Here is a 56,567-nt window from a genome sequence, read left to right as displayed (position 1 = left end):
GCACCTGCGGCGACACCTGCTTGAGGCCTGCGACCGTATTTTCGAAAATCGGCAGCAGTCCGTAGAGAAAGAGCGCAATCAGCGTCGGCGCAGCACCAAAACCGGTGGCAGGAACGGCAAGCGCCAGCACCGCCACGGGTGGAAAGGTCTGGCCGGCATTGGCGATGGCGCGCGACAGTGGCAGGAAGTCGGCGCCGCTCGGGCGGGTGACAAAAATGCCGCCAAGCACGGCAAGCACCGCGCTGCCGATAATCGAAATGAAAACCAGTTCCAGGTGCCCGAGCGCCAGCGAAGCGAGGCTGTTCTGCATGTAGACCGGCGGCGCATTGTTGTTGGTCAGCGGCACCAGCATGAAGGAGAGCCACTCGGTCCTGAAGATCAGGATGAGCAGCAGCACCAGTGCCAGCGCGCGAAACAGGTTGGCGACGAGAACCTTCATGCCTTGCGGCCCAGTTCGAGCAACCGACCCATCGAGATAGAACCGACGGGCGCCTTGTTCGCATCCTGCACGGCGGCCTCGTCGACACCCTGCCAGATCATTTCTGCCAGCGCATCGCGAAGACTCAGAGATTGCGCCAGCGAATAGGGCAGGCCCGGCTTGGCCGGCTGCATACTGTCTTTCAACGGCGTCAGCGACATCAGCTTCAGCGCCCGGTCGGATGTGCCGGTCAATTGCTGCACGAAGGGATCGGCCGGTTCCGTCAGGATCTTCTCCGGCGTCGAGCATTGCAGCAGCTTGCCGCCGCTCATGACGGCGATCTGATTGCCGAGATGAAAGGCCTCGTCCATGTCATGCGTGACAAGGACGACCGTGGTGCCGAACTGCTTCTGGATTGCCAGCAGATCGTCCTGCGCCTTGCCGCGGATAACGGGGTCGAGCGCGCCGAAGGGCTCGTCCATCAATAGGAGCTCCGGTTCGGCCGCCAGCGCCCGGGCGACGCCGACGCGCTGCTGCTGGCCACCGGACAGCTGGTGCGGATATTTCTCGGCAAAGATCGCCGGGTCGAGATTGAAGAGGCCGAGCAGTTCCGTCACGCGGCTGCCGATGCGGGCCGTATCCCAGCCGAGAAGCTCCGGCACGGTTGCAATGTTCTGCGCCACCGTCCGGTGCGGAAAGAGGCCGTGGCCCTGGATGGCATAGCCGATCTTGCGGCGAAGCTCGGTCGCTGACACGTCCATGATATCATGGTCGCCGACGAAGATCTGACCCTCGGTGATCGGCACCAGCCGGTTGATCATTCGCATCAGCGTCGACTTGCCGGAGCCCGATGTGCCGACGATGACGGTGATCGAACCCTTCTCGACACTCATGGAGACATTGTCGACGACGGTTGCCGAGCCGTAGCGCTTGGTGACGTTTCTGATCTCGATCTTGCTCATGCGGCTGGCCCCTGAATGCTTTCGATGACCGCATCGAGGATGACGGCCGAGGAGAAGGCGAAGAAAACGGTCGGCACGGCGCCGAGCAGGACGAGGTCCATGGCCGTCTGGCCAAGCCCCTGGAAGATGAAGATGCCGAAGCCGCCGCCGCCGATCAGCGCGGCGATCGTTACCATGCCGATCGCCTGCACCAGCACGATGCGGATGCCGGTGAGGATGACGGGAAAGGCGAGCGGCAGGTCTATGCCGGTGAGAATCTGCCGGCGTGTCAGTCCCATGCCGGCGGCAGCATCACGCACCGACGGATCGACACCTTCGAGGCCGACGACCGTGTTGGCGACGATCGGCAGCAGCGAATAGAGCACGAGCGCAATCAGCGCCGGCGCGGTGCCGATGCCGCGAATGCCGATATCGGCCGCAAGTGGCACGTTTGCAGCGAGATAGCCGAGCGGCAGCATCAGGAGGCCGAAGAGTGCCAGGCTCGGAATGGTCTGGATGAGGCTCAGTGTCCGCAGCACGATGGCGCGCAGCTTCGGCACCCAGAAGCAGAGGATGCCGAGCGGCAGCCCGAGAACGATGGCAATGGCGAGCGAGCCGAATGCCAGCATCAGGTGGGAGACCGCCTCGCTCCAGAACTGGTTTGCCCGGGTCGAAAACTCCCTCAGGATCGAAAGGCTGTCGAGCAGGCCGGACGAGAGAAATATCGCGAGCAAGGCTGTGTAAGCGGCCAGTGCTGCAACACGCATCCACGGTGTCAGCTTTATCTTCACCAGCGCGTCGGAGATGATGAGGCCGATGACGCCGAGGAGCACCCAGAAGCTGCCGCCGGGCGTCATGCGCGCCACGGTGCTGCCTTGTGGCGTTGCAGCCGTCGCCACAAGGCCGATTGCAACAATCAGTGCGGCAAGGCAGAGCGTGCCAAGCGCCAGGCGAATGAAAGCGTTGCGCAGGAAAAGCGTCGCCAAGGCAGTGGCAACAAGGAGGACCATCAGGATGACGACGGAAGGCTGGGGAAGAAGCTGCGTCAGCAGCATCGGCTTGCCGGCGGCGATACGGTTCGCCTTCACATAGATGAAAGGCAGAAGGGCCGTTGCTGCAATGCCGCCTGCCACGAGTACCACGCCGAGCCGGTCCAGCTTGCGGACCGCTAAGGTTTCTTCCATCGATCCTACCCTGTCCGGAAAGTGCCCCGCCCGGATACCGGACGGGGCACTACAGCGCCGCGCGTCTTTTCAGACGCGCAAAGGACGCTGTAGCACTTTAAACTGCTGCCTATTTTTATCCTTAAATCGGCTCCGATTTAAGGAATTGGGCAGCAGGCGATTACTTCAGGAAACCTTTTTCCTTCAGATAGGCTTCGGCAACGGACTTCGCCGGCTCGCCATCGACCTGGATCTTGGCGTTGAGCTTGCGCAGTTCGTCTGCCGTCAGGCTCTGGAAGATCGGAGTAAGGATTTCCTGGATCTTCGGGTTTGCCTGCAGCACGGCCTCGCGGATGATCGGGGTCGGTGCATAGACCTGCTGCACGCTCTTGTCGTCTTCGAGAACGACGAGTTCGGCAGCCTGAATTGCACCGTCAGTACCATAGACCATGGCGGTATTGACGCCGTTGGTCTGGTCGGCCGCAGCCTTGATCGTTGCAGCCGTGTCACCGCCCGAAAGCACGACTTCCTGATCCGGCTTCAGTGTGAAGCCATAGGTGGTCTGGAAGGCAGGCAGGGCGCCGGCGGAGTTCACGAATTCGGCGGAAGCCGCAAGCTTGGCAGCACCGCCACCGGAGACCCACTTGCCGAAGTCGGACAAGGTCTTGAGGTTATTCGGGCCGGCAACGTCACTGCGGACGGCAAGCGCCCAGGTATTGTTGGCGGGCGAGGGCGTCAGCCAGACGATCTTGTTGGCGTCATAGTCCAGCTTCTTCGCCAGCTGGTAACCCTGGTCGAGGTTTTTCCAGGCGGCATCATCGGCCTTGTTGAAGAAGAAACCGGCATTGCCGGTATATTCCGGATAGATGTCGATTTCACCCGCGGTGATCGCCTTGCGCACGACCGGGGTTGCGCCAAGTGCGATGCGGTCCTGCGTCTTGATGCCGTTGGCTTCCAGCGCGAGTGCGATGACGTTGCCGAGCAGCGTGCCTTCCGTGTCGATCTTCGATGAAACGACGACGTCTGCGGCGTGGGCCGCGCCGGCCGCAAAGGCGGCCAGCGAAACGGCAAGTGCGAATTTCTTCAGCATGATTATCCCCTTGGTTGAACACCGTTAAACGTCGCGAAAGCCCCGGACGCGAAGCCTGCGCGCATAAAACCAGCCGGCATGGTCAGCCATCAGGCCATCATGCCGGAAATACGTGCGTCATGGAAATAGTGTGCATGCCCGAAAAATCGATGCCCGAAAATCGAAGCAGCCCCCTCCAGTATTCGCTCTCGCGACGCGATTATGGCGGCGAATGCAGGTCCGTGCGCGGAATTGCATTCCCTTTTCCAAGGCCGGCGCGATTTGTTTTTGTCCCCTTGCGTGTTTCCACGATGTTCCGGTGCTTTCAGTCGGTTCTTTCGCCGCCCGGATTTCTTATTGAGTGAACGATAGCCTGCACCTCTATGGGCAGGGATATCTTTTTTCACGAACACGTCATATCCTCCGCCTTTTCAGTAGTTTCCGGAGAAAGCCTTGCATCTCGGCGCCCTCTTCATCGCAAGCCATGTCCTGTCTTCCGGCTCCATGCGCGAAACTGCGCGTCGCTTCAACATCTCCGCCTCGACCGCGTCGGCAGCGATCGATAACCTGGAGACGGAGCTCGCCCTGAAGCTCGCCGAACGTTCCTCGGGCGAACTGGTCATTCTGCTTGCCGGAGGCAGAGTTCTGGAGGGATTGGCGCCGATCCTTGCCGCAACAGGGCAGCTCGGCGACAAGCTTGGTCATCGTGAACCGGAAGCTTACGGACAATGGGCCGCCCGCATCCCCGTCAAGCTCGTCACCATGGAGCGTTACCTGGAGGTTGCCGATCAGGGCAGCATCAACAGAGCCGCCCGTCGTCTGCGCCTTGGTCAGCCGCAGCTTTCATTGCAGATTGCCAATCTTGAGAAATTCTTTGGAGGCAGACTCTTCGAGCGTCAGGCCCAGGGCTCGGCGCTGACGGAGGAGGGCCGCTTCGCCTATACCGTCTTTTCGACCATCAGCCTCGCCTGGAACGAACTGAAATCCGCTGCGGACGAACGCTATCAGCGCACCGCTCGCTCACTGCGCATCGGTGCCATCATCCCTACGGGCTCGGAAAGCTGGGTTGCGCGCTGCCTGGGTAGCCTCGTTGCCGAGTGGAATGCCAGCCGCAACAAGAATGCTCTATCGCTGGTCTCGATGACTGCCGACGATCTGCGCGAGGCGCTGAAATCCGGGCGCATCGATGTTGCGATCCTCGATTCCGTCTTCGGCCTGGAAAGCTTCCGTCATCGCGAATTGCTGCGCACCGATATGGTGGCTATTGCACCGCCTGACAGCACAGAAGCGACGGCCGCTGACCTCGTCGCCAGCCATCCGATCTGCACGCCGAGCCCGCGCACCGGCATCGGCCATGCCGCCATGACCTTCGGCTATGACCGCACCCTGCATCGCCGCCTCCGCGATCGAGACATCACCGCGGCGGATTCGCTGCCCGTCATCGTCGATCTCGTCGCCAATCACGGCTATGTCTCCTTCCTCGGTCGTGTCAGCGCCATGCCGATTGCCGACCGGGTGCGCATCGTCGAGCTCGCCGAGCCGATGCCGATGTCCTATCACGTGGCCTTCAATCATCGGAAAGCCGCGGCTGACGCTTGTGACCTGCTGATCGCGACCGCGGCAAAAATTGTCCCGGCGCCTGTCGCGCAAAACAAAGCCTTCGCTTAAACAGGCTGCGGCGGGCCACGCCCGATGAAGATGAGCACTACGTCTACGCTATAGCCCTCTAACGCCGCCGATTGTGTGACTTCAGGACAGGAAAGTGCTCGGCACGTTGATTGCTCAGCCCTTGCCTGCCGTTTACGCAGAAGGGCAAAAATGGCAACAACACGAACCAGCTTGATGGAGATCAGGACGCAGATGAAGTGCTGGAAGTCGATCGCGGAGCTGGGCATCCATCAGGCGCCCCCGAGGCCGACGCCGACCATCTCGATCGGCTGGACGACCTTGTCGAACAGTGCTTCGTCCACCTTGCCCGAGGCGAGCCGCCTGTTTGAGCGTGAGGTCATCGGTTCGGTAGCCGGCGTAGAGATGTCCGCCATGACAGAACTCCTGACTGTTGGCGAGGGGTCGCTCACTGCGTTCAAGCATCAGCGACGTACTCTCAAAGCTCATCCTCACGCAGCTACATCCAACACGATCTTCCCGAATCCGCCACCCGCTTCCATATAGCGATGCGCATCGGCTGCCTCGGACAGTGGGAACACTTTGCCGACCAACGGCTTTAGCCGGCCATCGGCGAACATTGGCAGAGCTCCTTGGGCGAAGCGCTGAACCATGGCGCGCTTCTCCACCGCGCTGCGCGACTTCATCACGGTGCCGATAAGGCGCAGGTGATTGTGGAGCAGGAGAGCGAGAGGGATAACGGTATCGTCCTGCCCGCCCAGCAGGCCGACCTGCACGAGACACCCGCCCGGCGCGAGGCTGCGCAGGTTGCGGGCGGGATAGTCGCCACCGACGAAGTCGACGATTACATCGACCCCGCTTCCGCCGGTGGCATCGCGAACGCCCTGCTCGAAGTCCTCCAACCGGTAATCAAACACGGCCTCTGCGCCCAAGCCCAAAACATCAATCCGGCGCTCGGCATTGGCCGTCGCGAAGACCCGGGCACCGAGGGCGTGCGCAATCTCCACGCCGGCGGAACCGATGCCGCCCGCTGCGGCGTGGACGAGCACGGCCAAGCCCTTGGCGGCACCACCAAGATGCACGACGGCCTCCCACGCGGTGACGAACGATTCCATCACCGCCGCCGCCGCGCCGATAAGGTCAAGGCCATCGGGAACACGTACCGCCATGCCGCGGTCGACGCGGGCATATTCGGCATAGGCACCCCCTCCGACGATGGCCATCACGCGCTCGCCGGGGAGGATATCGGCGACATCGCTGCCGACAGCGACCACCTCGCCGGCCACTTCCAGCCCGAGCAGATCGCTCTCGCCATAACTCTGCCTGCCGTAATAGCCCTGGCGTTGAAGAAGGTCGGCGCGATTGACACCGGCTGCCTTCACCTTGACCAGAAGATCACCGGGGCGAGGTTGCGGCATCGGCGCCTCGGCAAGACGGAGAACCTCCGCCTTGCCGAAATCATCGAACGCGATCGCCTTCATTTCGCGGCGACTTGCCGAGCGCCCGGCGGGCGATGCTGGCGGCGAAGAGCGGCGTCTCCCTGCGGTTGTGGTCACCGCCCGCTTCCTGTCGGGCGGCCGCCGCCTGTTCGAAGGTCTGGCCGTGCGCGGCAATGAAGTCCATGAAAACGTCGGTGGGGTGCGAGGTGACGCGATTGGTGTAGCGGCTGCGTCCGCCCTCTATCCCCTCGGCGATCAGCTCCCAGATCACGTTGACCTGTGTGCGCCCGACCGGGGTGAACACGTCCGAGATCGAGTTCATCCGGCAGTAACTCGGCGTTGCTTCCTCGGCGACGTAATGCTGCACGACCAGCGCGGTGCCGATCATCTCGACGTTAATCGACATGGGTCGGCCGTCATCCGTGGTCGTGGTGCCGGCACCGATGTGGTCGGGCGGGCAGCAGCGTAGATATTCGGCTTCCGGCAGGGTGAAGAGCCAGTCGGCAATATCGACCTTGTCCAGCGGGATGTCGATCTCGGCGGAATAGGCGGACAGGGAGAGGATCTTGTCGGTCAGTATCTTCATGGTTTTTCCTTTCGAGTGTCACGGATTAGATGACGACGTTGCTTTCCACGGACGACGAGCCAGCCACACCTCCGGTGCGCGCCACCCTTGCGGCCCGTATCCAGCGACAGTCTCGAACTTTTGATCTGCGAAGCATCCGTTTTTGCCGGTACAATCTGCTATCCGGACCGTTTCGTGAAAATTATACGTTCGTGTTAGGTCAGTAATTCAGAGTCAAATCGAACATACCTATGTATATATCGCAGTCCCACGCCTTCATGAGACGCGCGGGGCCTTCGACGAGATTTACCTTGTTTTGGTCACGTCGAATGCTGTTGAACTCGCCGACCTCACGATGGGGATTGTGCGTCTATTGAAAGACAGCGATAAGCCGTAGCCTGCTGCAAACGGCTTTGCCTGGATCGCAAAGATGAGACCCCATTTCGCCGTGTTCCTGTCAACTTTCGTCGATGTCGTTAGGGCGGGGAGCTTTTCCGGCGCCGCCCGTCGGCGCGCGGTGACGCCTTCGGCGATCGTGCGCCAGATCGACACGCTGGAGGAGGATCTGGGCGTTGCCCTGCTGGTCCGCTCGACCCGCGCCCTCACGCTCACGGATGCCGGCCGGCGGCTGCACGAACGGGCCCTGCTGCTTCTTGACGAACTGACCGACACCCACGCAGAGATCGCCGCCTTCGACGGTTCCGTCTCCGGCACACTCCGGATCGCCTGCTTCCCGACCTTTGGCAAGCGCTATGTCTTGCCGGTCGTCGCAGCGCTGCAAACTGAGCACCCCGCGCTCAAGGTCGAGCTCGACCTGACGGAGCGGCTGGCCGATCCGGTTCTCGAGCGTCTCGACGTGGTCATCCGCATGGGGGCGCTGGCCGATAGCACGCTGATCGCCACGAGGCTTGCGCCTCTGACCCGACTGTTGGTCGCAAGCCCGGCCTATCTGGCACGGGCGGGTGTGCCCGATAGCGTCGCCGATCTCTCATCGCACCGTTTGATCGACAAGCTGCATGGCGCTGATCTTCTGGGTTGGCGGGACCTGCTCGACGGCCCGGCGGGCCATGCGGGGAACGGTATGGTGACGTTCCGTTCAGACGATTTCGAAGCCCTGCGCGCGGCGGCCCAGGAGGGGCTGGGGATCGCATTCCTGTCGAGCTGGGTCGTCGGACCGGACGTCAAGGCAGGGAGACTGGTCCGGTTGCGGCCGGGCGATGAACCCTGGAACGCTGCGCCGGCCGGGATCTACCTCCTGCGCGCCCTGCCGCAGGCGAGTGCCAAGGTGCGAGCCTTCACCGAGGCGCTGCGGACGTCAATCGGAAGTCCACCAATCTGGGAACCATGATTTGGCGCGTCTTTGTAGAACAGCAATCATCGGCATGCGCGGACCCAATCGGGGTTTGAGGGTTGTTTACGCTATTCGACAATCAATGTGTTGCTGACTCACCATAGCCCTACGCCGCCGCGCCTGACGTTACGATGGGGAGCGTCAGAAGGGGGGAAAGGCGGCTATCGGTGGTAAGCCGTTCGTGAAATGGGCTGCATGGGCTACTTTGGCCGAAATGGCGGAACGAGAAGGATTCGGGATATGACGGTTTTGCTGGAAGTATGCGTCGATAGCGCTCAGGGCCTTGTGGCTGCAATCGAGGGCGGTGCTGGCCGCATCGAGCTCTGCTCGGCGCTGGAGCTTGGCGGGCTGACGCCATTGCCGAGCCTGATGCGAATTGCCGCCGAAGCGCCGATCCCCGTCTATGCAATGATCCGCCCGCATGCCGGCCCCTTCATCTTCGATGCGACGGACGAAAAGGCGATGCTTGCCGATATCGATGCTGTCAGGGCCGCTGGCCTTGCCGGCGTCGTCATCGGCGCCAACCGACTGGACGGCACGCTCGACATGCCGCTCATTCATCGCCTGAAGGCCCATGCGTCCGGCCTCGGCTCGACGCTGCATCGCGCTTTCGATCTCGTGCCGGATCCGGATGCCGCGCTGGAACAGGCGGTCGAGCTTGGCTGCGAGCGCATCCTCACCTCAGGCTGCGTGCCGAAGGCGATGGACGGGCTAGAAACGCTGAAGCGTATCTCCGTCAAGGCTGCCGGCCGCATCTCCATCATGCCGGGCAGTGGCGTGCGACCGGCCAATGTCGTCGAGATCCTGCGGGCAACAGGCGCGCACGAAGTTCACGGCTCCTGCAGTTCTGCCGTTGCCAGCGCCGATCCGCGCGCCGTCTCTTTCGGCTTCGATGTGCCGAGCTCGAACCGCACCGATGTCGCGGTCGTCAGGCAGATGCGCGCTGCGGTCGACGCGGCTTAAGCGGCGACCTTGATGACGGCCTTGATGAGGCCGCTCTTCTCATGCGCCCAGCGGGCGAGATCGCGCGGCGCATCGGCAAGCGTCGTGCGATGGGTGATCAGCTTGTCGACCGGAACGAGACCCTTGGCGATCGAATCCGCGACATGTTCGAAGTCGACGCGCGTCGCATTGCGGCTGCCGATGACCATCATTTCCCGCTTGTGGAATTCCGGATCGGAGAAGCGGATATCGTCTTTCACGACGCTGACCAGCACCAGGGCGCCGCCATGGGCGACAAAGCTGAAGGCCTTCTCTATCGAAGGTCCAAAGCCTGTCGCGTCAAAGACGACGTCAAAACCATCGCCGTCCGTCCTGGCCTTCACGGCATCGGCTGTCCCATCATTGGCGACGATCCCTGATGTAAAGCCGAAGCGCTCCGACGCCATCTGCAGCCGTTCCGCACTTGTATCCAGCAGCGTCACGTCATGACCAGCAATACGCGAGAAGATTGCCGCGCCTAGGCCGATCGGACCTGCGCCGATGACAAGCGAGCGGGAACCTGCAGGCGCCATGGATCGGCGTACCGCATGCGCCCCAATGGCCAGGAATTCGACGGTCGCCGCGGCCTCGAGGCTGAGGCCGTTGGCGGCATAGAGATTGCCCGCGGGCACTACGATTTCCTCGCAGAAAGCACCATCCGTATGGACGCCGAGAACCTTGATATTGGTGCAGCAATTGGGCTTGCCCTGCCGGCAGGCGACACAGCTTCCGCAGGAGAGATAGGGATTGACGATGACGGGCGTACCGACGGCCATCGCCACCCCGTCGCCGGTCTCCAGCACCGTCGCTGAGATCTCATGTCCCATGACGCGCGGATATTCGAGAAAGGGGTGCTTGCCTTCGAAGATATGATAGTCCGTGCCGCAGATGCCGACATGGCTGACGGCAAGCCGTACCCAGCCGGTATCAGGTTTTTCGGGGGAGGGGCGCTCGACGAGATCGAGGACACCGGGTTCGCGGCAAAGGACAGCTTTCATGACAGTTCTCGCATTGCTGAAAAGAAGAAAGCCGGCCTTTGGGCCGGCTTCGTTTTGCATCTCGCTCAGCCCGTCCGGCGCCGGCGAAGCTGGTCGAAGTAGACGATGACGATGATCAGCAGGCCGGTGATGATGCGCTGCCAGAACGAGTTGACGTTCAGGAGATTTGCGCCGTTGTTGATCGTCGCCAGAATGAAGGCGCCGATCAGCGGACCGTGCACGGAGCCGACGGCTCCGAAGAGCGACGTGCCGCCGATGACCGAGGAGGCGATCGCCTGCAGTTCCCAGCCGTCGGCCTGTGTCGCGTTACCGATGGCGATACGCGAGGCAAGCAGCACGCCGACGAAAGCCGCAAACGAAGCCGAAAGGATATAGGCGAGGTAGATCATCCCCTTGACGTTGACGCCGGAAAGGCGCGCCGCTTCGGCATTCGAGCCGACGGCGAAGAGATAGCGGCCCCAGCGGCTCAGATGCAGGAAGACGAAGGAGGGGATCGCAACCAGGATGACCATCCAGAACAGGCTTGGGACGCCAAGGAAATCGGCGCGGGCGAAGTTGCTGAAGCCCTCGTCGGTGATGCTGATCGTAGAGCCGTTGGTGATCAGCAGGCCAATGCCACGCAGCGATGTCAGCGTCGCCAGCGTGATGATGAACGGCGGCAGGCCCATATGCACGATGCCGAAGCCATGGAAGGAGCCGATCGCGACACCGATTGCCAGCGTCAGCAAGATTGCCGCCCAGAGCGGTACGCCCGCCTGCAGCAGCCAGGCGATGATGACCGTGCAGAAGCCGACGATTGCGCCGACAGAAAGGTCGATGCCGGCGGTGATGATGACGAAGGTCTGGCCGAGCGCCAGGATCGCCGTCATCGCGCCTTGGCGCAGCAGGTTGGAGATGTTGAGCGGCGTCCAGAAGCTGGCTGTCGAGAAGCCGAGCACGACCCAGAGGAAGATCAGCAACCCGATCAGCGTCAGGCCGAACAGGATGTTCATCTTCCGGCGCGGCGGCGGCGCGACGATTTCGGTGGGGGTTACAGTCATGAATTTTCTCCCTCTTATTCTTCTTGCTCAGACGCCGATCGCTTCGCTGAGCACTTCTTCATGCGTCGCCGCGTGGAAATCATGGCTCGCGACAAGCTTGCCGCTGCGGAAGACATGCAGCCGGTCGGCCAGTTCGTAGACCTCAGGCAGGTAGGAGGAGATCAGGATGATGCCCGCCCCGTCCTTCAGAAGCTTGGCGAAGAGCCGGTAGATTTCCGCCTTGGTGCCGACGTCGACGCCGACGGTCGGCTCGTCGAAAATGAAAAGCCGGGCGCCGTGGCTCAGCCACTTGCCGATGACGATCTTCTGCTGGTTGCCGCCCGACATGCTGGAGGCCGGAACGCGCCGGCTCGGCGTCTTGATGCTGAGATCGCGGATCTGCTTGTCGGCATTCGTCGATTCGCGCGCGTGATTGATGACCGGGCCGTGGCTGAGGCGTCCGAACACTGGCAGGTTGATGTTGAGGCCGATCGGCAGGTTGAGGCAGAGCCCCTGGTCGCGCCGGCTTTCGGGAGCCAGCGCAATGCCGAGCTCCATCGCAGTGCGTTCGTTCTTGATATCGACGCGCTTGCCCATCCAGTGGATTTCGCCCGCACTTGTCGGCTGGCGCCCATAGAGCCCGAGAGCAAATTCGCTGCGCCCGGCGCCGATCAGGCCATAGAGCCCGACGATCTGTCCTGCCTTGACGCTCAGCGACACGTCTTCGAAGCCCGGGCCGGTGAGACCCCTGACGTCGAGGATCGTCTCTCCGATCGGAATCTCTTCCTTGTGGTAGATCTGCTCGATCGAGCGATTGATCATCAGCGCGATCAGCTCGGCGTCATTGGTTTCGCCGATGAGACGCGTGCCGACATGCGTGCCGTCGCGCAGCACCGAGACACGGTCGGCAAGCTCGAAGACTTCCTCCATGCGGTGGCTGATATAGACGATGGTGACGCCTTCGCCTTGCAGGCGGCGGATCAGCTTGAAGAGCTGTGCGGATTCCTGGCGGGTGAGATAGGCGGTCGGCTCGTCGAAGATCAGGAACTGCGTGCCGCGCATGGCCGCGCGCGCGGTGGCGACGAGCTGCTGCTGACCGATCGTCAGCGAGCTCAGAAGCGCGCCAGCCGGCAGGCCGAAGCCGAGATCGTCGAGAACGGCCTGCGCCATCTTCTCCATCTGCTTCTTGCGCATGATGCCGAAGCGGTTAACCTCGTCGCCGAGGAAGAGATTGGCGGCCACCGTCAGGTGCCGGCAGAGCACGACTTCCTGGTGGACGGCGTTGATGCCGCGGGCGATCGCCTCGTTCGGCGTCGACAGCCCCACCGGATGGCCGCACCACAACACCTCGCCGGCCGTGCGTGTGATGACGCCGGTGAGCAATTTGATGAGGGTGGATTTGCCGGCGCCGTTTTCGCCGACGATGGCGTGGATTTCACCGGCAAGGAAGGTCAGCGTCGCAGGCTTCAGCGCCTGCACGTGACCGTAATTCTTCTGCAGGCCTTTCAGTTCGAGGATGGGCGATCCGGCGGGAATTCGATTGGCTTCTTTCAGCGTCGCGCTGTCATCGTGGCGATGACTGACCTCTTCCAGTCCGACCATGGACCTCTCCTCCTCTTGTCACGTCTGCTCCATCCCTGGTGAAACATACCATGGATGAGAAAGGCCGCGCCGGTTTTTGAAATCGGCGCGGCCGCCTGTCGTCTTACTTGATCTTCGGATTCAAGAGCGCGTCGATCTTCGGCTCAGCCATATTCGCCTTTGTGACGAGGTTTGCGCCGGTATCGACATTTTCCGCGACCTTCTCGCCCTTGGAGACGGCAAGAGCGGTCTTCACGCCGTCATAACCCATGCGGTAGGGGTCCTGAACGACGAGGCCGGCGATGGCGCCATCCTTGAGGAAGCCGACCGTCTTGTCGTCGCTGTCGAAGCCGATGACCTTGATCTTGTCGCCGAGCTTGTTTTCGGCGATCGCCTGGCCCACGCCCTGCGCCATGATGAGGTTCGAGGCGAAGACGCCGACGAGGTTCGGGTTTGCCGTGATCAGGTCCGTCATCATGTTGAGGCCGGTCGTTGCCTGGCCGTCGCCGTACTTGTCGGCAATCACCTTCAGGCCGGGATGCTTGGTCTTCACCTGATCCAGGAAGCCTTCGCGACGCTGTTCCAGCGAGCCGACGCCGGGAAGGTTGGTCAGGATGACGACTTCGCCTTCTTCCTTGCCGGTGGCGCCCTTGATGGCGGCGGCAAGACCGTCAGCAGCGATGCGGCCGCCCTGGACATTGTCGGTCGTCAGGAACGACTTGAATGCCTTGGAGTCGGCGCCGGAGTCAATGCCGATGATCGGAACCGACTTGGCGGCTTCATCGATGGGCTTGCCGAGCGCCTTGAACTCGGTCGGGGAGATCACGACGGCGGCCGGCTTGCCGGCAACGGCGTTCTCGAGAATGCTGATCTGGCCGTTGATGTCGGATTCGGCCTGGGCGCCGAGCTCCGGCACGTTGACGCCGAGATCCTTGCCGGCCTTGCGCGCGCCGGCCAGAACGATCTGCCAGTAGAAGGACGTCGTGTCCTTGACGATGATCGGGATCGTCACCTCGGCCGCAAAGGACGTGGCAGGCATTGCCGTCGCAATGACAGCGGCGCCTGCAAGTGCCGTAAAGGCGCGGCGAGACAGAATGGATTTCACGATGCTCATAAGGGTTCTCCTCTCAGGGTGCGTTCTCCTCCAATGAAACCGGACCGCTGAACGCAGGCGGACGATTTTTATCGATAAAAAACATTTACGATCAGAAGCTAGCTGAGGCGCAGGCAAATTGCAAGTGTGCCCAATTCGCTTTTTTACCCGCTAAATTCTCTGCCAAGCAATTGTTTTTATTTTAAATACATAAGGACCTAAAATACGGTCTCAGTCGAATTGCAGCTCGTGCGGATGGACGACACCCTTCTTCAAAATAAGGTTGCCGTAGAGCCGGAACTCGGTGGTCGCGACGATATAGGCGGCCTTCCGCGCCATCTCGTAGAAGGCGAAGCGTTCGACGGATGCGATGGAAAAATCGCCGGCGCGCCGGGTGACGATCTGCTGAAATTCGGCGCAGACATCAGGCACGGCTTTCGGATCGCCCACAACTTCCATCCGCCATGCCGATTGCGGCACGAACGTATCGAGCGGCATATGGGTGAGGATCGCTTCGGCCATCGCTGTCGCGCTGACGCCATCGGCGCGGATGACATCAGGACCCATGCTGCTTGCCGGGAAATTGGCATCGGCAATGACGATATCGTCGCCATGCCCCATGCTCTTCAGCGCATAGAGCAGATCGGGGCCGAGAAGCGGATGAATACCTCTAAGCATGGTGTCTCCTCAGACCCGCACGGCTTCGTCACCGAGCGGCGCGGCGACAAGCGTATAGGGTTCGAATTCGGGATAGATATCGGCGGGAAGCTGCGGCTCGAAATTTTCCATGTTGCGCACGAGGCTCGAGGGCCTCGCCGTGCCGATCAGCACCGAGGAGACAACGGGGTCGTGCAGCGGAAACTGCAGGGCAGGGGCGGCAAGCGGCAGGCCGTGGCGCTTGGCCACCTCTTCCATTGCGCCCACCTTGGCAAGCACTTCCTCGGTTGCCGGCATATAATCGAAATGCGAGCCCGGCACCGGGCCGGTTGCGAGGATGCCGGAATTGAAGACGCCGCCGACGACGAGCGAGGTGCCCTTCTGCCGGCAGAGCGGGATCAGTTCTGATACCGCCGACCGGTCGAGCAGCGTATAGCGCCCGGCCATCAGGATCGTGTCGATATCGGCGTTGCGCATCACGTCGAGGCAGACGGGCACTTCGTTGACGCCAAGCCCGAAAGCCTTGATCGCGCCCGAGGATTTCAGCTGCTCCAGCGCCTTGATGCCGCTATCGAGGAAGTTCTTCAGATGCACGGCATTCCTGGCGGCGCCATGCGTATAGGCGCCAATGTCATGGACGAACAGAATGTCGATGCGGTTCAGGCCAAGACGCGCATAGCTGAAATCGACCGAGCGCATGATCCCATCATAGGAATAGTCGTAATCGGCATCGAAAGAGAGGGGGTCGACATAGCTATAATCAGGGACGGTGCCCGTCGGCACCGGGCGCAGCAGGCGGCCGACCTTGGTAGAGAGAACATAGTCATCTTCCGGCTTGTCGCGCAGGAAATCGCCGACGCGACGTTCGCCGAGCCCAAGGCCATACCACGGCGCCACGTCATAATAGCGGATGCCGTGGTTCCATGCCGTCTCCAGCGTTTCCATTGCCTGCTCGCGCGGGCAGGCGCGGTAAAGGCCGCCGAGTGCAGCGGCGCCGAAGCTGATTTCGGTCACCTCAAGCGCCGTCTTGCCAATCCTCCTCGTCTTCATCATTCCTCCTTGTGAAGACCCTGATATCAATAAGTCATATTTAGAGCGTGGCGCCGAGATGCCACGGAACAAATTCATTATCGCCGTAACCGAAAATTTCACTTTTCGTCTTCTTGCCGGAGGCCGTATCGACGATCAGGTCGAAGATCTCGCGGCCCTTGCCGCTGATGGTCGCATCGCCGGTAACGATAGTGCCGCAATCAATGTCCATATCCTCTTCCATCGAGGTGAAGAGCGCCGAATTGCTGGCGAGCTTCAGCGAGGGGGCGGGGCGACAGCCGAAGCAGCTGCCGCGGCCGGTCGTAAAGGCGATCATGTTCGCGCCGCCGGCAACCTGGCCGGTGGCAGAAACCGGGTCATAGCCGGGTGTATCCATGAAGACGAGACCGGGTGCGGTGACGCGCTCGGCATAACCATAGACGGCGGTCAGCGGCGAGCGGCCACCCTTGGCGACGGCGCCTAGCGACTTTTCGAGAATGGTCGTCAGACCGCCGCGCTTGTTGCCCGGAGACGGGTTATTGTCGAGCGAGGCGCCGTGCAGGGCGACATAGTCTTCCCACCAGGCGATCTTCTCATCGAGCTTTTTGGCGACATCGTCGCTGACGGCGCGGCTGCGCAGCAGATGCTCCGCGCCATAGATCTCTGAGGTTTCCGAAAGGATTGCCGTACCACCGGCAGCTGCCAGCAGATCGGCTGCAACACCGAGCGCCGGATTGGCGGTTATACCCGAAAAACCGTCCGAACCACCGCATTGCAGACCGATGATGATCTCACTGACCGACATCGGAACTCGCTTTTCACGGCCGACATCGGCGGCGATTTCGCGCAGCACGCCCATGGCGCGCTCGACTGCGCGGCGCGAACCGCCGGCGTCCTGAATGTTGAAGTGCCGCTTGGAGGCGCCGGCGCCGCTCTGGCCGTAAAGGGTCAGCTGGTTGACCTCGCAGCCGAGGCCGATCATCAGCACGCCGCCGAAATTCACATGGCGGGTGTAACCGGCAAGCGTCCGATGCAGCACGTTCATGCCGTCACCTGTCGAGCTCATGCCGCAGCCCTGATCGTGAACGATCGGCACGAAACCGTCGATGCCGTCATAATGCGGCAGGATCGTACGGTTGGCCTCGTCGGCAATCGCCCGACAGACCGTGGTGGAACAGTTCACGCTGGCGATGATGCCGATATAATTGCGCGTCGCCGCCCGTCCGTCGGCGCGGCGGTAACCCATGAAGGTACGCGCCCTGTCCTCGGCACTTGCTTCTTCAGGAGCGGAATTGGCCGTCGCAGCAAGGCGGTCGTTTTCGAAATGCAGATTGTGGCTGTGAACATGGTCGCCCGCTTTCACATCAGCCGTGGTGCGGCCGATCGCCTGGCCGTATTTCACGACTGGCGTGCCAAGCGGAATGTCCGCTATGGCGACCTTGTGGCCGGGGTCGATCTTCTGCCGCGTCGTGACGCCCGCAACATCAGATCCCTCGGCGATCTGTGCGGTTGCGACCGCGACATTGTCTCCGGCCGACAGGATGATCCAAGGCTGTCTGTCCAATTTCTTCTCCCTGACGAAACGCCCGCTACATGGACGAATGCGCATTGCTTTTGTTTTTTATCTACAATAAACATTTTCAAGTCAACGGGAATATTGATCCTGTGGACGAGGGAGGCAAACAGCCGCAGGCGACTGAAAATAAGATAGAGGTCGTTTGAAGAGGCTCCTGGTCCGGCTGTGCCCGTTCTTGGTGGGCGGGTATCATCGCCGTGTCGCTCGGGCGGAAAGCGGGGTCTGATGGCAAGGCAGAATACGGTCTTCAAGGAAGCCTATAACCGATATGCGGCAGCATTGCGCACGGATACCGCGCTGCCTTCGGAGCCGGAAATCGCAGCCCAGCTCGGCGTCAGCCGCAGCACGGCGCGCGCCATTCTGACCCGTCTCAGCGACGAGGGCATCATCCGCTGGAACAAGCGCCAGAAGATCGTGCTGCGCCAGCCGATCGACCGCGACTTCTTCCCCTCGGAGGAAACGGATTCGCTGCATGACATCATCGAGCGCAGCTTCATGCAGCGCATTCTTTCGGATGAAGCAGCCCCCGGCATGCAGATCAACGAGCTGGAGCTTGCCCGCGAGATCGGCACAGGCACGACCAGCGTGCGCGAATTCCTCATCCGCTTCTCGCGTTTCGGGCTGATCGAAAAACGACCGAACAGCCACTGGACGCTGAAGGGCTTTACCCGTGAATTCGCGCTGGAACTTGCCGATGTGCGCGAAATGTTCGAGCTGCATTCGGCGGCCGAATTCGGCAGGCTACCTGCCGACCATCAGGCCTGGGCCGATCTTGCGACGATCAAGGAGGAGCATCTCTCTGTGCTCTCTGACATCAATAACCGTTTCAAGGAATTCTCGGCACTCGACGAGCGTTTTCACTTGCTGATCCATCGCGCCTCGAAGAACCGTTTCATTGCCGACTTCTATGACGCGATCGCCATTATCTTCCACTATCATTATCAGTGGAACAAGGCGGCCGCCCGCGAACGCAACGAACGCGCGATCCACGAACATCTCGATTATATAGCGGCGCTCGAAGCCAACGATCAGGCGAAGATTGAGGCCGCCTGTCGCATACACCTTCGCTCCGCTCGCCAGACCCTGCTGCAATCCATCCCGCAGAGCTCCACGGAAGGCGCGCCTGGCTGAAAGGTTGGCACCTGATCAGTGCGACGCGGCCTCGCTTGCCGCGCTGCTCGCGCCCCCGCTCTTCACGCCGCGGCTGATCGGAATGAGCCAGGTGGTCGCAAAGGTCAGCACCGCCACGACTACGACACCCCAGAAGCTCCAGTGCAGCGCCGCATCGAAGACACCGCGCACCGCCGGATCGTTTGCAAGCGCCGAGAGGCCGGTCGGCTCGTTCAGGACATTGTGCAGGCGGTTTGCCGCATCCCCCGTCGCATAGTGATTGATGCCGGCATTCAAGATCGCGCCGAGCACGGTGGCACCCAGCGTATTGCCGAGGCTGCGGGCAAAGATGATCGAGGCTGTGGCACTGCCGCGCATCGACCATTCCACGCTGTCCTGCACCAGCGCAATGCTGGTCAGGTTGATGAGCCCCATGCCGAAGCCCATGAAGAAGGAGCCTGCGCCCGCAACGGCCGGATGGCTTTCGGGCGTGAGGAACAGCAGGAAGAAGGCCCCGAAGGGAAACATGAAGCTGCCGACCCGCAGCGTGTTGCGAATGCCGAATGCCTTGAAGAAACGGCCGGAAAACATCACCGACAGCGGCCAGCCGACGACCAGCATGGTCAGCGTGAAACCGGCGACAACAGGCGAGCGGCCGAGCACGCCCTGTACATACATCGGCAGGATCGTCGAAAGACCGATCAGCGCCATGCCGGCAAGCAGCATGCAGGCATTGCTGGTCGCAACGAGCCGGCGACTCCAGAGCGCGATGGAAATGATGGGCTCCGGCGTGCGCTTTTCCTGCAATACAAAGAGAATGCCGGTCACGACGAAGAGGGCGGCAAGCGAGAGAAGCACCCAGGCCGGCGCATCCGTTTCCGTCAGGATCGTCAGCAGCGCGATGATGGAAATCGAAAACAGGATGGCGCCGAGATAGTCGATCTTGGCATCCTTGTGCGCCACATCCTCCTTCAGGAACATCATGAAGGCGATGATCGAGAAGATGCCGATCGGCAGGTTGATCCAGAAGATCCAGGCCCAGGAGATCGTATCGACGATGATGCCGCCGGCGAGTGGTCCGACGACCGCTGAAGTCGCCCAAACCGTCGCCATCACGCCCTGCACCTTGCCGCGTTCCTCCAGCTTGAACAGGTCGCCGATGATTGTCATCGTCACCGGCTGGATCGCGCCGGCACCAAGGCCCTGCAACAGACGGAACACGATGAGCGAGGCCATCGACCAGGCAAGCCCGCAGAAGAGCGAACCGACGAGGAAAACGAGGATGCCGCCGATCAGCACCGGCTTGCGTCCAAAAATGTCGGACAGCTTGCCGTAGATGACCGTGGTCGTCGACTGCGCCAGCAGGAAGGCGGAAAAGACCCAGCTGTAATAGGTAAAGCCCCCGAGCTGGCCGACGATCCGCGGCATGGCGGTCGCCACGATCGTGGCCTCGATCGCCACCATGAAGGTCGCGAGCATGATCGTGGCAACGACGAGCGTGCGGTTGGATTGCTTCGATGTAGCGGACATGATGAACCTCTCGAAGCTTTCTCCGTGAAACGGGAAAACCGCTGTCGGCTGGTGGGGCAGGTGCAACGCGTGATGTCGGCAGTCTTTTATGCTCCTGCTGGTAGCAGGTAAAGCGCAAGTGATATGCTTTCTTTTGTGTCGACGCTTTAAACCGCTTCCGGCCCTGACAAATTTAAAATACAAGGCATTTTGCGAAGGAAAGTTTCGGTGGGTATCCGCCGGAAATAAAGAGATCTGGCAGGCCAGGCCTCTCGGATCTCAGGATTGCATTTCCGCCAGGTTATTCCCACTTGAAAACCTGATGCAGGCCTGTGAACCGCGCCATCGCGGCTGCGAAGGGTTTCGGATCCGGGCACGGAAATGGCGGGCTATGATGACGCATGTTTTGGCTGCGAGCGGCGGCGTTAAACAGGTAATTTGCATCAACTGGGGTACAAGATACGGGCCGACTTTCATCAACCGGCTCTATGCGATGGTGGCGCGCAACATCACGCCGCCGTTTACCTTCACCTGTTTCACCGACTGCCGGGATGATCTCCATCCCGGCATCCTGTGCGAGGACCTGCCGCCTCTGGATGTCGAAATGCCCGTCAATACGCGGGGCATCTGGCCGAAGGCGAGACTTTGGGGACCAAAGCTCGGAAGCCTGAGCGGGCCGGTCCTCTATCTGGACCTCGACCTGGTCATCGTCGCCTCTCTTGATGACTTTTTCAAAGTTGGAGGGCCTGAGGATGTCGTCATGGCCCGCAACCAGACAACGCCTTTCGAAAGGCTCGGCCAGAGCTCGCTCTTTCGCTTTCCGGTCGGCAAGCTCCTGCCGCTGCAGGAAAAGTTCAGGGCCAACCCGCAGAAAGTGGCCGATGAGTATCAGTATGAACAGCGCTTCGTCACCCGCAATGCGCCCGGAGGCGTGAAATTCTTCCCGCGGAGCTGGGTTCTGCATTTCCGGCAGGACTGCCACTGGGCCTTTCCGCTGAACTACTTCCTCGCACCGCGCCTGCCATCCAGTGCCCGCGTTGTCCTCTTCCCGCGCGGCTTCCACCCGCAGAACGCCATTGATGGGAAATTCGGCCCGAAGGGCCGGGCCGAAACAAGGCTCGATCACATCAAGGGCGTGTTCGATGTCAGCAAACGCGGCGGCAAGCAACCCTTCCGCTACCTGCGCCACTATATCCTCCCCACACCTTGGGTTGCGGATCACTGGCATGAGTGACGGCGCGAGCTTCGGATCATAGCGGAACAATTTCTGACGCCAGATGTTGTAAGCCCAGGGAAACGTTGGGTGCTCTCATGCGTCCTCTTCTGATCGCAACATTGCTCTCGCTTTCATGTCTGTCTGCCAACGCGAATGCGGCCGACGCAGACTTTCTGAACTCGCTGGCAGGCGACTGGGATGGAGGCGGAATGGTCCTGACCAAGATCGGCGGCAAGAAGGTCAATGTATCGTGCAATCTGAAATCCAGCGCGAGTGCTTCCGCAGTGTCCATGAATGGCAGTTGTCGCGCGCTCGCCGTCATCACAAGAAGCTTCTCGGCAAGTGTAAAGGCGGCCGGTCAACGTTACACCGGCAACTACACGGGACCATCGGGCCAGCCTTCCATGCTCGTCGGCAGCAGGAAAGGCGATGCTCTCAACTTCAATGTCACCTGGGCTCGCGTCACCAATGGCGACCGAAGCGCACAATTGATGATCGAAAAGCTGGGGCAGAACGGGCTTCGCCTGCAGACTGTTGATCGCGACCTCGCCTCCGGCCGATCCGTGGTGACGAGCCGCATTGATCTGCAGCGGCAGTGACTGTGTCTCGGATTTTGTGATGCGCCCGGCCCGTCGGGGCTTACGACCGCTTCCTGATGGTGGCGTAAATGATATTGCGGTTGGCACCGAACCAGACCGTCTTATCATCAGTGTCTTCCGTCGCACTACGATGGGAAATGCGCCACATGTCGGCTTCAGAACGCTGGAGAAGCTCCCAGTTCATGTAGGATTCCATGTACCCGTCATCGGCCATCTCGTCGGAAAAGTTGGCAAATAGAAAGACGCCGCCTGGCTTCAGCATTTCCATGCAAATCTGCGTGAGCCGGATTGCCACTTTATCGGTGAGATAATCGTACAATCCTGCTGCATAGATCAGATCGAAAGTGCCGATCCGATGCTTTCGTGCGAGCAAGCCGCGCACGGATCCATTGATAGGCTCGACGGAAGTTCCATGGAATTGGCTCGAGATCGAGCCGATACTTTCCGGATCCTGATCAAGAGCAACCCAGCGTTTAAGGCGGCCTTCCGCAAGTGCCTTCGATGCCTCCGCTTCGCGCAGGTGACCGGCAGCGATGGCCAGGACTTCGGTATCCGAACCCGTTCGCGCAGCGGTCTCGTCGACGTAGCGGGTCAGGATGTCGCGACGTTCCCTTACGGCGACCGGGCCGGGGGCGTTTATCGTGTAGTCGAAGATATCCAGGCCGAGACGGGTGGAATTGGCCACTTCTTCGGCCACCGCCGGATGCCCATAAATGAAGTCGATAAGACTGGCATCACCGGAATAGCCGCGAGGTTTGTCAAAGGACCAACGGGTGAACGGGCACTGCTGGAGGATCTTTGCCGAGGGATGGGCTTGAATGATCGGGATGAGCTTCTGCCACACGGCAGCGCCGAATTTATGACGGACGTCATGGAGCTGGCCAATCAGCCACCTGACTGCATCAGGCAGGTTCTTGCCCGCGGAGAACCGTTGTATTGCAATGTTGATGACGATCGCAAACTCAGCCTCTGCGGTTCGCAGGCGGTCTGTTTCGTCATCTCGGTTCGGTGAGGGAAGCTTATTGCTGAAGGACTGCGGCGTGATCAGGCTTTGGCCATCAAGAGAAAAGAGCGGCTGAGCCACTGAAACCTCACTGGTGAATAAGAACTTAAAACATTGCGTAAAATCCTTACCATTTTCACGCGAGTCAAGCGTTAAGGTTGGGCTGCGGCGCCAGTGCACGTCTTAGCTTTAGAAAATATTAGTGAACCCGAGAGATAGCCCGCCCGCTTGGGGATCGTTTGAGCGTTATCGGTTGATGTGGACTCTGCGTACGGCTATCCAGCGTCAGTTGGCAGTCTGCGAAGGGCAACTGCTGCAAGATGTTGGGTGGCAGGGGCATGATGCACGTGTTAGCCGAGACCGCAGCTGCTACCGTGCTGCCGACGCTGTCGCCAGAACAGTTGCGTTGCCTTTATGAGCAGAAGAGCGAGAGCGGCCGAAAGAGCGCGACGCGCAAAGGCCTCTGGACAGCGGTCGCTGCTTACCTTGCATATTCCTTCACGGACTATCTTTTTATCGGTGATGTCGTCCAGTACACGGTCGCCGGCCGGCTGGCGGTTGGCGTCAGTGCGTTATGCGTGCTGGAATTTCTGCTCTACCGCAAGGCAAAAGCCGATACGGTCGACATGGCCGCGGCGATGTCGGTGCTCGTAGCCTATCTTGTCTGGCTTCTCACCGCCCAGATGACCGCGGCCGGGGATGCGTTCTCATATTATATGGTGTTTGGCGCGATCTTCATGATGAGCGTCAACTTGTTCTTCAGTTTCCGGTTTCCGGTTGCTCTTGCGGCCTCCGCAACGAACGTGCTCATCTTCACTGGCGCCCTCTATCTGTTCGCGCCCATGTTGCTTCTCCACAAGCTCATCCTCGGTGCGTTCTGTATTTCTTGCTTTGTTTTCACATCTTACGTGAACCTTCAGCTCAATAGGGAGCGCTACAAAGTCTTCCTCAATGCATTTGAAGCGAGTTTGCAGCAAGCTGCCGCCGACGAAAGAGGCAAGGCTCTTTTGCACCTCTCGAACACGGACTCGTTGACCGGCCTCGAAAATCGCCGGGCAGTCGATCAGCGTCTGCGTGATCATTGGCAACGCTGGCAGGACGACAGTGTGCCGTTTGCCGTCCTGCTTATCGATGTGGATTATTTCAAACGCTATAACGACTGCTACGGCCATCAAGAAGGTGACCGCTGTCTTATAGCTGTCTCCCAGCTTCTTCAAAGCGTGGCCGAGTCCTGGGGTTCGATCATCGGGCGATACGGCGGTGAGGAATTCATCGTCATCACACCGATGCCGAATTCGCAACGAGCGGTCGAGCTCGCAGAAGCAATGTGTGCTGCCATCAGGGCCTTGGCTTGGCCACACGAACACAGGCGAGACGGGACCACTGTCATCACCGTGAGTGTCGGCGTGTCCTATACGCGGGACGAGAGCAAGCAGGTCGAGAAGGTCATTCACGAAGCTGATCGCGCGCTTTACGCCGCCAAGGCTGCGGGCCGCAACACCCTCGTGGTCTTCGATCCCGAAGATCCTGAGAGCAGCGATGACAGCGAGGATATAGCTGCGACCCTGAAGATCGCGCTCGAGCACGGCCTTGTCTCCCTCGTCTATCAACCGATCCGCAACGTCCAGACGGGCAAGATGGACGCTGTCGAAGCTTTGATGCGTTTGAGCATGTTGGATGGAACGCCTGTATCGCCTGGTAAATTCATCCCGGTTGCGGAAAGGACGGGCTCGATCGTCGAACTCGGCCGGTGGGCAATCCGCACTGTTTGCCGAGACTTGTTGGCGACCGACCTCGTGCAGGTTGCCAGCGTCAACGTTTCCCCGATTGAACTCAAGATGCCGGGTTTCGCCACCTATGTGGCGGCAACACTGGCAGAATTCGGCGTGACGGGTGCCCGACTTGCTTTCGAGATCACCGAAGGCGTGGAGCTGGAAATCGACCAGGATGTGGTTCGTTGCATTAGCGACCTGAGAAAGCTCGGCGCTCAAGTCTGGCTCGACGACTTTGGCACAGGCTTCGCAGGGCTCTCGTGGCTTCGCCTCATAGAGTTCGACACCGTCAAGATCGATCGATCCTTCCTCCATGACAGCAACACGGAGAGAGGCAAGAGGATGTTGCTCGACATCATCAGCCTGCTGCGCAATCGCGGCGTGAGGATACTCATTGAAGGCGTCGAGACCATCGAACATCAGCGGCTGATGCAGCAGTACGGAATCAACCAGCTCCAGGGATATTTCATTGGAAGGCCCGCGCCGGCAGCCCAGTTTGAAACTGATAACGTGCTGCCGTTCAGCATGGTCAGGAACCTTGATTCAAAACGCCTGTTCCGGAATGGGTTATAGGTTCAGCCTGCTTCAGGACCTTGATGGACAAGGGCTGCCGTGTCGGGCCCGACCGCATTGCCTTCCGTGCGGTGAGCCGCCGATACAGTGAACGTCGCCCTGCGTCGGCTGTATCGCGTTGAACTACATCGCATTTGTTATGAACAGCCGTCGTCGCGCATTCTGCCTCTGATCGGTCTCAGCGGAACGAGCATGACTGGCAGCGCAATCACCTGCACACTGTTGAGCACGAGCGACGTCCAGAAGATCGCGCCCGTTTCGAGCGGGACGCTCTGGGTCAGGGACGGCAAGTTTCCCGGTCCGATACAGGTCGCAAAAAACAATCTCTGGCGGTCGGACGAAGTCGGCGCCTGGATGGATGAAATGTCCCTGAGACGCACTGCGCCAAATCCGAAAGCCCCTGCGCAGGAACGCAGATAGCAGTCGGCCTTCATATTTCGCGCGGATCATCAAATGGATAGACTATCGCAATACGCGCCGTCGTCGGGGACGGGCGCGTCTCAGCGCCTCGAACGGCCGCGCCGCGCCGGTAAGATTATGGCCGTCAGGGGTTTTCGCGAAACTTGCAATGTCAGCGTGTGCCGCGATACCAGAGCGCAACTCATGCGGCGAATAGCAAGTCTACCGATGATCCAAGTCTACCGATGATCTCGGTCAAGGTGGGGTCGGCCCACCGCTTACCGTCAACGGGCATCCAAACAGCCAGATCAACGACCTGCTGCAGTGGGTCTACGTCGCAAGCCCGAACTCAAAGCCGTGACCAGAAAGCACGGCATATCCTACACCAACGTATGGTTATGGAACACACACTAACGCGATAATTTTTACCCATCGCATCACTGCCTTCCCAGTCGGGTCGGCCGGCTGGCTGAACCCAACTTGCTGGAATCGCTAAATCCCGGTGCATCCCAAACCGCCAGTTAGCTATTCAGGGGCAGGAGCCCCCATGAACATGAATGTCACCAATCATCCTGCGAACACAAACCTAAAAACTTCAGATGAGAGCGATCAAGCGGAGGCAGGGACACCTGCTCCGCCGACGCGAAAGCCGAAATGGCGAATGCTGGTGCTGGGTACGATAGGGATGGTGGCGCTTGGTGCAGCGGCCTATGGCGGCTGGGAATACTGGACGGTGTGGCAATTCGAACAATCGACGGACGATGCATATGTGCAGGCCGACGTGGTCGCGATAGCGCCACAGGTGGCGGGCTATATCCAGACGCTTCTTGTCAATGACAATCAGCCGGTCAAAGCTGGTGACATTCTCGCTACGATTGATCCGCGCGACTTTCAGGCGGCGGTCGATCAGGCCAAGGCGGATGTCGCCGAGGCCGAAGCGGCCATCGTCAGTATTGCCGCCCAACTCAGCGAACAGAAGGCCCTGATCGACGAAGCGCAAGCGACGATCAATACCGACCAGGCATCGGAGGTGTTCGCTGAACAGAACAACCAGCGCTTCATGACCCTGTCAAAAACGGGTTCGGCAACAGTGGAAGAGGCCCAACAGGCAGCGTCGCAGGCCGAATCGGCGAAGGCCGTCGTAGTCAAGGACAAGGCTGCACTGGTCGCCGCGCAGAAGCAGATCGCTACGCTGGACGCTCAACAGTCCGAAGCAGAAGCAACTCTTGATCACAATCTTGCCGCGCTGGCTCAGGCCGAACTCAACCTCGGATACACGGTGCTACGAGCACCCGTCGACGGAGTTGTCGGCGCGCGGGCAGTCCGGGTTGGCCTCTACGCCCAGCCTGGTCAACTGTTGCTGGCTGTGGTGCCGCTCCAGGCGGCCTATGTCGTCGCCAATTACAAGGAGACCCAGCTCGCCAACGTCAAGCCAGGCCAACCGGTCAGGATCGACGTGGATACATTTTCAGGTATCACCGTGCGCGGCATCGTGAACAGCCTAGCGCCGGCAAGCGGTCAGGAGTTCGCCTTGCTGCCGCCCGACAACGCGACCGGCAACTTTACCAAGATCGTCCAGCGTGTTCCCGTCAAGATCACCATCGACAAGTCGGATCCACTTGCCGGTCGCCTGCTTCCGGGGATGTCGGTAACGACCACAATCAAGGTTGGACCGGCCGTTGATGGCAACCCTCCTGGGAACGCAAGCAAGTAATTCTTGGGAGGTCTACGGCGATGGCGGGCATGGAGACATCTGGAGTTGAGCGCGAGGCGGGCGCCAGCATGCGCACTTGGATCGCGGTTGGCGGCTGTATGGTAGGGGCGCTGATTGCCGTCCTCGACATTCAGATCACCAACTCCTCGCTTCCACAGATCGAAGGCGGAATCGGTACCGGTTCCGACAACGGCACCTGGATCTCGACCGCCTATCTGATCGGCGAAATCATCATGATCCCGCTGACGGACTATCTCAGCCGCGTCTTCACCTTCCGCCGCGCATTGCTCGGCAATCTCGGCCTGTTTCTGTTGTTTTCCGTCTGCTGCGCCTTTGCCACGAACCTATCGGAAATGATCATGTTCCGTGGATTGCAGGGCCTCACGGGCGGGGTGATGATTCCGATGGCCTTCACTCGCGTGTTGACGACGATCCCGCTGCGCCAGCAGCCGACGGGGTTAGCGGCTTTCGCGCTGACTGCGACCTTCGGACCAGCAATCGGGCCGACCATCGGCGGCTACCTGACCGAAAACTACGGATGGCAGTATATCTTCTTCATCAACTTTGTCCCCGGGGCGTTGATGTTTGGCTTGCTCTATCCGACGCTGGAACGATCCAAGATGAACCTCGCATTGCTGCGCGACGGCGACTGGCTCGGCATCGCATTCATGGCGGTTGGCTTGGCATCGCTGCAAACAGTGCTCGATGAAGGCAACAAGGACGACTGGTTCGGGTCACCCTACATAGTGCACTTGGCCATCCTGGCAGCCATTGCACTGACGATTTTCATCATCATCGAGTTGGTCGTCGAGAAACCCGCTGTCCAACTACGTCTGCTCGCCCGCCGAAATTTTGGATTGGGTACCCTCGCCAATATCATTGTTGGCTTCGCCCTCTATGGCTCGGTGTACGTGCTGCCTGCGTACCTGAACGGAGTTCAAGGCTACAATGCCGAGCAAACGGGCTTGGTGCTGGCCTGGGCCGGCCTGCCGCAGCTTCTGATCATTCCCTTCGTGCCTTTGCTGCAAAAGCACTTCGATCGGCGTGCCATCGTCTCCGTCGGTCTGGCTATCTTCGCAGCAAGCTGCTTTCTGAACACGCATCTGAGCTTCGACGACGGTGGTCCCCAGTTCATGATTACCAACATTGTGCGTGCAATTGGTCAGGCCGTGGTGATCGCACCGTTGATCGGTATCGCAACTATTGGAATCCCCAGAGAGCAATCAGGAGCGGCATCCGGGCTGTTCAACATGATGCGAAGCCTCGGTGGCGCAGTGGGAACGGCCACATTGGCAACGATCATCACCAAACGTGAACAATTCCATTCCAACATCATCGGCCAGTCGGTCACGCCCTATGGAAACAACGTCGGGCAGTTTCTGACGGACATGCAGCAGTATTTTATGGCGCATGGCGCCGGTGATATCGGTCATGCACATCATGAGGCCGAGATCTTGCTCGGCACGCTCGTCCAGCAACAATCCTTCGTCATGGCGTTTTCCGACACATTCTATATACTCGGAGTGCTCCTGTCGCTCGCAGTCGTCGTGGTCCTTTTGACACGAGGGCCTTCGCCGACTTAGGCTGGTTCGGCGGGGTGCCCAGGCGCTATATGGCCTGAACTCGTTGTACAACGCGGCGTTAGAACACCTTTGGCCAATGTAAACGAACGTTTGACCATCGTCGTCCGGATTGGGGCCAACAAGAAAGTACACTCCCGCCTTTTTGACTTCGGGCCATGATAGAAGACCTGCGAGCTTAGAGCGCGGTACACTTAGGACGTGACGTGTCCAGTTTATGATCTCAGCGGTCAGGATGCCCTGGGGGCCCCTCCACAAGGTGGAGCCGAACCGACTTCCTTGCGCTCATAATTTTCCCTGAAACATTCCTAGAATCACGATTCCAATACAACTAACGCGATTTCGTAGAGTCAATGACAATCGAACGCTGACATTTTACCCGCCGAGTTCGTATTGACAGACTCGAGTGGTTACGACGTTCTGGCAGGCAATTGCGCTGCATGCGTGGCGACTTGAGCGCGTCGTCGGCAGGTAATATCTGAAGACGTCGAGAATTTATACTTACAATCAAGAGGCTAATGGTGCCGCTTACGTGACTCGAACACGTGACCCCATCATTACGAATGATGTGCTCTACCGACTGAGCTAAAGCGGCAATCCGGCGGGCGAAGCATGCGGCCCGCGATTTGCATGGGGCTGATACAGGCATTGTCTGAAGATTTCAAGCACCCTCTTATGCCCCCGGGCAAAAAAGCTGAGCCTGTGGAAAGGCTCCCTTCAGTGGAAGGGCCCCCCTTAGTGGAAAGGCCTGTGCTTCAGAGCGCCAGCCGGGTGCGGGCGGCCCGGTATTCCGCTTCCAGCCGGTCGACCAGCTTTGCCACCGGTTCCACCGTCTTGATCGCACCGATGCCCTGGCCGCTGCCCCAGATGTCCTTCCAGGCCTTTGCGCCGCCCGTCGCCTGTTCGAAATCCATCTTCGAGGGATCGGCTTCAGGCAGATCGTCAGGGTCGAGGCCTGCCGCGCGAATGGAGGGCTTCAGGTAGTTGCCGTGCACGCCGGTGAAATAGTTCGAGTAGACGATATCGGCGGCGGCACCCTCGACGATCGCCTGCTTGTAGGCATCGGAGGCGCGTGCCTCCTCGGTCGCGATGAAGGGGGTGCCGATATAGGCCATGTCGGCGCCCATTGCTTGTGCTGCGAGAATGGCGCCGCCGGTCGCAATCGAGCCGGCAAGCAGCAGCGGGCCGTCGAACCATTCGCGGATCTCCTGCACCAGTGCGAAGGGAGAAAGCGTGCCCGCATGTCCGCCAGCACCCGCTGCAACCGCGATCAGTCCATCGGCACCCTTGCGGATTGCCGAATTGGCATGGCGGTTGTTGATGACGTCGTGCAGCACGATACCGCCGTAGGAATGAACAGCTGCATTCACTTCCGGCACGGCGCCAAGCGAGGAAATGACGACGGGCACCTTGTATTTCACGCAGAGCATCAGATCGTGCTCCAGCCGCTTGTTCGACATATGGACGATCTGGTTGACCGCAAAGGGTGCGGCCGGTCGTTCCGGATGCCCGGCATTATAATGGGCAAGATCTTCGGTGATCATTGCCAGCCACTCGTCGAGCTGGCTTTCCGGGCGCGCGTTCAAGGCCGGAAACGCGCCGATCACGCCGGCCTTGCATTGCGCCAGTGTCAGCGCCGGATGGGAGACGATGAAAAGCGGCGAGCCGATGACCGGCAGTCTCAGATTATCCCTAAGTATCGGGGGCAGGGCCATGCTTTCACCGCTTTTTGACGTTTACGAAAACGTCAATTGATTAGCAGAGCCATCGCCTGAGGAAAAGAGCGCCTGAGGAAAAGAGTGCCCGAGGAAAAGAGCGACCAAGGAAAAGAGCGACCAAGGAAAAGAGCGACCAAGGAAAAGAGTGTGGTCTTCTTCTTGCTGTCTTTTCCGTAATCCTGTCCATTTTCACTATATCTAATGGAGAATTCGGAACGTCCGGCGCTGCTTATCCCCCGCCGATGCGCTCCGGAAGGGCTGCAAGGCTTGCGGTTTGCCGCACTTGCCGCTACCGAATTTTGACAGGCATTCAATCTTTTGGGGTTGATGCCGGCACGAAACGTGAAGGGCCCGATGTGAGCGGACTAGAAACGGCTATCAGAACTGCGCTGGATAATTCCGACCGCGACAGTGCGGAAGTTCGTGCACGCATCTATCAGTCCGCGCGTCAGGCGCTGGAAGCCGGCCTGCGCAAGCAGGATATCACCGATGCCGAAGTGGTGGCCCATCACCGCCACCGCCTCGAAACCACGATCCACACCATCGAGAGTGAAGAGCGCGCGCGCCTTCACCCGCGGCAGGGGCCTCCGGAAGTTCCGGTTCCGCCTGTTGTGGAGATCCCTGAGCCCGCCCATCACGTGGAAGAGCCCGCCTATCGTGCGGAAGAGCCCGCCTATCGCGAGGGCGAGGACGACAGCCTGGCCGTTACAGGTGAAACGCGCGGCTACAACGCCACTTCCCGGCGCGCGGACGATGCAAGCCTGGATGATGTCCACGCCAGCAGCGCCGATCAGCTGGGGGCCGCGTCAGATGGAGAGATGCGTGGAGAGACGCGCGCGACGCCGGACAGGCGTGGCGGCATGGATTTCCGCCCCGAACGGGCCGCTGTTCGCCGCAGGCCGCGCAAGTTCTTCTCGCGCCTGCTTGTCTGGTGCGTGCTACTCGCCTTCATCGGGACGGGTGCCTGGTGGGCTTATAGTTCTGGCCTGCTGAAGACGGCGGCTGAGCGTGACACAAGCGTCGCCAATCCGCCCGCCAGCACGCAGCCGGAAGATTTCGATGGCGAGGAGAGTGCCGGCAACAGCGCCCCCTCGGATGGCGACCAACCTGCGGCGATCGACCCGCAAAACAGCTTCTCGGCAGACTGGATCGAGGTCTTCAAGCCCTCGGATGCCGACAAGATCGAGAGCGGCCCGCGTGCCCGTAAGGAAAGTGTCACTGAAACCGAAGGCCCGGCCGTCCGCCTGACCTCCCAGAGCGGCAATACGGATGGCAATGTTTCCATCACCATTCCGGCCGATGTCCTGCAGCAGCTTGCCGGCAAGTCCTCGACCATCGCGCTGACCCTGCAGTCCACCACGGACGAGCCTACACAGATCACCGTCGAGTGCGATTTCCAGTCGCTCGGCAATTGCGCCCGCCATCGTTTCAACGTCACGCGCGAAAAGTCGGACACGCTGCTGCAGGTGCGCTTCGACCGCTCCCTGGCGCCGAATTCCCCGGGCCGGCTGATGATCAACAGCGATGTCGACGGCAAGGCCCGTGGCATCAATCTCTTTGCCGTGCGGATCCTGCCGGGCCAGTAAGTGGCCCGGTTTGCTTGGGAGGTTTATTTCAGGAAGCCGGGACCCGCGCCGATGATCTTATCATCAAGCGCACCGATCGCGTCCTTGTCCTTGCCGTCATAGTCGATGGTTTTCAGCATGTGGCGAATGAGGTTGAGCCTCGTCCGGTGTTTGTCATTGGCGTGGATCACGGTCCAGGGCGCAAACTCCGTGTGGGTTTCCTTCAGCATGCGGTCGCGCTTCTCGCTGTAGTCGTCCCATTTGGTCAATGCGGCTATATCCATCGAGGAGAGCTTCCAGACAGCGAGCGGATCGTGCCGCCGGTCATGGAACCGCTTGATCTGCATTTCCCGGCCGATATCCAGATAGAACTTGAAGAAGAATATGCCTTCGTGGGCGATGACCTTTTCCACCTGCGGCGCCTGATTGAGAAAGTCCTCGTATTGTTTCGGCGTGCAGAAGCCCATGACCGGCTCCACGCCGGCGCGATTGTACCAGGAACGGTCGAAGAGCACGAATTCGCCCGATGTCGGAAACTGTGCGATATAGCGCTGGAAATACCATTGACCTTGTTCCCGCTCCGTAGGCTTGGCGAGCGCCACCACGCGGGCAAGGCGCGGGTTCATGTGAGCCGAGGATGCCTGGATCGCGCCGCCCTTGCCGGCCGCGTCGCGTCCTTCGAAGAGCGCCATCACCCGCTTGCCCGTCGCCTGCAGCCAGAACTGCACCTTCACGAGCTCGGCCTGCAGCTTCCTGAGCTCGTCGAGATATTCGTCGTCCTTCAGCTTCTTCTTGTATGGGTAGTCGCCGGATTCCAGCGCATGCTCATCTGCCCAGTCGGGCAGCACGGGATCATCGATATCGAAGACGCGTCTCTTGCCCCGGATCTCCAGCTCCACAACCCTGCTTTCGACGTCTTCGGCCATCGTCTCCTCCTGCGCTTGATGATTTCATTTTTCAGCAGGCGAACATATTTATCATTGAAAATCAAATCCTCTGCGTAAGCAAAGCGCAATTCGGTGACGCGCGCTGCGGCTTTTCGCGCAAGTTTCTCAAATGGAAAACTTCTGTCATGAAACGCGGCTATCAGGCAGAGTTTGAATATAAAGAAAAACGAATCGACGCCGCGAGGGGCAGCTTGGAAGACGAAACGCCGTGGACAAAAAGCCTGTTGGCGCGCATCCGGCGCGAGCGCCCGGTTCTGCTGGCGACGCTGCTGAGCGCGCTTGTCGCGCTTGCCGCTGGCATGAACAAATGGATCGTGCTCGCCCTGCTGCTTGTGATGATCTTCACCTCGCTCTTCAACGAGGCGCCGGTCATCAGACACGATGTAGACGAGCCGGTCGAACCCGAGCCTGAAGTGCCTCCGAGCCGCCTGCCGGAAGTCTCCGCCACGCTGGCCGGCCTCGATATCCCGGTCATGGTGCTCTCGGAAGATGCCTCGGTGCTGTTTCAGAACCGCGCGGCCGAAAAGGCTTTCGGCGAGGTGACGCTCGGCTCCCATATATCGGCAAGGCTGCGTTCTCCCGGCGTCTTGGACATGGTGCGCGAAACCATCGCCACCAACGCCCCGAACCAGATCGAACATTCCGAGCGGCTGCCTTCAGAGCGCGTCTATATCGTTCGCAGCGCTCCTGTCGAATTCAAGGATGATGATGGCCGCAACGAGCGCTATTACATCCTCTCCTTCCGGGATATTTCCGAAATACGCCGCATCGATCGCATGCGCTCGGATTTTGTCGCCAATGCCAGCCATGAGCTGCGCACGCCGCTTGCCTCGCTGCGCGGCTTCATCGAGACGATCCAGGGTCCGGCTAAGAACGATCCGAAGGCGCAGGCACGTTTCCTCGGCATCATGTTCGACCAGACGACGCGTATGAGCAGGCTCGTCGACGATCTTCTGTCTCTGTCGAGGCTTGAGCTCAAGTCGCATATCGCCCCCGATGAGAAAGTGGATCTCGTGCCGCTTCTCGGCCACGTCAGGGATTCGCTCGTGCCGCTTGCGAAGGATGTCGGCGTCTCGATCAACCTGCACCTGCCCGACGGCAAGGTCGAAGTGCTGGGAGACCGTGACGAGCTCGTTCAGGTCTTCGAGAACCTGATGGAAAATGCCTGCAAATATGGCCAGGAAGGTGAAGTCGTCGATGTCTGGCTGAAGAATGGATCGGGCCAGCCGGTGGAGGTCAGCGTCGTCGACAGGGGGCCAGGCATTCCGGCCGAACATGTGCCGCGCTTGACGGAGCGCTTCTATCGCGTCAGCATCGAAGACAGCCGTTCCAAGAAGGGCACGGGGCTCGGGCTTGCCATCGTCAAGCATATTCTGACGCGCCATCGTGCACGGCTGATCGTTAAATCAGAGGTGGGCAAGGGAACGGAGTTTACCGTGCGCTTCTGACGCAATATGTCGCATGCAATTTTTCAACGCAATATTTTTACATTTAAAATCAAGAATTTATCTTGTCATAAATGTTTCATCGATTTGACATAAAAGGACGGTGCTTAAGGCGCTAAGAGAGTCCTGCCGATGAAAAAAGGCAATGCGAGGGCCTCTTTGAGGCCGCACTCACACAAGCCCAAATGCCGGGAGATTCAAATGAACACCTTTAAACTTACTGTTGCCGCGCTTGCTGCAACCGCCGCTTTCGCTGGCGTTGCAGTTGCTCGCGACCAGATTCAGGTTGCTGGTTCGTCCACCGTCCTGCCTTACGCAAAGATCGTCGCCGAGTCCTTCGGCGAAACCTTCACCAACTTCAAGACGCCGGTCGTCGAATCCGGCGGCACGGGCGCTGGTCTGAAGGAATTCTGCAAGGGCGTCGGTGAAGACACGATCGACGTTGCCAACGCCTCGCGTCCGATCAACAAGAATGAAGCGGAAGCCTGCAAGGCTGCCGGCGTAACGGACATCCAGGAAGTCAAGATCGGTTATGACGGCATCGTCTTCGCAACCGACTCTTCCAACCCGGACGTTGCCTACGTTCCGGCCGACATCTACAAGGCCCTCGCTGCCCAGGTTGTCGTTGACGGCAAGCTCGTCGCCAACCCCTACAAGAAGTGGTCTGAAGTCAACCCGAAGCTTCCGGCTGTTGATATCGCTGCCTATATCCCGGGCGAAAAGCACGGCACGCGCGAAGTCTTCGAACAGAACGTTCTCGCCGCCGGCTGCAAGGCTTCCGGCGCTCAGGAAGTCATCGCCAAGGAAATCGCCGACAAGGCTGCCCAGGGCAAGGCTTGCGTCGCAGTTCGCAAGGACGGTGCTGCTGTCGACATCGACGGCGACTATCCGGAAACGCTGGCACGCATCGCTGCCAACAAGACCGGCGTTGGCGTATTCGGTCTCTCCTTCTACGAAAACAACGCTGACAAGCTCAAGGTTGCGACCATGAGCGGCATCGTTCCGTCGACGGAAACGATTTCCAACGGCACCTACCCGGTTTCCCGTCCGCTGTTCTTCTATGTCAAGAAGGCACATCTGGGCGCCGTTCCGGGCCTGAAGGAATATGTCAACTTCTTCGTATCCGACCAGATGATCGGCCCTGACAGCCCGCTCGTCGAATACGGTCTCGTTGCTGCTCCGGATGCAGAGCGCGAAGCGATCCGTAAGGCCGTAGAGGCCGGCAAGACCATGTAATGACTTTGCCGGCGCGACGCTCGGGGGCGTCGCGCCGGCATCACCTTATCCGCCCGGCTCCATTGGGGTGCCGGGCGGATGAACTTCTTCTCCATGATATTGAAGCCGATGGCACGCTCCTGGAGCTGCCTGGCTCTTTGGGGGCTGTGGGCCTGGGGACGTAACGAATGAGCACATCCATCATACTCTTGTGCCTGGTAGTGATCGGCGCCGTTGCCTATGTGGCTGCGCGCAGCCGCGCGATGGCGCTTTCCGGAGGCAGGTCTTCTGCCCTGCATTCGCGGCCGGCCTATTATGGCTCCTATGCCGCGATCTGGGCTGTTCTGCCTTCCCTGATCGTTCTGTTTGCCTGGCTGGCTATCAGCCCGGGCATCATCTCTTCCTCCGTTCGCGGCGCCTTTCCTGACGACGTGAAGGCGCAACCGGTCGTCCAGCAGGACCTCGCCTACAGCATGGTCGCCACGGTTGCCCGCGGCATGAACCTGCTGACCTCGGATGAGGTTTCCTCCTTGTCGAGCAATCCTGCGGGTCTGCAGGCAAAGCTCAGCGAGAAGGGCGTACCGCTCGCCGGCGAGCCGCAGCCCTACATGATCGCTGCCGCAAAGACCCTGAACTCGGAGAGCATGACGAGCCGCGTCATCATGACGGCGATCGTGCTGCTCATATCTGTCGCAGGTGCTTTCTATGCGCTGCGCTCCGTTGCTCCGCGCTTCCGTGCCCGCAACCGTGTCGAGCGCGTTATGCTCTGGGCGCTGCTCGTTGCATCCTCCATCGCCATTCTGACGACGATCGGCATCGTGCTCTCGATGCTGACAGAAGCGAGCCGCTTCTTCGCCGTCGTTCCCTTCGTCGACTTCTTCTTCGGAACGGTCTGGGATCCGCGTTTTGCCGGTGCGGGCAGCTCCTCCTTCGGCCAGTTCGGGCTCATCCCACTCCTGCTCGGCACGCTCTATATCGGCCTGGTCGCCATGCTGGTCGCCGTGCCGGTCGGCCTCTTTGCCGCCATCTACATGGCCGAGTATGCTTCTTCGAGAGTGCGCTCGATCGCCAAGCCGCTTCTCGAAGTGCTCGCCGGCATTCCGACGATCGTCTATGGCTTCTTTGCACTCGTCACCGTCGGGCCGTTCCTGCGTGATTTCTCGGCGCAGATCAGCGGTCTTTTGAGCGGCAGCTATACGAACTTCATCCAGGCACAGAGCGTCATCACCGCAGGCATCGTCATGGGCATCATGCTGATCCCTTACGTTTCCTCGCTGTCGGACGATATCATCACCGCAGTTCCGCGGGCACTGCGTGACGGCTCGCTCGGTCTCGGCGCCACACGCTCCGAAACCATCAAAAAGGTGGTCTTGCCCGCAGCCCTTCCCGGTATCGTCGGCGCGCTGCTGATGACCGCTTCGCGTGCCATCGGCGAAACCATGATCGTGGTTCTGGCCGCCGGTGTCGCCGCCCGTATCCAGATCAATCCCTTCGAGCCGATGACGACAGTGACCGTCAAGATCGTCAACCAGCTGACCGGCGACCTTGAGTTCACCTCGCCGCAGACGCTGGTTGCCTTCGCACTTGGCATCACGCTGTTCTGCATCACGCTTTGCCTCAACATCTACGCGCTCTATATCGTGCGCAAATATCGGGAGCAGTACGAATGACGAATATTGTTTCCCCCGTCGCCGGCGTTACCGTTTCTAAGGCGCCCGCGCGTCGCGATATCGGCATCAAGCGTCGCTACGCTGCCGAGCGCCGGTTCCAGGCCTATGGCATCGCAGCCATAGCATTCGGCCTCGTCTTCCTCTTCATTCTGCTTTGGACGGTCATCAGCAACGGCTATACGGCCTTCCTGCAGACGTCGATCACCCTGCCGATCGAATTCTCCGAGAAGACGATCGACCCGGACAACAAGCGTGCAACCGACCCTTCGGTGCTGGTCGCTGCCAACTATCCGGTTCTGCTGCGCGACGCGATCGTCAAGCAGCTCGGCATCAATGCCGCAAGCCGTCCTGACGTGCGCGATGCATCCGCCATGCTGTCCAAGGGGGCGCCCATTCAGCTGCGCGACATGGTCGTTGCCGACCCGTCGATCATTGGCAAGACCGTCAATATTACAGTGCTTGCAGATGCCAATATCGACAGCGCCAACAAGGGCCAGATCAATCTTTCGGTCGATGAGAAGAACCGTAAGGTCAACGACAAGCAGGTTGCCTGGATGAATGAGCTGAAGGCGAGCGGTGCTCTCCACAAGACGTTCAACACCGGCCTCTTCGTCAACGGCAATTCCAGCCGTCCGGAAGCCGCAGGTCTCGGCGTCGCCCTCATCGGCTCGCTCTACCTGATGCTGATCGTTCTCGTGCTTTCGCTGCCGATCGGCGTCGCTGCCTCGATTTACCTTGAGGAATTCGCGCCGAAGAACAAGCTGACGGACCTGATCGAGGTCAATATCAACAACCTCGCCGCCGTCCCGTCGATCGTCTACGGTCTGCTCGGCCTGTCGGTCTTCATCAACTTCGCCGGCCTGCCGCGTTCGGCACCGCTGGTCGGCGGCCTGGTGCTGACGCTGATGACGCTGCCGACGATCATCATCGCCACGCGTGCAGCGCTCCGTGCCGTGCCGCCGTCGATCCGCGCGGCTGCCCTCGGCCTCGGCGCCTCGAAGATGCAGATGGTGTTTCACCACGTGCTGCCGCTTGCAATGCCCGGCATCCTGACCGGCACGATCATCGGCCTTGCCCACGCACTCGGCGAAACTGCGCCGCTGCTGCTGATCGGCATGGTCGCCTTCGTCGCCCAGGCGCCGAGCAGTCCACTCGATCCCTCCACGGCGCTTCCGGTTCAGGTCTACATGTGGGCCAACGAAGCCGAGCGCGCATTCGTGGAAAGAACCTCGGGTGCCATTATCGTCCTGCTCCTGTTCCTGATCGTCATGAACATGGGAGCTATCCTCTTGCGTCGTCGCTTTGAGCGCCGCTGGTAAACGGAGTAGAGATCATGAACATGTTGACGGAAGCTGCAGTTGAGAAGGCGCTGGACCAGAAAATGAGCAACGTCCCGTATAAGATGATCGGACAGGATGTCTCCGTTTATTACGGCGAGAAGCGCGCGCTTTTCGATGTCAATCTGAACGTCCGCGAAAACACCGTGACCGCCCTGATCGGCCCGTCGGGCTGCGGCAAGTCCACCTTCCTGCGGTCGCTGAACCGCATGAACGACACGATCGATGGCTGCCGCGTCACCGGCAAGATCACGCTCGACAGCGACGATATCTACGATCCTGACATCGACGTCGTCGAACTCCGCGCCCGTGTCGGCATGGTGTTCCAGAAGCCGAATCCGTTCCCGAAAACAATCTATGAAAACGTCTCCTACGGACCGCGCATCCACGGCCTCGCCAAATCCAAGGCCGACCTGGACCAGATCGTCGAGACGAGCCTGCAGCGCGCCGGCCTCTGGAATGAGGTCAAGGATCGCGTGCATGAATCCGGCACCGGCCTTTCCGGCGGTCAGCAGCAGCGTCTGTGCATCGCACGCGCCGTTGCCGTCAGCCCGGAAGTCATCCTGATGGACGAGCCCTGCTCGGCGCTCGACCCGATCGCGACTGCCAAGGTCGAAGAGCTGATCCATGAGCTGCGTGAAAACTACACCATCGTCATCGTGACGCATTCCATGCAGCAGGCCGCGCGCGTATCACAGCGTACGGCCATGTTCCACCTCGGCAACCTGGTCGAGGAAAACGACACCGACAAGATGTTCACCAATCCCGACGATCCGCGCACCCAGGACTATATCATGGGCCGGTTCGGCTGATTTTGGCGATGTGAAGCCTTCCCGATTTTCGAGGACAAAGCCCCATGGCATCGACACATATTTTTTCCGCTTACGATGACGATCTGAAATTCCTGTCCCGGCGCATTTCCGAGATGGGTGGTCTTGCCGAACAGATGGTCGGCGAGGCCGTCCGTGCGCTGGTCAACGGCGACACTGCGCTCGCCCAGAAGGTCATTTCCGACGACGTGATCCTTGATCACGCGGAACGCGAAATCAACGACAAGGCGATCGTCACGATCGCCCGTCGCCAGCCGATGGCCTCCGACCTTCGCGAGATCATGGGTTCGATCCGCATCGCCGCCGACCTCGAGCGTGTCGGCGACCTCGGCAAGAACACCGCAAAGCGCGTCATCGCCGTCCAGAGCACCGGCGTTCCGCGCAAGCTCGCCCGCGGTCTCGAGCATCTCTCCGAACTGGCGCTCGTCCAGCTCAAGGAAGTGCTCGACGTCTATACGACGCGTTCTGCGGACAAGGCCAAGTCCATCCGCGAGCGCGACGACGAGATCGACGCGATGTACACCTCGCTGTTCCGCGAACTCCTCACCTACATGATGGAAGATCCGCGCAACATCACGAGCTGCACGCATCTTCTCTTCTGCGCCAAGAACATCGAGCGCATCGGCGATCATGCGACCAACATCGCTGAGACGATCTATTACATGGCAACCGGCGCCCAGCCGGAGGGTGAGCGTCCGAAGGACGACAGCTCCAATACCGTCGGTGCGGTGACGGAGTAATCCGGACCTGCCAATTGCGTGCGCGCCCTGCGCTGGGGCGCGCAAAGGTCGCAGCCAATTCCAAGTTTCTGCATGGTCCGTTGCTTAAATCACCCCCGGTTTAAGGATCATGCATTAGGAGACTGACACGCATGATCCCAAGAGTTGCAGTTGTTGAAGATGAAGAGGCGCTGAGTGTGCTTCTCCGCTACAACCTCGAGGCTGAAGGTTTCGAGGTGGATACGATCCTCCGTGGCGACGAGGCCGAAATCCGGCTTCAGGAGCGCACGCCGGACCTGCTCATCCTTGACTGGATGCTGCCGGGCGTTTCCGGCATCGAACTCTGCCGCCGGCTGCGCATGCGGCCGGAGACCGAGCGCCTGCCGATCATCATGCTGACGGCACGCGGCGAAGAGAGCGAACGCGTTCGCGGTCTCTCGACCGGCGCGGACGACTATGTCGTCAAGCCCTTCTCCACGCCGGAACTCGTTGCCCGCGTCAAGGCGATGCTGCGACGCGCCCGTCCGGAGGTTCTCTCCACCGTTCTGAAGTGTGGTGATATCGAGCTCGATCGCGAAACCCATCGCGTTCATCGCAAGAGCCGCGAAGTGCGCCTCGGCCCGACCGAATTCCGCCTGCTCGAATTCCTGATGTCGTCGCCGGGCAGGGTCTTCTCCCGCTCGCAGCTTCTGGATGGCGTCTGGGGCCACGATATCTACGTGGACGAACGTACCGTCGACGTCCATGTCGGGCGCCTGCGTAAGGCGCTGAACTTCTCCAACATGCAGGATGTCATCCGCACCGTCCGCGGCGCGGGATATTCCATGGAAGCCTGATCCGAGTGATCGGAGGTCCAGACGGGTCGCTCGCTTGCCGGGCGGCCCGTTTGCTTATCTGGTGTCCTTCTGAAGAAACAGCGATGGGTAGGCCCGCCCTGTCCGTCGAGCTTGAAGCGACCTGTCTCGGCGAAGCACAGCTTCTTCTGGAAGCCGACACTAGGCGCCGAAAGCGAACTTCAAGAGGGTTTGCTTTCTACAGACGAATGCGTGCAAGAACTCGATCAAGAGCCTTTTGCAGAGCCACAGCGCCACCGAAATCGCGAAAGTCTTCGAGCACCTGTTCATTCAATCCGCCCTTGGTCGAATGCTCGCCGATGAGTTCATCAAAACTCGCGACAGGTTTCGAACGGGCAGCATGGGCGAGGCCGGAAAACAATTGACGGAGGTAGGCGTCGCCAGCCGTTCTCGAAAGCCCTTGGCTCTGCAGCCAGGTCGACGTCGCGTCCAGGATGCCGAAATAGGTGGCCATCAGGCAGCTCGCCACCGCGAGAAGTTCGAACTCAGGTCTGTTTTCAACCTGGATCGCCGTTCCGAGCGCCGAAAAGAGGGCGTGGGAAACCTCGTCGGGCGGGTAGATCGCAGTCGCGCCCTGAAGATCTGCGATGAACGGAAGTGGAATTGCCAGGCTCAGGCGAACTGGCTGATCGATCCACGCCAGCAGTTGATCCATTGGCGTGGCCGCGACGAAGCTGATGACATGGTGGCCCGGCCGAAATCGGAGCGAGCGGATGACCTCCTCGGCAATTTGCGGCCTCACCGCCACAAATACGAGATCGGATCGGTCGAGAACATCCTGGTTCCCCAAAGCGATCGACACATTCCGGTTTGCCGCCGCAAGGCGGGCGGCGACGCTTGCGCTGCGCGGTGACAGCACGATCGGTGTGTCGCGAAACGCTGTCTTGCCCAATCCGGTGACGACGGCCTCGGTAATCGTGCCCGTCCCGACGAACCCCATTGTCATCCGCTTTGGATCGATCTCCATTGGCACCCCTGACCGACTGTTTGCGCCGTGCTACTCCACGAGAATACCGCATCTGCATCAGAAAATCGCGTTACAGCGCCATGACCACCGTTCCATGCCAGCCTGGGGCTGAAACACATCGGTGGTGTTGGCCACGTAACTTCGCATTGTCAGGCATGGTGAACGACCGGCAGAGATCGGCCTCCGGCAGATAGTCGTGGTCAGGAGCGGTTTTCCAGTCCTCCTGTGCCGGCTAAAAAAATCACCCCTCCGCGCATAGGCGAGGAGGGGTGATGGCACGTTGCGTCTGTTGGAAGATCGCGGGTCAGGCGACCCGGACAGCCTTGCGGCGTTCGCTGACCGGCTGGTAGGCGAGGCGCTGGTGATAGTTGCAATAGGGCGAGGAATCCGGGGAGTCGCAGCCGCAGAAGTAGAAGTCGTCCTTCAGCGGATCGCCGACCGGCCACTTGCAGGTGCGCTCCGTCAGTTCCGTCAGGCCAAGGCGGCGTGAAATCGGCACGACCACATTCTTGGCCGGCACGTATTCCATTTCCTCGACCGTTTCGATCTCGATCTCTTCCTTCAGCATCGTTGCGCCCTGCTGGCGGGTAACGGTGCGGGTGGTGATGCGAGACGCATAGTTCGGGGCGCGCGGAGCCGACGTATTGCGCTTCGTTGCGCGCGCAGCGGTTGCCGTGCCGCCGGCCTTGGCGCGGCCGGGAAGACTGAGCCGGTGAACCTTGCCGATAACAGCGTTTCTACTCACTCCGCCAAGCTGCGCAGCGATCTGGCTGGCGCTCAGCCCCTCTGACCAAAGCTTCTTGAGCTTCTCGACACGCTCGTCTGTCCAGTTCATTGCCCTGTCTCCACCTTTCGCGTTGGTGATGGCAGAATCCCTCACCGTTGCCTCGGAAGTCTCCGAAGCAAGAAACGCCTGATCAATTTTGGTGACTAGTTCCGCCGCATGCAGTCTAGTAATTGAACTTTAACCTAGTGTGAGCCTGACTCTGTGACAAGAGTCGCGTGAATCCGATGAATCCGAATTCGGGGTTTTCCCCAACTTGCTTCCCCGGAGAGTCATTTCTGCAACATTAGCTGTTGATAGACCTGCAAGTCTGATTTGAGGCTTGACGCATGTGCTAAATCCTCAGTTTTGTTGACATTGCAGTGCGAAAAGTAAATAGTGCTTCCTGCCGCCGCAAGGCGGCATTTTTGATTTTTCGGGCCTGGTTTTCTTAGCCGGAGTCCGTTGCCTTAGAGCCTGACCAGGAGATTGCGCCATGGCTGAAGCCTCGCCGCTTTATGATACCTATTCTCGTGCCCCGCTGCGGTTCGAGCGAGGCGAGGGCGTGTGGCTGATCACCGAAACGGGCGAGCGATATCTGGATTTCGGCGCGGGCGTTGCCGTTACCTCCGTGGGGCATGGCAATCCGCACGTTGTGGCCGCTCTCAAGGATCAGGCCGACAAGGTCTGGCATCTCTCCAATATTTATGAAGTGCCGGGGCAGGAGAAGCTCGCCAAGCGTCTGACGGATGCCACTTTCGCCGACAAGGTGTTCTTCACCAATTCAGGCGCCGAGGCTCTCGAATGCGCCATCAAGACTGCGCGCCGCTATCAGTTCTCCAAGGGGCATCCGGAGCGCTTCCACATCATTACTTTCGAAGGCGCCTTCCACGGCCGTACGCTGGCGACCATCGCCGCCGGCGGCCAAGAGAAATATCTCGAAGGTTTCGGCCCGAAGACCCCTGGTTTCGATCAGGTGCCCTTTGGCGATGTCGAGGCTGTCCGTGCCGCTATTACCGACAAGACCGCCGGCATCCTCATCGAGCCGGTGCAGGGCGAGGGCGGTGTCCGCCCGGCAACGTCCGAATTCATGAAAGCGCTCCGCCAGCTCTGCGATGAGCATGGCCTGCTGCTGATCCTCGACGAGGTGCAGACCGGCGTGGGCCGTACCGGCAAGCTCTTCGCTCATGAATGGTCGGGTATGACGCCCGACATCATGGCGGTTGCCAAGGGCATCGGCGGCGGCTTTCCGCTCGGCGCCTGCCTTGCGACGGCAGAGGCCGCTTCCGGCATGAAGGCGGGCACGCATGGTTCCACCTATGGCGGCAACCCGCTGGCCATGGCTGTCGGTAACGCGGTGCTCGATGTCATCCTGGCCGAGGGCTTCCTGCAGCATGTGCGTGATGTCACTCTCGTCTTCCGCCAGGGCCTTGCATCGCTCAAGGATCGCTATCCCGACGTGATCGAAGATATCAGGGGCGAAGGGCTGTTGCTCGGCGTCAAGGCTGCCATTCCCTCGGCAGAGCTGCTGAAGGAAATCCGCGCAGCCCATCTTCTGGCGATCCCGGCAGGCGATAATGTCATCCGCCTGCTGCCGCCGCTGGTCGTAACCGCCGAGGAGGCGCGCGAGGGTCTTTCCCGTCTCGAACGCGCTGCCGAAAACATCCGTGCCGCCAAGGTCAAGAAGACCGCTTGATAGGACAATGCCCCGCCCGCCGGCGGGCGTAGCAGGTAACGAACAATGGCTTCCCCCAAACACTTCCTCGATCTTTCCGCCGTCACCGGATCCGACCTCAGAACCATCATGGACGATGCCAAGCTGCGAAAGCAGGCTTTCAAGGCCGGCACGGCCGACAAGCCGCTCGCCGGCAAGATGCTCGCCATGATCTTCGAGAAGCCGTCCACGCGAACCCGCGTCTCCTTCGATGTCGGCATGCGCCAGCTCGGCGGCGAGACCTTGTTCTTATCGGGCACTGAAATGCAGCTCGGCCGCGCCGAAACGATCGGCGACACCGCCAAGGTTCTGTCGCGCTATGTCGACGCGATCATGATCCGCACGACCGACCACAACCGTATGCTGGAGCTCGCTGAGCATGCGACCGTGCCGGTCATCAACGCGCTGACGGACGATACCCATCCCTGCCAAATCATGGCCGATATCATGACCTTTGAAGAGCATCGCGGCCCAATCAAGGGCAAGACGATCGCCTGGACGGGTGACGGCAACAACGTGCTGCATTCCCTGGTGGAGGGGGCTGCCCGTTTCGGCTACCGCATGAACATGGCAGTACCCCTTGGTTCCGAGCCGAAGGATCACTATCTGAACTGGGCCCGCAATGAGGGCGCCGAAATCATGCTTTACCATGATGCTGACCGTGCGGTCGCCGGCGTCGATTGCGTGGTGACCGATACCTGGGTCTCCATGAATCAGGAACATCGGGCTCGCGGTCACAATGTCTTCCAGCCTTATCAGGTCAATGCGCATTTGATGGCGCAGGCCGGCAAAGACGCATTGTTCATGCACTGCCTCCCCGCTCACCGCGGTGAGGAGGTGACGGACGAAGTGATCGATGGCCCGCAATCCGTGGTCTTCGATGAAGCGGAAAACCGTCTTCATGCGCAGAAGTCGATTCTTGCTTGGTGCCTGGGCGCGATCTGAACCATAATCGGATGTCGCGAGTTCCAAACTCGCGGCTGCGCAAGCAGCCGGTGCGCTGGCCGGCTGCTCTGACAAAACAGGAGTGAAAGCCATGGCAGAAGCTGCCGCCGCCCTCGGCGAGTTCGATTTCGCCGGCGATGATCATGTCGTCCCCTTCCAGGTGGAAGGGCTGGATGTGCGCGGTCGCGCTGTCCAGCTCGGCCCAATGCTGGATTCAATCCTCGAACGCCACCATTATCCCACGCCCGTCGCCCGCCTTCTGGCGGAGGTGGTGGTGCTCACGGTGCTGCTCGGCACCTCGCTGAAGTTCGAGGGCAAATTCACTGTCCAGACCAAGAGCGACGGTCCCGTCGATCTCTTGGTTGCCGATTTCTCCACGCCGGAAAATGTACGGGCCTACGCTCGCTTCGACCAGGCCTTGCTCGATAAGGCGATCGCGGCTGGCGAAACGGAGCCGGAACAGCTTCTCGGCAAGGGCGTTCTCGCCTTCACCATTGATCAGGGCAAGTTCAGCCAGCCCTATCAGGGTATCGTGGCACTTGACGGTACCTCGCTGGAAGACATTGCAGGTGTCTATTTCCGCCAGTCGGAGCAGATCCCGACGCGCGTGCGCCTTGCCGCAGCCGAGCTCTTCGACCGCGACGAGAACGGTAAGCCGCGTCACCGCTGGCGGGCAGGGGGCCTCGTCGCCCAATTCCTGCCGGAAGCGCCGGAGCGTATGCGCCGGCCCGATCTTCACGGCGGTGATGGCGACACGGCTGCGCGCGCCCATGTTGAGGATGATGCCTGGACGGAAGCCCGCTCGCTCGTTGAAACCGTGGATGCCGATGAACTGACCGATCCGCTTGTTGGCACCGAACGCCTGCTCTTTCGCCTCTTTCACGAACGCGGCGTGCGCGTATACGATCCGCGCGCCGTCTTCGATCGTTGCAGCTGTTCACGGGAAAAGATCGGCGGCGTGCTGAAGGGCTTCAGCGCCGAGGAAATCGAGGCGAGCCAGGAAAATGGCGAGATCTCGGTCACCTGCGAATTCTGCTCCACGACCTACCGCTTCCCGGTGCAGGAAGTTGCGGCGGCGGAGTGAGTGCGCGGAGAATGGGGCAGGCTCTAGTTCAATACCCTGAGCAGGCCGGGTGAATCCAAAGAGAAGGCGGGTATGTCGACATCGAACGTCTCGCCTTCGTCCGTCTCCATCTGGTAGTGGCCGAACATCAGGCCGGACGGCGTATCCAGCGGGCAGCCCGACGAATATTCATAGGTGTCACCTGGCTGCAGCCGCGGCTGCTCGCCGACGACGCCGGGGCCGCTGACCTCGTCGATCTGCCCGTTCTGGTCGGTAATGTTCCAGTAGCGGTTGACGAGACGTACGGCGATGCCGGAATTGTTGCTGATGACCACACGGTAACCCCAGACATAGCGATCGTCATCCGGATCGGATTGCTCCTCCAGATAAAACGGCTCGACAACGACTTCGATATCTCGTGTGAGGGCGCGATACATGCCTTACACCTTAGTCAGGATATGTTACCCGTATCTTATAAGAGGCCTCTGCCGTCAAGAAACGGTACAGTGATCGCGGCCTCACCACCCCCGGTTGGACCGCCTTTCGTTCATTAAGCCTAACTCTCAGTGTTAAATTCAAGGCAAATGCGACGGCCGCAGCGTCTGCCGACGGCCGTGCCTTGATGGTCAGGCCGAAACCTTCGCCAGAGCGCGGGCGAAATCTTCTATCAGATCGTCCGTATCCTCGATGCCGGCCGACAGGCGCACCGTGCCCGGCGAGATGCCGAGTTCGGCGCGAGCCTCGTCCGTCAGGTTCTTGTGCGTGGTCGTGGCCGGATGCGTGATCAGGCTCTTGGAGTCGCCGAGATTGTTGGAAATCTTGACGATCTCAAGCGCGTTCTGCAGCGCGAAGGCAGCTTCCTTGCCACCTTTGAGCTCGAAGCAGACGAGCGTCGACCCACCGGACATCTGCTTGGCGATGATATCGGCCTGCGGATGGTCTTTGCGGCCGGGATAGATGACCTTGGCGACCTTGCCCTGATCGGCCAGGAAGTCGGCGATCTCCGCTGCATTCTGCGTCTGCTGCTTGACGCGCAGCGGCAGCGTCTCGATGCCCTTCAGGAGCGTCCAAGCGTTGAAGGGCGACATGGCCGGACCGGTATGGCGGAAATAGTCGTGCAGGTTCTCGTCGATCCATTCCTTGTCGGAGAGAACGACGCCACCGAGGCAGCGGCCCTGGCCGTCGATATGCTTGGTCGCGGAATAGACGACGATATGGGCGCCGAGTTCCAGCGGCTTCTGGAAGAGCGGCGTCGCAAACACGTTGTCGACGACGACCTTCGCGCCGATCTGGTTGGCGAGCTTGGCGACACCGGCGATGTCGATCACTTCCAGCGTCGGGTTGGTCGGGCTTTCCAGGAAGAATACCTTGGTCTTCGGGGTAACAGCCTTTTCCCAGTTTTCGAGGTCGCGACCGTCGATCAGCGTGCAGTCGATGCCGTATTTCGGCGCCAGCGTCTCGACGACCCAGCGGCAGGAGCCGAAGAGGGCGCGCGCGGCAACGATATGATCGCCGGCCTTCAGCTGGCAGAGAATGGCGGCGGTGACTGCAGCCATGCCGGAAGCGGTGGCGCGGGCGTCTTCGGCGCCTTCCAGCATACACATGCGCTTTTCGAACATGTCATTGGTGGGGCTGCCATAGCGCGCATAGATGAAACCGTCGGTCTCGCCCTTGAAGCGCGCTTCCGCAGCTTCCGACGTATCGTAGACGAAACCCTGCGTGAGATAGATTGCCTCGGATGTCTCGCCATATTGCGAGCGGAGCGTTCCGCCGTGGACGAGTTGGGTTGCCGGGCGCCAGGTCTTGCTCATGCCATCACCACTTTCAAACAACAAAAAAACCGGCCGCAAATGCAGACCGGTTTTCAACCCGGTCTTTTTAGCCACTTATTTAACGTGGCTGCAAGCCGACCGGCCAAATCACCACGGGATAAATTTGCAATACTGCCGTTCTAAGCTTGCGTCAATTCCCCGACTTTGGTTTTGTCGGCTGCAAATTATGGATGGAGCATGATGGCTCGCGAAACTGGAATTTTGGCCGACCGCGCAATTGCCGCGCTGTTTGAGACGGGGCGTCTTCAAAGCGAGCGCGAGCTGGACCGCGACCAGATCCAGCCCGCCAGCTTGGATCTGCGGCTGGGCGCCAAGGCTTTTCGGGTGCGCGCCAGCTTCATGCCCGGCCCGTCGCATCTCGTCTCAGACAAGCTCGACCGGCTGAGCCTGCATGTCATAGACCTCAGCGAAGGCGCGGTGCTGGAGACGGGCTGCGTCTACATCGTGCCGCTGATGGAGCGCCTCGATCTGCCGGCCGACATGTCGGCCTCGGCCAATCCGAAGAGCTCGACCGGCCGCCTCGATATCTTCACGCGCGTCATCACCGATTACGCGCAGGAATTCGACAAGATCCCGGCCGGCTATTCCGGCCCGCTCTATCTCGAAATCAGCCCTCGCACCTTCCCGATCGTCGTGCGCCGCGGTTCGCGCCTGTCGCAGATCCGCTTCCGCGTCGGCCATTCGGTTCTGGGCGAGCCGGAGCTTTTGAAGTTGCACGCAACGGAAACGCTCGTCGCCGCCAAGCAGCCGAACGTATCCGGCGGCGGCATTGCGCTGTCGATCGATCTGACGGGCGACGAGGAAGGCTTGATCGGCTATCGCGGCAAACACCACACGGCCGTCGTCGACGTCGACAAGAAGGCCCAGCACGATATCTACGATTTCTGGGAACCACTCTACAGCCGCGGCCGCACCGAGTTGATCCTCGATCCGGATGAGTTCTACATCCTCGTCTCGCGTGAGGCCGTGCACGTTCCCCCGCATTATGCGGCGGAAATGACCCCCTTCGATCCGCTCGTCGGTGAGTTCCGCGTCCACTATGCCGGCTTCTTCGATCCAGGCTTCGGCCATGCGCCGGCCGGCGGGCGCGGCAGCCGTGCGGTACTGGAAGTGCGCAGCCACGAAGTGCCCTTCATCTTGGAAGACGGCCAGATCGTCGGCCGCCTGATCTACGAGCACATGCAGGAACAGCCGTCGAGCCTCTACGGTTCAGGCCTCGGCTCCAACTATCAGGCCCAGGGCCTCAAGCTTTCGAAGCATTTCCGTATCTGATGCTCGATGGCGCCGTCACTTGACAGCGGCGGCTATCTGTTGGAAGTCTCAAGCCATCAGGCGGGTGTAGCTCAATGGTAGAGCAGCAGCTTCCCAAGCTGAATACGAGGGTTCGATTCCCTTCACCCGCTCCAGCTACTTTTCCAGCGATGTCCAATGCGCCTGGGCTTCCTGTCGTCCAAAACTCGTCAGAGAAGTTTTTTGCGAACCTGGCCCTTCATTTCTCACCCCTCGATACATCCATAAATTCAACCTGTCCGCGAGCGCCGAACGCCTCAAGATGACCCAATTGCGTAATTCTCGGAAACGTCTTCAATCGCCATGCAAGCGGGAGCCTTACAAAAAGCAGGTAAATGCAACTTAATGCTGAATTGGTTTTAGTTTATGGCAATTGTCAATCGCGCATTGGAAGCTGGCTATGTTTATTTTTTGTAACCAGTATTTCCGCACCTTTTCGCGTGAGATGCCTTGGGTAATTCAAGAGAGACAATCATTCATAACACAGGCGGCCAACTCATTTAGTGGCTCGTCATTGCCGCAATTTGCCGGTAGCGGACATGACACTTAATGAAATGGTCGACGGCTCTCAGCGGAGCGACAAGGGATATGAGGCGGCGGTCATTGCCGGGGAGAGTGATGGACAACAAGTTTGAAAGTTACGATGCCGAACAGCGGGCGATGATAGACTGGTTGACCGGCCGGTCTCCGGATGCTCGCCACGCCATTGCACAGGATCTAAACTTCGACTTCGCCGAAGATGTGTTCGAGTGGATTCTGACACAGCCAGATTGTGATCTGGCAACAGCCGCAAGCTATTTCTGGCGAGCAGGACCCCTGGAACGGCTGGAAGATCCTGCCTTCTTTGGGGAAGAGAGTTTAGCATTAAAGCGACTGGTAGAGCGCGTTAACGCAGGTTTTTATAGCCGATCGGAGATTTTCTATCCCGGGCAGGAGCCACGGAACGGCGAAGAGGTTGACAGCGCAACACTTCAAGAAGCCGAAACGCTGCGAGAATTTGCGCGCACCCATAAGGCGTCGGATCTTCTGTGGACCCTGCCTGAGGCATTGGTGCCGCCGTTCGGACGTCGCGAAGTCGACATTTTAGAGGAAGAAGATCCTGAAAAATCGGAGGAGCTACGAAAGCTCTTCGCGGGACTCGGGACAAATTTCGGGCTCAGTCCGGTAAAATTGACCTGGGCGGATCCGCCCCCGGGAAAGATACAGCAGCCGGCGCCGGGTTCTGTCGTCGGAAAAGGAACTGCAAGATCGAGCAGATCCGGTTTCACACCATTATATCTTTACATCGCATTCGTTGCGGTGGCGTGGGGACTTATCTACGTCTTTGAGCCCCCAGGGCTCGTATATACGGTTATGGTCGTATGCTGCATACAGTTCGGAATTGCGACGGTCATCAAGCTGCGATCTCGAAAGTAGAAGGCCGGCGGATGAGCATGCAAACATGATGTCTGCAGCAAGCTGAATTCTCTCTGCCCGTCAATCTCTTCCGAAAATGTTGATCGGCCGGTACTGGCGGTGAGCGATCGCCAGCGTGCGATCCGGGCGGATGATATAGGTCTCCTCGACCTGCCGGCCGTACTGGTCGATGAAATTGTGCGGGAAGGTCGAGCCGATCGGCGACTTTGTCAGTTTGGTGCGCGGCTGGCCGTTGTAGGTGATGCTGCCGGGAATAGGCTCGATGCCGGGACCGGTATATTCGACAGTCGTGCAGCCAGCGAGCGCCAGCGCGCCGATCAGGCCAAGTGCGATCAGTTTCATATTGGAAGCCTTTCTTTCCGCAGCACGGTGCTATTGTACCGCAAATCGCCGAAAGCTCACGATACAAACGGTGCGCGCGTCTTCAACCCTTCGAGAAGTGCCCGGGTAAAGGTTGTGATCGTTCGCGCCAACCGTCCGATTGATCTGATTGCCGCTCGTGGCGCTATCTGGTAGAGCGATGCTGTCGAAAAAGGCAGGACCGGATGAGGTAAGCCCGGTCCCTTCCATCATCGGAAGCTCTGCTCCGTGTTTCACACGAGAACCCGCGACGTGGCCCGCATGCGAATGCGGGGTCCCGGCGGCATGCGGAGCGTTAAAAGACGCACTCCTCCGGGATTTTATTCTCAAAGGAGACATTCATGCGTTTGAACCATCTTGATTTCTACGTGCCCGATATTGCCGCTACGGCGGATTTCTTCCTGCGTTATTTCAGTCTGGAATTGCGGGAGATGAACGAACGGATCGGCCGGGCGATCCTTCATGACGACCAGGGAACGGAGATCGTCTTGAGCCGCCCGCTGCCGAAATTCGGCGGTGCCGATCAGGTGGAGCTGCAGCGGCAGACCTATCATATCGGCTTCATCCTCACCGAAAGATTGGATGTCGATCGGCTTCATGGCCGTCTGGTGACAGATGATGCCGCTGTCTCAGGACCACCGGCCGCCATTCGCGGCGGCTGGCTCTTCTATTGCACCGCGCCCGGCAACCTTCTTGTCGAAGTCGGCTGGCGTCCACCAGCCTGAAGGACCTGAAACGAAAATGGGCGGCCGAAGCCGCCCATTTTCATTCAATCATGTCATCAGCTCAGAACTCCGTCCAGTCAGCTTCCTGGCTGCTGGCGGGGGCAGCGTTGTTCACGCCGAAAGCGCTGGCTATCTTCTGGCCGAGGGCGCGGGCGGGCGAAGCCTTCGGGCGTGCGGTGCTTTCGGCAACGCGGACCGGAGCTCTGGCAGCCGGCCGTGCGCCAGCGCGCGGCGCGGCCGGTGCGGTCGAGATCGGCGCGCTTGCAACGAAGCCGCCGGTGCCTGTCAGGCGGAACTGGCCGAGCAGGTTGTTGAGCGCCGTCGCTTCCGTGGCAAGGCTATGGCTTGCCGCGGTGGATTCCTCGACCATGGCGGCATTCTGTTGGGTGCCCTGATCCATGGTGTTGACGGCTGTATTGATCTCCTGCAGGCCGGTCGACTGCTCGCGGGCGGCTTCGGCGATCGCATGGACGTGCTGGTTGATCTCCTGCACCTCGTGGACGATCGCATCGAGCGCCTTGCCGGTTTCGCCGACCAGCGAGACGCCGGTCTGCACATGCGTGCCGGATGTGTTGATCAGCGCCTTGATTTCCTTGGCGGCGTTTGCAGAGCGCTGGGCGAGTTCACGCACTTCCTGTGCGACGACCGCAAAACCCTTGCCGGCTTCACCGGCACGCGCTGCCTCGACACCGGCGTTCAGCGCCAGCAGGTTCGTCTGGAAGGCGATATCGTCGATGACGCCGATGATATTGCCGATCTCGACGGAGGACTGCTCGATCTGATGCATGGCAGCGACCGCCTTGCGGACGACGTCGCCGGATTTCTCGGCGCCAAGGCGGGTGCGGGCGACGAGTTGGCTTGCCTCTTCGGCACGCTTTGCCGCGTCCTTCACCGTTATGGTGATCTCTTCGAGGGCTGCTGCCGTTTCTTCGACGGAAGCGGCCTGCTGCTCGGTGCGCTTCGAAAGCTCGTCGGCAGACGACCGGATCTCGTTGGCGCCGGCGCTGATGGCACGGGCGTTGGAACCGACTGCGTGCAGGGTCTCGTTGAGCTTCTCGACCGAATTGTTGAAATCCTGGCGCAGCGCGTCGAGATGCGCGACGAAAGGCGTTTCGATATGTGAGAGGAGGTCGCCCGCCGAGAGCCGGCGCAGGCCGTCTCCGAGCGCATTGACCGCACGCTCGAGATCGGCGGCTTCCGCGGCCTTCTGCGCTTCGCGTTCACGGCGCTCGTTGTCGCTGAGGCTGCGGTCGGCTTCCGCGCGCGCCTCGATCTGGGCACGCTCGATCGCGTTGTCGCGGAAGATCGAGACGGCCTTTGCCATCTGGCCGACCTCGTCGCCGCGGTCGAGACCGCTGATCTCGCTCGCGGTATCGCCTTCGGCAAGCCGCGTCATGCGCAGGCGCAGCTGCATCATGGGGCCGGCGATGCCGATCTGCGCCACGGCCACGCTGATGCCGACAGCGGCGAGAACCGCAATGCCGATCAGGATGAAACAGAAGACGATCCGCTGGTTAACGGCAGCCGAAAGAGCGTCGCCGCCGTCGTTGAGCATCGCCATCATCGCATCATTGTTGGCGATCATCTTCGGCGTCAGTGCGTTGAGCTTGGCATTGATCAGGGCGACATTCGCCAGGGCGCCGGCGCTGTCCTTGGCCTTGCTCTGCTCGATGATCTTGTTCGCCAGCGTTTCGATTTCATCGATACCGGCCTGGATTTCATCGATCGCCGCCTTGCGGCTGGGCACAAGTGTCAGCGCCTGCTTCATGCGGTCGCGTGCCTGCGGCAGCTTGCTCGGTGTGGCGAGCGCTGTTTGGAATGCCGGCGTATCGGGCTTCATATCGGCAAGCAGACTCACTTGCAGCACCGAGGCGACGATCGATGCGCTGGCGCGCGCACTCTGCATGGAGGCCAGCGCCTCATGATCGATGAAGGCGCTGTAAGTCGCGTCCGCTTGGCGGAACTCGGACATGACATAGACCAATCCGGCCATGGTGATCAGCCCCAGGAGCGCCACGACCGATATGACTTTTGTGCGGATTTTCAGATGTTTCAGCATGGAAATGTCACCCGATTGGCCGGGTGTGTTGCGGACCCGGTGCTTTTGAAATCATTTGTTGCAGAACAATTCTTCGGTATTGCGGTGTGGGAGATACCTTGGGAGGTTCGACATGCGCATCATGCGGTCGGCCGGTGAGGTCGGTGTCGTCGCAACAAATAAGATCGGATATTGCTTAATTCCGCGCTAACGGGCTCGCAGGATTGCCCGTAAATTTTTGGGGCATAGTTGTCATTTGTGCTTGGGTGTTCGAAAAGTGCAATTTATGCGGAATTTTTTTGCGACTGGCGCGGGGCCGAGTCTTCCGAAAGGCTTGCTTTGAAGGCCTGCGCGTATCGCAATTCTGTCCGATCGCAGTCTGTCGCCCGCCACGCTATATTCCCCGTTGGGCGTGATTCTGTTACATCTCGGCCTGTGGCAAGCGCCGCTCTTATTCCCGAGGCAGGTTATCATGGTGCAATCTAGACCGGCGTTTCTGGCCCTCAGAGGGATTTTCGTCCTTTGCCTATTTTCGGTTGTACTGCTTTCGGCTTTTTCCGCTTTTGCGCAGCAATCGGGCCTGTCCGTGCCGCTGCTTTTCGATTCCCGCGAGCGTCTGGCGAAGCCGGATCTATCCTCGCTCGTGCGCCTGCGTTTCCTGACCTCGGTGGACTTTCCGCCCTTCAATTTCACCGACCAGAACGGCAAGCTCTCCGGCTTCAACGTCGATCTGGCTCGCGAGATCTGCACCGAGCTGGAGATCGCTGATAAGTGCCAGATCCAGGCGCTGCCCTTTGCCGACCTGCAGAAGGCGCTCGCCGGCTTACAGGGTGACGCCGTCATTGCCGGCCTTGCCGTCACGCCCGAGCTGCGCCGCGAGTTCCTCTTCTCCCGCCCTTATCTGATGCTGCCGGCCCGCTTCGTCCGCAACGTGGGCGCCGCCGTGACCGGAACAACGGCTGCCGGCCTCGCTGGCCATTCCGTCGGCGTCGTCAAGGGCACCGTGCATGAGGCGATGCTTGCTGCCTTCTTCCCCGCCATCAAAGCTCAGCCCTTCGACAACAAGGAAGCGTTGCTGACGGCCCTGAAGGAACGCAAGATCGATGCCGCCTTTGCCGATGCGCTGCAACTTTCCTTCTGGGTCGCTTCGTCAGCTTCGGACAAATGCTGCGCCCTGTTCGACGGTCCCTATATGTCCGAGCATTTCCTGGGCGAGGGAATGACGATCATGCTGCGCCAGAACGATAGCGTGCTGACGGCAGCGATCGACCATGCGCTGGCAACGCTCTCGCGCAATGGCCGCCTGCAGGAAATCTATCTGCGTTATTTCCCTTACGGGCTGTACTAGAGCAATTCCAGCAAAAGTGCGCAGTGGTTTGCGTCCGGAATTGCGTGAAGAAAAGCAATTCCAGCAAAAGTGTGTAGCGGTTTTGCGTCTGGAATTGCGTGAAGAAAAGCAGAAATCAGCCCTTGCGGAAGCGGGCGATCGCGCTGCGCTCGATGGCGGCGCAGGTCAGCTTGTCGAGGCCGAGACGGTCGCGCAGCAGGCTGAGCAGCCGCAGTTCCTCGGCCTTGACGGAAAGGTCGGCCGAGGCGACTTCGACCGCCAGTGCATAGGCCGTGTCATAGAGACGGGCAGGCAGCGTATCGCGAACGGTCTCCAGCACGACGTCAAGCCCTTCGGGGCCTGCCAGCAGCGAGGCGCAGTCGCGGGCGATGGAAATCAGATTGTCGTCGTCGAAATCGCGGAAAACCGGCAGGAAGCCGATGAGCTGACCGATCCTCTCCATTTCCCGGTCGTTCATGGTGCTGTCGACGGCGGATGCCATCACCATCACATAGATCAGCGCGTCATGGGCGGAAAGCGGCTTGTTCATGTCTGATTCCCTCTTCGATGAGCGGAGATTAGGAATTGGCGGTCTTTATTACAAGGGAGCGGCCGTTTCGGGCCGGGGTGTAGCCGCCGGCCTGCGGCGCGGATCCTCGCCGTGAATGCCTTGCTTTGCCTGTTTTGCTTTTTCGCCGGCAGCGACAAGCCGTGAACCCGGCTGTGCCTCCACCCAGCCGTTTTCAACCAGCCATGTGCCGATATCCTGCTGCCCCAGCCGGCAGGCCGCACTCGCCATGTCCTCCCACGCATCGGAAGGCAGGTCGCAATCGATCGTGCGGTTGC

General features: G+C 60.2%; 51 protein-coding genes, 2 tRNA genes and 1 riboswitch (2 of these 54 running past the window's edge). Of the genes, 26 read left to right on the top strand and 27 right to left on the bottom strand.

From position 1 onward, the window contains the following. The 4 genes from AC1DTN_RS01605 to osmF form a co-directional block, all read right to left on the bottom strand. Positions 1-439, bottom strand: partial view of an ABC transporter permease gene (locus AC1DTN_RS01605; RefSeq protein ID WP_477919713.1) — the 5' portion only. 311 nt of this gene lie to the left of the window's left edge; the window shows 439 of its 750 coding nt (coding positions 1-439); its start codon is at positions 437-439; its stop codon lies beyond the left edge, outside the window. After that, on the bottom strand, positions 436-1,380 hold the full coding sequence (locus AC1DTN_RS01600; RefSeq protein ID WP_477919712.1) for an ABC transporter ATP-binding protein: 945 nt from the start codon (positions 1,378-1,380) through the stop codon (positions 436-438). The genes AC1DTN_RS01605 and AC1DTN_RS01600 overlap by 4 nt, the downstream gene beginning before the upstream one ends. Further along, positions 1,377-2,543, bottom strand: coding sequence for an ABC transporter permease (locus tag AC1DTN_RS01595; protein WP_439013997.1), 1,167 nt, complete (start codon positions 2,541-2,543; stop codon positions 1,377-1,379). The genes AC1DTN_RS01600 and AC1DTN_RS01595 overlap by 4 nt, the downstream gene beginning before the upstream one ends. 160 nt (positions 2,544-2,703) lie before the next feature. After that, positions 2,704-3,612 (bottom strand): glycine betaine ABC transporter substrate-binding protein OsmF, encoded by a 909-nt coding sequence (osmF, locus tag AC1DTN_RS01590; RefSeq protein WP_439013998.1) that lies wholly within the window; start codon positions 3,610-3,612, stop codon positions 2,704-2,706. Positions 3,613-4,044: 432 nt separating this feature from the next. Here osmF and AC1DTN_RS01585 point away from each other — a divergent pair, with 432 nt between their 5' ends. After that, on the top strand, positions 4,045-5,259 hold the full coding sequence (locus tag AC1DTN_RS01585; protein ID WP_477919709.1) for a LysR family transcriptional regulator: 1,215 nt from the start codon (positions 4,045-4,047) through the stop codon (positions 5,257-5,259). A 230-nt stretch (positions 5,260-5,489) separates the two neighbouring features. Here the strand turns inward: AC1DTN_RS01585 and AC1DTN_RS01580 are convergent, their stop codons facing one another. The 3 genes from AC1DTN_RS01580 to AC1DTN_RS01570 form a co-directional block, all read right to left on the bottom strand. After that, positions 5,490-5,633: a hypothetical protein gene (locus AC1DTN_RS01580; protein WP_477919707.1), complete on the bottom strand. Its 144-nt coding sequence runs from the start codon at positions 5,631-5,633 to the stop codon at positions 5,490-5,492. 75 nt (positions 5,634-5,708) lie between these two features. Continuing rightward, complete coding sequence (locus tag AC1DTN_RS01575) at positions 5,709-6,698, bottom strand: NAD(P)H-quinone oxidoreductase (RefSeq protein WP_477919706.1); 990 nt, start codon at positions 6,696-6,698, stop codon at positions 5,709-5,711. After that, on the bottom strand, positions 6,676-7,242 hold the full coding sequence (locus AC1DTN_RS01570) for a hypothetical protein (RefSeq protein WP_477919704.1): 567 nt from the start codon (positions 7,240-7,242) through the stop codon (positions 6,676-6,678). Before AC1DTN_RS01570 ends, AC1DTN_RS01575 begins: the two co-directional genes overlap by 23 nt. Before the next feature lie 409 nt (positions 7,243-7,651). Between AC1DTN_RS01570 and AC1DTN_RS01565 the strand changes: the two genes are divergently transcribed. Both AC1DTN_RS01565 and AC1DTN_RS01560 read left to right on the top strand, forming a co-directional pair. Then, entirely contained in the window at positions 7,652-8,569 is a 918-nt protein-coding gene (locus AC1DTN_RS01565; RefSeq protein WP_477919702.1) for a LysR family transcriptional regulator, read from the top strand. Between the two features lie 243 nt (positions 8,570-8,812). Then, positions 8,813-9,535 carry a copper homeostasis protein CutC gene (locus AC1DTN_RS01560; protein WP_310379071.1) on the top strand — a complete coding sequence of 241 codons (723 nt, stop codon included), beginning with the start codon at positions 8,813-8,815 and terminating at the stop codon, positions 9,533-9,535. On the opposite strand, the gene AC1DTN_RS01555 is transcribed toward AC1DTN_RS01560, so the two are convergent. From AC1DTN_RS01555 to AC1DTN_RS01525, 7 genes are all read right to left on the bottom strand, one after another. Then, positions 9,532-10,551 carry a zinc-binding alcohol dehydrogenase family protein gene (locus AC1DTN_RS01555; RefSeq protein ID WP_477919700.1) on the bottom strand — a complete coding sequence of 340 codons (1,020 nt, stop codon included), beginning with the start codon at positions 10,549-10,551 and terminating at the stop codon, positions 9,532-9,534. The two genes, AC1DTN_RS01560 and AC1DTN_RS01555, sit on opposite strands and share 4 nt — an antisense overlap. Positions 10,552-10,616: 65 nt before the next feature. Then, a complete protein-coding gene (locus AC1DTN_RS01550; RefSeq protein WP_113322900.1) occupies positions 10,617-11,591 on the bottom strand; it encodes an ABC transporter permease in 975 nt (324 codons plus the stop codon). Between the two features lie 27 nt (positions 11,592-11,618). Then, entirely contained in the window at positions 11,619-13,172 is a 1,554-nt protein-coding gene (locus AC1DTN_RS01545; protein WP_310379066.1) for a sugar ABC transporter ATP-binding protein, read from the bottom strand. Between the two features lie 103 nt (positions 13,173-13,275). Then, positions 13,276-14,265: an ABC transporter substrate-binding protein gene (locus AC1DTN_RS01540; RefSeq protein ID WP_310379064.1), complete on the bottom strand. Its 990-nt coding sequence runs from the start codon at positions 14,263-14,265 to the stop codon at positions 13,276-13,278. Positions 14,266-14,475: 210 nt separating this feature from the next. Next, positions 14,476-14,922 carry an RbsD/FucU family protein gene (locus AC1DTN_RS01535; RefSeq protein WP_477919698.1) on the bottom strand — a complete coding sequence of 149 codons (447 nt, stop codon included), beginning with the start codon at positions 14,920-14,922 and terminating at the stop codon, positions 14,476-14,478. Between the two features lie 9 nt (positions 14,923-14,931). Next, positions 14,932-15,951, bottom strand: a complete 1,020-nt coding sequence (locus AC1DTN_RS01530) for an aldo/keto reductase (protein ID WP_477919696.1) — start codon at positions 15,949-15,951, stop codon at positions 14,932-14,934. 40 nt (positions 15,952-15,991) lie between these two features. Next, on the bottom strand, positions 15,992-17,494 hold the full coding sequence (locus AC1DTN_RS01525) for a UxaA family hydrolase (protein ID WP_477919695.1): 1,503 nt from the start codon (positions 17,492-17,494) through the stop codon (positions 15,992-15,994). Between the two features lie 237 nt (positions 17,495-17,731). Here AC1DTN_RS01525 and AC1DTN_RS01520 point away from each other — a divergent pair, with 237 nt between their 5' ends. Beyond that, entirely contained in the window at positions 17,732-18,637 is a 906-nt protein-coding gene (locus AC1DTN_RS01520; RefSeq protein WP_477919693.1) for a GntR family transcriptional regulator, read from the top strand. Between the two features lie 15 nt (positions 18,638-18,652). Here AC1DTN_RS01520 and AC1DTN_RS01515 read toward each other — a convergent pair whose 3' ends face one another. Then, positions 18,653-20,146 carry an MDR family MFS transporter gene (locus AC1DTN_RS01515; protein WP_477919692.1) on the bottom strand — a complete coding sequence of 498 codons (1,494 nt, stop codon included), beginning with the start codon at positions 20,144-20,146 and terminating at the stop codon, positions 18,653-18,655. Positions 20,147-20,516: 370 nt separating this feature from the next. Between AC1DTN_RS01515 and AC1DTN_RS01510 the strand changes: the two genes are divergently transcribed. Both AC1DTN_RS01510 and AC1DTN_RS01505 read left to right on the top strand, forming a co-directional pair. Beyond that, positions 20,517-21,359 (top strand): glycosyl transferase, encoded by an 843-nt coding sequence (locus tag AC1DTN_RS01510; RefSeq protein WP_477919889.1) that lies wholly within the window; start codon positions 20,517-20,519, stop codon positions 21,357-21,359. A 77-nt stretch (positions 21,360-21,436) separates the two neighbouring features. Then, positions 21,437-21,940, top strand: a complete 504-nt coding sequence (locus AC1DTN_RS01505) for a hypothetical protein (protein ID WP_477919690.1) — start codon at positions 21,437-21,439, stop codon at positions 21,938-21,940. Positions 21,941-21,980: 40 nt separating this feature from the next. On the opposite strand, the gene AC1DTN_RS01500 is transcribed toward AC1DTN_RS01505, so the two are convergent. Continuing rightward, positions 21,981-23,024 carry a class I SAM-dependent methyltransferase gene (locus AC1DTN_RS01500; RefSeq protein ID WP_477919688.1) on the bottom strand — a complete coding sequence of 348 codons (1,044 nt, stop codon included), beginning with the start codon at positions 23,022-23,024 and terminating at the stop codon, positions 21,981-21,983. A gap of 257 nt (positions 23,025-23,281) precedes the next feature. Between AC1DTN_RS01500 and AC1DTN_RS01495 the strand changes: the two genes are divergently transcribed. The 4 genes from AC1DTN_RS01495 to AC1DTN_RS01480 all read left to right on the top strand — a co-directional run bounded on the left by AC1DTN_RS01495 (position 23,282) and on the right by AC1DTN_RS01480 (position 28,984). Beyond that, positions 23,282-25,288 (top strand): putative bifunctional diguanylate cyclase/phosphodiesterase, encoded by a 2,007-nt coding sequence (locus AC1DTN_RS01495; RefSeq protein ID WP_477919687.1) that lies wholly within the window; start codon positions 23,282-23,284, stop codon positions 25,286-25,288. Between the two features lie 192 nt (positions 25,289-25,480). Continuing rightward, positions 25,481-25,708 (top strand): helix-turn-helix transcriptional regulator, encoded by a 228-nt coding sequence (locus AC1DTN_RS01490; RefSeq protein ID WP_477919685.1) that lies wholly within the window; start codon positions 25,481-25,483, stop codon positions 25,706-25,708. A gap of 526 nt (positions 25,709-26,234) precedes the next feature. Next, positions 26,235-27,401: an HlyD family secretion protein gene (locus AC1DTN_RS01485; RefSeq protein WP_477919684.1), complete on the top strand. Its 1,167-nt coding sequence runs from the start codon at positions 26,235-26,237 to the stop codon at positions 27,399-27,401. A 20-nt stretch (positions 27,402-27,421) separates the two neighbouring features. Then, on the top strand, positions 27,422-28,984 hold the full coding sequence (locus AC1DTN_RS01480) for a DHA2 family efflux MFS transporter permease subunit (protein WP_477919682.1): 1,563 nt from the start codon (positions 27,422-27,424) through the stop codon (positions 28,982-28,984). A gap of 516 nt (positions 28,985-29,500) precedes the next feature. Here AC1DTN_RS01480 and AC1DTN_RS01475 read toward each other — a convergent pair. Both AC1DTN_RS01475 and AC1DTN_RS01470 read right to left on the bottom strand, forming a co-directional pair. Next, positions 29,501-29,576 (bottom strand) — tRNA-Thr (locus AC1DTN_RS01475). 160 nt (positions 29,577-29,736) lie between these two features. Beyond that, a complete protein-coding gene (locus AC1DTN_RS01470) occupies positions 29,737-30,696 on the bottom strand; it encodes an NAD(P)H-dependent flavin oxidoreductase (protein ID WP_439014014.1) in 960 nt (319 codons plus the stop codon). Between the two features lie 359 nt (positions 30,697-31,055). Here AC1DTN_RS01470 and AC1DTN_RS01465 point away from each other — a divergent pair, with 359 nt between their 5' ends. Further along, positions 31,056-32,285: a hypothetical protein gene (locus tag AC1DTN_RS01465; protein WP_477919680.1), complete on the top strand. Its 1,230-nt coding sequence runs from the start codon at positions 31,056-31,058 to the stop codon at positions 32,283-32,285. A gap of 23 nt (positions 32,286-32,308) precedes the next feature. Here AC1DTN_RS01465 and ppk2 read toward each other — a convergent pair whose 3' ends face one another. Beyond that, positions 32,309-33,190 (bottom strand): polyphosphate kinase 2, encoded by an 882-nt coding sequence (gene ppk2 / locus AC1DTN_RS01460; protein ID WP_439014017.1) that lies wholly within the window; start codon positions 33,188-33,190, stop codon positions 32,309-32,311. A 245-nt stretch (positions 33,191-33,435) separates the two neighbouring features. Between ppk2 and phoR the strand changes: the two genes are divergently transcribed. The 7 genes from phoR to phoB all read left to right on the top strand — a co-directional run bounded on the left by phoR (position 33,436) and on the right by phoB (position 41,263). Continuing rightward, positions 33,436-34,659, top strand: coding sequence for a phosphate regulon sensor histidine kinase PhoR (gene phoR, locus AC1DTN_RS01455; RefSeq protein ID WP_439017167.1), 1,224 nt, complete (start codon positions 33,436-33,438; stop codon positions 34,657-34,659). A 198-nt stretch (positions 34,660-34,857) separates the two neighbouring features. Further along, positions 34,858-35,892: a substrate-binding domain-containing protein gene (locus tag AC1DTN_RS01450; protein WP_439014018.1), complete on the top strand. Its 1,035-nt coding sequence runs from the start codon at positions 34,858-34,860 to the stop codon at positions 35,890-35,892. A gap of 167 nt (positions 35,893-36,059) precedes the next feature. After that, positions 36,060-37,541 (top strand): phosphate ABC transporter permease subunit PstC, encoded by a 1,482-nt coding sequence (pstC, locus tag AC1DTN_RS01445; protein WP_439014019.1) that lies wholly within the window; start codon positions 36,060-36,062, stop codon positions 37,539-37,541. Continuing rightward, positions 37,538-38,860 carry a phosphate ABC transporter permease PstA gene (pstA, locus tag AC1DTN_RS01440; protein ID WP_113322920.1) on the top strand — a complete coding sequence of 441 codons (1,323 nt, stop codon included), beginning with the start codon at positions 37,538-37,540 and terminating at the stop codon, positions 38,858-38,860. Before pstC ends, pstA begins: the two co-directional genes overlap by 4 nt. Positions 38,861-38,874: 14 nt before the next feature. Further along, the gene (gene pstB / locus AC1DTN_RS01435) at positions 38,875-39,690 is read left to right on the top strand and encodes a phosphate ABC transporter ATP-binding protein PstB (protein WP_037101137.1); all 816 of its coding nucleotides are present in this window, start codon (positions 38,875-38,877) and stop codon (positions 39,688-39,690) included. Between the two features lie 44 nt (positions 39,691-39,734). Next, positions 39,735-40,448: a phosphate signaling complex protein PhoU gene (gene phoU / locus AC1DTN_RS01430; protein WP_007821274.1), complete on the top strand. Its 714-nt coding sequence runs from the start codon at positions 39,735-39,737 to the stop codon at positions 40,446-40,448. Positions 40,449-40,579: 131 nt separating this feature from the next. Continuing rightward, positions 40,580-41,263, top strand: a complete 684-nt coding sequence (phoB, locus tag AC1DTN_RS01425) for a phosphate regulon transcriptional regulator PhoB (RefSeq protein ID WP_003570612.1) — start codon at positions 40,580-40,582, stop codon at positions 41,261-41,263. Positions 41,264-41,459: 196 nt separating this feature from the next. Here the strand turns inward: phoB and AC1DTN_RS01420 are convergent, their stop codons facing one another. After that, positions 41,460-42,221 carry a pyrroline-5-carboxylate reductase gene (locus tag AC1DTN_RS01420; protein WP_477919888.1) on the bottom strand — a complete coding sequence of 254 codons (762 nt, stop codon included), beginning with the start codon at positions 42,219-42,221 and terminating at the stop codon, positions 41,460-41,462. Positions 42,222-42,552: 331 nt separating this feature from the next. After that, positions 42,553-43,083: a GcrA family cell cycle regulator gene (locus tag AC1DTN_RS01415; RefSeq protein WP_439014021.1), complete on the bottom strand. Its 531-nt coding sequence runs from the start codon at positions 43,081-43,083 to the stop codon at positions 42,553-42,555. A gap of 424 nt (positions 43,084-43,507) precedes the next feature. On the opposite strand from AC1DTN_RS01415, the gene AC1DTN_RS01410 reads away from it, so the two are divergent. From AC1DTN_RS01410 to AC1DTN_RS01400, 3 genes are all read left to right on the top strand, one after another. Further along, positions 43,508-44,707 (top strand): acetylornithine transaminase, encoded by a 1,200-nt coding sequence (locus AC1DTN_RS01410; protein WP_477919676.1) that lies wholly within the window; start codon positions 43,508-43,510, stop codon positions 44,705-44,707. A gap of 45 nt (positions 44,708-44,752) precedes the next feature. Then, positions 44,753-45,670 carry an ornithine carbamoyltransferase gene (gene argF / locus AC1DTN_RS01405; protein ID WP_007821265.1) on the top strand — a complete coding sequence of 306 codons (918 nt, stop codon included), beginning with the start codon at positions 44,753-44,755 and terminating at the stop codon, positions 45,668-45,670. A 91-nt stretch (positions 45,671-45,761) separates the two neighbouring features. Next, positions 45,762-46,754, top strand: coding sequence for an Hsp33 family molecular chaperone (locus AC1DTN_RS01400; protein ID WP_113322925.1), 993 nt, complete (start codon positions 45,762-45,764; stop codon positions 46,752-46,754). Between the two features lie 23 nt (positions 46,755-46,777). On the opposite strand, the gene apaG is transcribed toward AC1DTN_RS01400, so the two are convergent. Then, positions 46,778-47,170 (bottom strand): Co2+/Mg2+ efflux protein ApaG, encoded by a 393-nt coding sequence (gene apaG, locus AC1DTN_RS01395; protein ID WP_113322926.1) that lies wholly within the window; start codon positions 47,168-47,170, stop codon positions 46,778-46,780. A 189-nt stretch (positions 47,171-47,359) separates the two neighbouring features. Beyond that, on the bottom strand, positions 47,360-48,544 hold the full coding sequence (locus AC1DTN_RS01390; RefSeq protein ID WP_477919673.1) for an O-succinylhomoserine sulfhydrylase: 1,185 nt from the start codon (positions 48,542-48,544) through the stop codon (positions 47,360-47,362). 46 nt (positions 48,545-48,590) lie between these two features. Next, a riboswitch (SAM riboswitch) is annotated at positions 48,591-48,669 on the bottom strand. Positions 48,670-48,742: 73 nt separating this feature from the next. Here AC1DTN_RS01390 and AC1DTN_RS01385 point away from each other — a divergent pair. The 3 genes from AC1DTN_RS01385 (at position 48,743) to AC1DTN_RS01375 (ending at position 51,271) form a co-directional block, all read left to right on the top strand. Next, positions 48,743-49,837 (top strand): 2'-deoxycytidine 5'-triphosphate deaminase, encoded by a 1,095-nt coding sequence (locus AC1DTN_RS01385; RefSeq protein ID WP_477919672.1) that lies wholly within the window; start codon positions 48,743-48,745, stop codon positions 49,835-49,837. Positions 49,838-49,897: 60 nt separating this feature from the next. Beyond that, positions 49,898-49,971: transfer RNA gene (locus AC1DTN_RS01380), tRNA-Gly, on the top strand. A 502-nt stretch (positions 49,972-50,473) separates the two neighbouring features. Then, complete coding sequence (locus AC1DTN_RS01375; protein ID WP_477919670.1) at positions 50,474-51,271, top strand: DUF4274 domain-containing protein; 798 nt, start codon at positions 50,474-50,476, stop codon at positions 51,269-51,271. A 60-nt stretch (positions 51,272-51,331) separates the two neighbouring features. Here the strand turns inward: AC1DTN_RS01375 and AC1DTN_RS01370 are convergent, their stop codons facing one another. Next, positions 51,332-51,613 (bottom strand): hypothetical protein, encoded by a 282-nt coding sequence (locus AC1DTN_RS01370; RefSeq protein WP_113322929.1) that lies wholly within the window; start codon positions 51,611-51,613, stop codon positions 51,332-51,334. Positions 51,614-51,972: 359 nt separating this feature from the next. Between AC1DTN_RS01370 and AC1DTN_RS01365 the strand changes: the two genes are divergently transcribed. Next, positions 51,973-52,356: a VOC family protein gene (locus tag AC1DTN_RS01365; RefSeq protein WP_439014024.1), complete on the top strand. Its 384-nt coding sequence runs from the start codon at positions 51,973-51,975 to the stop codon at positions 52,354-52,356. A gap of 61 nt (positions 52,357-52,417) precedes the next feature. Here AC1DTN_RS01365 and AC1DTN_RS01360 read toward each other — a convergent pair whose 3' ends face one another. Beyond that, on the bottom strand, positions 52,418-54,415 hold the full coding sequence (locus AC1DTN_RS01360; RefSeq protein WP_439014025.1) for a methyl-accepting chemotaxis protein: 1,998 nt from the start codon (positions 54,413-54,415) through the stop codon (positions 52,418-52,420). Positions 54,416-54,866: 451 nt separating this feature from the next. On the opposite strand from AC1DTN_RS01360, the gene AC1DTN_RS01355 reads away from it, so the two are divergent. After that, positions 54,867-55,742: a transporter substrate-binding domain-containing protein gene (locus AC1DTN_RS01355; RefSeq protein ID WP_477919667.1), complete on the top strand. Its 876-nt coding sequence runs from the start codon at positions 54,867-54,869 to the stop codon at positions 55,740-55,742. Between the two features lie 115 nt (positions 55,743-55,857). Here AC1DTN_RS01355 and AC1DTN_RS01350 read toward each other — a convergent pair whose 3' ends face one another. Both AC1DTN_RS01350 and AC1DTN_RS01345 read right to left on the bottom strand, forming a co-directional pair. Beyond that, a complete protein-coding gene (locus AC1DTN_RS01350) occupies positions 55,858-56,271 on the bottom strand; it encodes a tellurite resistance TerB family protein (protein ID WP_007821246.1) in 414 nt (137 codons plus the stop codon). Between the two features lie 48 nt (positions 56,272-56,319). Further along, positions 56,320-56,567 carry the 3' portion of a thermonuclease family protein gene (locus AC1DTN_RS01345; protein WP_477919666.1) on the bottom strand. The gene runs 529 nt beyond the window's last position, so only the last 248 of its 777 coding nucleotides appear in the window; its start codon lies beyond the right edge, outside the window — the gene reads right to left on this strand; its stop codon occupies positions 56,320-56,322.

The organism is Rhizobium sp. 01T444, from assembly GCF_056398305.1.
This window is presented reverse-complemented; position numbering and strand designations above follow the sequence as displayed.

Excerpts from the sequence above, each read along its gene's own strand:
- AC1DTN_RS01600 (WP_477919712.1), bottom strand. The coding sequence starts at position 1,380 with ATGAGCAAGATCGAGATCAGAAACGTCACCAAGCGCTACGGCTCGGCA.
- AC1DTN_RS01595 (WP_439013997.1), bottom strand. The coding sequence starts at position 2,543 with ATGGAAGAAACCTTAGCGGTCCGCAAGCTGGACCGGCTCGGCGTGGTA.
- osmF (WP_439013998.1), bottom strand. The coding sequence starts at position 3,612 with ATGCTGAAGAAATTCGCACTTGCCGTTTCGCTGGCCGCCTTTGCGGCC.
- AC1DTN_RS01580 (WP_477919707.1), bottom strand. The coding sequence starts at position 5,633 with ATGGCGGACATCTCTACGCCGGCTACCGAACCGATGACCTCACGCTCA.
- AC1DTN_RS01575 (WP_477919706.1), bottom strand. The coding sequence starts at position 6,698 with ATGAAGGCGATCGCGTTCGATGATTTCGGCAAGGCGGAGGTTCTCCGT.
- AC1DTN_RS01570 (WP_477919704.1), bottom strand. The coding sequence starts at position 7,242 with ATGAAGATACTGACCGACAAGATCCTCTCCCTGTCCGCCTATTCCGCC.
- AC1DTN_RS01565 (WP_477919702.1), top strand. The coding sequence starts at position 7,652 with ATGAGACCCCATTTCGCCGTGTTCCTGTCAACTTTCGTCGATGTCGTT.
- AC1DTN_RS01560 (WP_310379071.1), top strand. The coding sequence starts at position 8,813 with ATGACGGTTTTGCTGGAAGTATGCGTCGATAGCGCTCAGGGCCTTGTG.
- AC1DTN_RS01555 (WP_477919700.1), bottom strand. The coding sequence starts at position 10,551 with ATGAAAGCTGTCCTTTGCCGCGAACCCGGTGTCCTCGATCTCGTCGAG.
- AC1DTN_RS01550 (WP_113322900.1), bottom strand. The coding sequence starts at position 11,591 with ATGACTGTAACCCCCACCGAAATCGTCGCGCCGCCGCCGCGCCGGAAG.
- AC1DTN_RS01545 (WP_310379066.1), bottom strand. The coding sequence starts at position 13,172 with ATGGTCGGACTGGAAGAGGTCAGTCATCGCCACGATGACAGCGCGACG.
- AC1DTN_RS01540 (WP_310379064.1), bottom strand. The coding sequence starts at position 14,265 with ATGAGCATCGTGAAATCCATTCTGTCTCGCCGCGCCTTTACGGCACTT.
- AC1DTN_RS01535 (WP_477919698.1), bottom strand. The coding sequence starts at position 14,922 with ATGCTTAGAGGTATTCATCCGCTTCTCGGCCCCGATCTGCTCTATGCG.
- AC1DTN_RS01530 (WP_477919696.1), bottom strand. The coding sequence starts at position 15,951 with ATGAAGACGAGGAGGATTGGCAAGACGGCGCTTGAGGTGACCGAAATC.
- AC1DTN_RS01520 (WP_477919693.1), top strand. The coding sequence starts at position 17,732 with ATGGCAAGGCAGAATACGGTCTTCAAGGAAGCCTATAACCGATATGCG.
- AC1DTN_RS01515 (WP_477919692.1), bottom strand. The coding sequence starts at position 20,146 with ATGTCCGCTACATCGAAGCAATCCAACCGCACGCTCGTCGTTGCCACG.
- AC1DTN_RS01510 (WP_477919889.1), top strand. The coding sequence starts at position 20,517 with ATGATGACGCATGTTTTGGCTGCGAGCGGCGGCGTTAAACAGGTAATT.
- AC1DTN_RS01505 (WP_477919690.1), top strand. The coding sequence starts at position 21,437 with ATGCGTCCTCTTCTGATCGCAACATTGCTCTCGCTTTCATGTCTGTCT.
- AC1DTN_RS01495 (WP_477919687.1), top strand. The coding sequence starts at position 23,282 with ATGATGCACGTGTTAGCCGAGACCGCAGCTGCTACCGTGCTGCCGACG.
- AC1DTN_RS01490 (WP_477919685.1), top strand. The coding sequence starts at position 25,481 with ATGACTGGCAGCGCAATCACCTGCACACTGTTGAGCACGAGCGACGTC.
- AC1DTN_RS01485 (WP_477919684.1), top strand. The coding sequence starts at position 26,235 with ATGAACATGAATGTCACCAATCATCCTGCGAACACAAACCTAAAAACT.
- AC1DTN_RS01480 (WP_477919682.1), top strand. The coding sequence starts at position 27,422 with ATGGCGGGCATGGAGACATCTGGAGTTGAGCGCGAGGCGGGCGCCAGC.
- AC1DTN_RS01470 (WP_439014014.1), bottom strand. The coding sequence starts at position 30,696 with ATGGCCCTGCCCCCGATACTTAGGGATAATCTGAGACTGCCGGTCATC.
- ppk2 (WP_439014017.1), bottom strand. The coding sequence starts at position 33,190 with ATGGCCGAAGACGTCGAAAGCAGGGTTGTGGAGCTGGAGATCCGGGGC.
- AC1DTN_RS01450 (WP_439014018.1), top strand. The coding sequence starts at position 34,858 with ATGAACACCTTTAAACTTACTGTTGCCGCGCTTGCTGCAACCGCCGCT.
- pstC (WP_439014019.1), top strand. The coding sequence starts at position 36,060 with ATGAGCACATCCATCATACTCTTGTGCCTGGTAGTGATCGGCGCCGTT.
- pstA (WP_113322920.1), top strand. The coding sequence starts at position 37,538 with ATGACGAATATTGTTTCCCCCGTCGCCGGCGTTACCGTTTCTAAGGCG.
- pstB (WP_037101137.1), top strand. The coding sequence starts at position 38,875 with ATGAACATGTTGACGGAAGCTGCAGTTGAGAAGGCGCTGGACCAGAAA.
- phoU (WP_007821274.1), top strand. The coding sequence starts at position 39,735 with ATGGCATCGACACATATTTTTTCCGCTTACGATGACGATCTGAAATTC.
- phoB (WP_003570612.1), top strand. The coding sequence starts at position 40,580 with ATGATCCCAAGAGTTGCAGTTGTTGAAGATGAAGAGGCGCTGAGTGTG.
- AC1DTN_RS01420 (WP_477919888.1), bottom strand. The coding sequence starts at position 42,221 with ATGGGGTTCGTCGGGACGGGCACGATTACCGAGGCCGTCGTCACCGGA.
- AC1DTN_RS01415 (WP_439014021.1), bottom strand. The coding sequence starts at position 43,083 with ATGAACTGGACAGACGAGCGTGTCGAGAAGCTCAAGAAGCTTTGGTCA.
- AC1DTN_RS01410 (WP_477919676.1), top strand. The coding sequence starts at position 43,508 with ATGGCTGAAGCCTCGCCGCTTTATGATACCTATTCTCGTGCCCCGCTG.
- argF (WP_007821265.1), top strand. The coding sequence starts at position 44,753 with ATGGCTTCCCCCAAACACTTCCTCGATCTTTCCGCCGTCACCGGATCC.
- AC1DTN_RS01400 (WP_113322925.1), top strand. The coding sequence starts at position 45,762 with ATGGCAGAAGCTGCCGCCGCCCTCGGCGAGTTCGATTTCGCCGGCGAT.
- apaG (WP_113322926.1), bottom strand. The coding sequence starts at position 47,170 with ATGTATCGCGCCCTCACACGAGATATCGAAGTCGTTGTCGAGCCGTTT.
- AC1DTN_RS01390 (WP_477919673.1), bottom strand. The coding sequence starts at position 48,544 with ATGAGCAAGACCTGGCGCCCGGCAACCCAACTCGTCCACGGCGGAACG.
- AC1DTN_RS01385 (WP_477919672.1), top strand. The coding sequence starts at position 48,743 with ATGATGGCTCGCGAAACTGGAATTTTGGCCGACCGCGCAATTGCCGCG.
- AC1DTN_RS01375 (WP_477919670.1), top strand. The coding sequence starts at position 50,474 with ATGGACAACAAGTTTGAAAGTTACGATGCCGAACAGCGGGCGATGATA.
- AC1DTN_RS01370 (WP_113322929.1), bottom strand. The coding sequence starts at position 51,613 with ATGAAACTGATCGCACTTGGCCTGATCGGCGCGCTGGCGCTCGCTGGC.
- AC1DTN_RS01365 (WP_439014024.1), top strand. The coding sequence starts at position 51,973 with ATGCGTTTGAACCATCTTGATTTCTACGTGCCCGATATTGCCGCTACG.
- AC1DTN_RS01360 (WP_439014025.1), bottom strand. The coding sequence starts at position 54,415 with ATGCTGAAACATCTGAAAATCCGCACAAAAGTCATATCGGTCGTGGCG.
- AC1DTN_RS01355 (WP_477919667.1), top strand. The coding sequence starts at position 54,867 with ATGGTGCAATCTAGACCGGCGTTTCTGGCCCTCAGAGGGATTTTCGTC.
- AC1DTN_RS01350 (WP_007821246.1), bottom strand. The coding sequence starts at position 56,271 with ATGAACAAGCCGCTTTCCGCCCATGACGCGCTGATCTATGTGATGGTG.